Here is a 57,671-nt window from a genome sequence, read left to right as displayed (position 1 = left end):
TTCGTCAGGATGACTAGATCTTCCAGCCATCCAACCGGAACTTTTGCTGATTCGATCAAAAGTTGCCGCCCCCTGGCGAATGGCCTCGCTGACATGGCACCCCGAACGCGGCTGACCCGGGCACCTTCGGCGTCGGCACGCCGAGCAGCCAGGCCGAGCTTCGGTGACCGAAATGTCAGAAGTGAAGCCACCGGCCCCGAACAGGTAGCCATCGACAGTCACCGCAAAGACACTTACGGTTATCGATTAGCGGTCTCCGAAGCGGCGGCGATCCGGGGTGGTGGTGCGCATGGCGAGGAACACCCACAGAGCAAACTGTGCCAATGCCCAGAGACCTGAGTGCAGGTGCTCGGGTTGCGGCGGCTCGTTGCATGGCTGGCTGGGGTGGGCCGACCTTGCCGCGGAGTCGCCGCAGGTACGCGACGCACAGCGGCGACGTCTCGCAGGAGGCCTGACCACGGACCGACGATCCGGCAACCTGGGGTTGAATGACAAGAATCGCCAGATCTACCTCAACCTTGCACGCCTGGACATCACCGACCACCTGTGGGCCACCGCCCCCCGACCGCGGCCGGACGGGCGGCTGATCGTCGATGGTGGCGCCGACCCGGCGTCCGTCCCGTCCGACCTGGGCCGGATGAATCTTCTGGCCAGAACGATCATGGGGGATACCTGGCCCGAGATCTCGGCCGACATCGACAACCTTGTCCGGGCCGAGCCGACGGCAAGGGACGTCAAGAAGAGTCTGGCCGGTCACGCGTGGTGCAGCCTGCTGGTGGCGGTGATCCAGCTGATCGAAAAGATCACCAGAGTCGTCGACCTTCTCAACGACGAGGCCAGACAGTTCGTCAAGGACGCGGTGACGCGACAGGTGGAGTCGAAACTCTCCCGGCTGATCACTGACGCGGTCATCAACATCCTGGTAACCAGGGTCTGGTCAGCCGTGACGAGGCTCCTGGAAGCCCATTTCCCCATCCTGAACGCAGACACGCTACGTGTCCTCCGGATGCTGGCCGTATTCACCTGCCCCTGGGTCGGACGGCATCGGGACGTCTACGTTCACGCGCTCGAACCGCTCATGCGTGATGCCCGAGAGATCATCGCAGTGGACGTCAAGACCCAGTTGGTCGTCCTTTTCACCCCGTTGTGGCCGCAACCGGGTTCCCAGCCTGCCACGTGATGGCCCCCGAATCCGGAGCTCCCGCGGCGCGCGGCGGGAGCTCCGGACCGGGACTCAGGACGCTCCCCACACCTCGACCTCGTAGATGCGGGCGGCCTGGTTGCTGGTCTGGGTTGGAGTGATGATCTCGAGCCGGACGTAGCGGGCCGTGGCGGACACCGGATGGGTCGTCACGCTGGCGGTGTTGTTCCGGACCTGCGCGGCGACGGTCCAGTTCGTGCCGTCGGCTGACACCAGCACGTCGAAGTCCCGGGTGTTCCAGTCCAGGTTCTCGCCGCCCGCCCCGGAGTGCCGTACGGTCACCGCCGTCAGCGTCCGGACGGCCCCGAGATCCACCTGCCACCACCTGTCGCTGCCCAACGAACACCACTTGTCGTCCAGGCCGGCCGAGGCGCTGCCGTTGACCGCCTTGGCCGGGGTCTGGGCGGAGGTGCAGGACGAGTCGGCCTGCGCCGGACGGCCCGCGGCCAGGTTGGTGGGGCCGGCCGGGACGCCGTACACCTCGAACTCCGTGATCCGCGCGGCGGCGTTGCCGTTGTTGGTCGGCGTGGTCACGGTCAGCCGGACGTACCGGGCGGTGACCGGGGTGATCGGATGGTAGGTGCGGCTCGTCCGGTTGCCGGAGACGGTCACCCGGGTCGTCCAGGCACTGCCGTCGGTGCTGGTCTGGATCGTGAAGGCACCGGTGTTCCAGCCCGTGTTCTCCCCACCGAGCCCGGCGTGCTTGACCACGAACGCGCCGACGGTCCGCGCCGCGCCGAGATCCACCTGGAGGAACTTGGTGCCGGTCACCTGGGAGCACCACTTGCTGTCCACGCCGAGCCGGCCGTCGAACGCCCCCGCCGGCCCCTCGCTCGCCACGCAGGGCTCCGAGCCGGTGGCCGGCCGACCCGCCGCCAGGTTGGCACCCAGCTCCGGCGCGTCCGGCGGGGCGAACCCGTCCGTGAAGGACGGCGGTACGTCCGCTGGGTTGGTGCCCCAGCTGCTGGGTGCGGTACCCATGGTGTACGACAGGGTGGCACCGTCGGCGATGTCCGCGTACCGCAGCCAGGTGCGCTGCGTGGAGGTGCCGTTGAGGGCGACACTCTGCACGTACGGCGCGCCCCGCCCGGCGCCGGTGGCGGTGATCTGGATGTCGCCGCTCGGCCGGTCGATCAGGATCGAGCTGAAGAGCGGTCCGTGCAGCGCGAGGGTGTCCGCGCCGGGCGTGGGCGGATACATGCCCAGCGCCGCCCAGACGTACCAGGCGGAGGTGGAGCCGAGGTCGTCGTTGCCGGGCAGCCCGCCGGGGCCGGTGGTGAACAGCTCCTCCATCACCCGCCGCACGACGGCGCTGGTGCCGGCCGGATGGGCGGCGAAGTGGTACGCCCACGGCGTCCCGTGCTCGGGCTCGTTGCCGATGTAGAAGTACGGCCGCGAGAGCCCACTGTTGAGCTCGGTGAAGTGGTGGTCGAGCCGCTGGATGGCGGTCTGCCGCCCGCCCATCAACGCGATGAGGGCGGCGTAGTTGTACGGCACCATCCAGGTGTACTGCGCGGCGTTACCCTCGGTGTACCCGCTCGGGTCGGCCGGACGCAGCGGCCACGGCCAGGTACCGTCCGCGTTCCGGTCGTGGATGTACTGCGACTCGGTGTTGAAGACGTTGCGCCACCACTGCGCCCGTCGCATGTGCGTCCGGTAGGTGGCGGTGTCGCCGAGGGCACGGGCGAACTGGGCGACCGCGAAGTCCGATGCTGAGTACTCCATCGAGTCCGACGGGTTCTCGTGGATGTACTGGCGCTCGACGTAGCCGCTCTGCCGACCACGGATCGGGCTGCCCTGCGCGGTGCCGCCGTTGGAACTGGCGCGCATCAGGGCGAGCGCGGCGGCGGTGTCGAAGTCCCGTACGCCGAAGGCGTAGAGGCTGCTCACGACGATCGGACCGGGATCGCCGGTCATGATGAACGTCTCGTTGTGGTTGTGCGACCACTTCGGCAGCAGGCCGCCCTGTTGACCGTCGAGCACCATGGATCGGGCGATGTCGGTGGCCTCGGTCGGCGCGATCAGCGCGATCAGCGCAGCCCAGGATCGGTAGATGTCCCACCCGGAGTAGTTCTGGTAGACCGGGTGGTCGGCGGTGTGCACCACGTTGTCGAAGCCGCGGTACCGCCCGTCGACGTCGCTGGCGAGATTCGGGTTGATCAGCACCCGGTACAGCGCCGTGTAGAACTTCTGCAGGTCGGTGGCGTCGCCGCCACCCACCTGGATCCGGTTGAGCATGCTGTTCCAGTCGGCGTCGGCGGCGGCCTGGACACCGGCGAAGTCGAAGCCGGGCTGCTCGGCGGCGAGGTTGGCCCGCGCGCCGGCCTGATCGACGAAGGAGATGCCGATCTTCGCCTGTACCACCCGGTTGCCGGTGGTGTCGAAGGTGAGGTACCCCCCGGAGTTCACGCCGCTGGCGCTGGTGGAGCCGGCGGTCACCGTGCCACCGACCCAGGTGCCGACGGCGGTCGGTGTCCGGTCGAACTCGATTCGGTAGAAGATCTGGTACGTCTTGCTGTTGCCGCAGAAACCGCCGCCGGTCAGACTGCCGGTCACGGTGGATTCGCTGATGGTGAGTGTGCTGGTACGGCTGCCGGTGGCGCTGCGGCCCGGGTTGATCAGCACCCGGGAGCTGGTGCCGGCGGGGTAGGTCAACCGCATGATTCCGGTGCGCCTGGTGGCGGAGAGTTCGACCTCGGTGTTGCCGTAGTTGCTCAGCACCGTCCGGTAGTAGCCCGGTCGGGCCACCTCGGCGCTCTTGTCCTGGGTGGCCGCGTACGCGGTCCAGTTCGTGCCCGGGGATGCGCCGAGTGCCCCGGTGACCGGCAGGATCGCCAGGTTCTCGTTGTTGGCACAGCCGGCACCGTTGAAGTGGGTGAGGCTGAACTGCTCGATCGTGGTGTCCGAGAAACGATAGCCGGAGGGGGACGCGGTCGGGGTGTCGGGGCTGAACTGCACCATCCCGAACGGCGCCACCGGCCCCGGTATCGTGCTGCCGCCCGCGCCACCGCCGACGGGGTGGGGCGAGTTGCTGTCATCGGTCCCGATGAACGGGTTGACGTACTGAGTCAGCGGGAGCATCGCGGCCGCACCCGTGGCCCGGGCGTGAGCCTGACCGCCGGGTACGGCCGCCCGGGCGGCGGTGGCGACGCCGGCTGTCGCGACGTCGGCTGTCGCGACGCTGGCGATCAGCGCGGCGCAGAGGGTGGCGAGCGGAGTTCGCCAGGCGGTGGGGGGCATGCGTCCTCCGTGGTGGGGTGCGGCGGAACGGCCCGGGGTCGGACACGTCGTGATCACCGGCCGGTCCATAGACAAATACGATCAACGACGTCTGTCAACACGTTGCCTCGGCCACGAGGCGGTCTCGCCACCGAACCGGCTGACGGCGGAACCCGTCCGCCGGCTTCGGCCCGAGCCAAGCCGCGGCGACGTACTACGTACGCCTCCACCGCGCCCGACGTCGCCTGAAAGCCGCCCTGGCCGCCGCCGACGTCGAATCGCCTCGCCCAACCGCCACGCTCATTCCGAGGGAGTCAGTTCGATGAGCCAATCACCGAATGTCATGGACCTGCTTGCCAAGGCCCGGCCGGCACGACTGGACGCACCGTCTGGCCGAGGCGAGCAGACCGCACAGGTCGTTGCCGCCATCATGGCCACCGCTCCGGCTGGCGACGGACACGCCACGCTCGGCACGATCCGCAGGTCCCGGCCGCTACGGGTGGCCGTCCTCGGCATCGCGGCGGCGACCGCGGCCGCCGTCGTCGTGGCCGTCGCCGGACCGGGCATCACGCCGCGCAGCGACCCCGACGCCGCACCCGTCGAGGCGCCGATGGACTACCGGCGGATGTTGCTCGTGGCAGCCGAACGCAGCGACCAGGCCCCGCAGGCCGACGGGCGCTATCTGACCATGCAGTGGGAGAGCGGCAACGTGGTGCCGGTCGAGGCTGCCGAGGGCACGTACGCCATGGTCGAGAGAAGCAGCAGCCAGTATTGGCTGGCCCGCTCCAGCGCGGACAGCAGTTGGGCTGTCGTGCAGCAGCTCGGCGCCGAGCCCGCCACGCCCGCCGATGAGGCCCGCTGGCGCCGCGCCGGTGCCCCGGCCGTCATGAGGGTGACGAAGCCGAAGCCGTTCGTCCTGACAACCGCCCCGGGCGCGGTAGAGAGTAGGAAGGTCGACCCGGACAGGTACCTCGCGCTTGGCGACGTGAACGTGTCGCAGGCCCAGATCGACGCGCTGCCGACCGACCCGGCCGCCCTCCGCGGCGCACTGCTCGGCCTGTACACCGGAGAAAACGTCGACATGCCGCGTGACCAGGACCAGTGGCTGTTCACCGTGGCCTCCTCGGTGATCGTGAACATGCCGGTCAGCAACCAGGTCCGCGCCGCCGCGTACCGCCTGCTCGCGACGCTGCCGGGGGTACGCGGGTTGGGCGTCGTCGATGACGTGCGTGGCCGGCGTGGGCACGCGATCACGTACGCGAACGGGCAGGTCGTTCCGGGGCGCGGCCTTGAGGTACGGCTGATCATCGACCTGGACACCGGACAACCGCTGGCCGAGGAGACCCGCGTGGTGGATCCGAGTGCCAATCCGAATGGCGACTGTTCGTGGCTGCCGCCGGGTGCGCTCTGCTCATACAGCCTGGTCCTGGCGGCGGGCAGCACCAACGACAGCCCGCCGATCGCCGACGCCCGGGACTGAACCCTCGGGAACACCGGGTCGGCGGGGCAACCCAGCTGCCCGCCGACCGTCTCACCCCACGTTCCGCTGATGCTGCGCGTGGGGAACCCGATCCCGCCAGGAGTACGCGGGGCAACGGCTGTGCCGATCCGGATCTCGCGACGTGTCCGGGTCGTAGCGGCGATCACGAATGGGGACATCCGGCCAGGGCACGGCGTTGAGCTGGGTGTGCCGCTGTTCCGCGAGGCTCCGCCACCGGACGTCCAGGGCGCGGCGGCGGGCCGCCCTGGCCGGGCAGTCCCAGCTGACGAAGGAGAGAACACGACGAAGGAGAGAACACATTGTCTGGTCCGATGGACATGCAGACCGAGGAGCTCGCCCGGATACCCCTGGCGTCGCCGAACCGCCGGGGCCGCCGCCTGCCGTGGGTGCTGGCCGGGCTGCTGACGCTGCTGCTCCTCGGCGGCACGCTGTACGCCGTCGCGCCACTGCGGCACCCGCTGCCCGCTCCGACGGTCGAGCTGACGCTGCCCGGGTCGATGACCATCCCGGGTAAGGCGCCGCGGCTGCCCTGGCCGCGTACGGGCCAGGCGCTGGTCTCGGTCGAGGGACTTGGGACGCTCGGTACGTCCGGTGGGTCGAAACCGCTGCCGATCGGAAGCGTGGCGAAGGTGATGACCGCCTACGTCATTCTCACCGAGCACCCCCTCGCCGTCGGTGAGCAGGGGCCGGAGCTGACGATCAGCGCCGAGCAGGCCGCGGCGTACCCGGCGGAGCTGGCCCGCGGCGAGTCGCTGGTCAAGGTGCAGCCCGGAGAGGTGATCACCGAACGGCAGGCGCTACAGGCGCTCTTGCTGCCGTCGGCGAACAACATGGCGCGCATCCTCGCCGCCTGGGACTCCGGCAGCGTGGCCGCGTTCGTCGAGAAGATGAACGCGACCGCGGACAAACTGGGTATGTCGCATACCCACTACACCGATCCGTCCGGCCTCGATCCCGGCACGGTGAGTACCGCCCGGGACCAGGTGATCCTGGCGCGCAAGGCGATGGCGTTGCCGGCGTTCGCGGAGATCGTTGAGCAGGAAGAGGCGACCCTGCCCGTCGCCGGTACGGTGCAGAACTACAACGAGTTGGTCGGCCGCGACGGCGTGGTGGGCATCAAGACCGGTTCCACCGACGAGGCCGGCGGCTGCCTCGTCTTCGCGGCGGTGGTCGACGTCGGCGGCCGGACGCTCATGATCATCGGTGCCGTACTCGGGCAGCCCGGCGCCAACACCCCGATCCAGCTGGACCGGGTCTTCGCGGTGACCCGGTCCCTGCTGCGCGCGACGGCGGCCGCGCTCGACGTCCACACGTTGGTCGAGGCCGGCGAGCAGGTCGCCACCGTCCGCGGCCCGCTGGGCACCGAGACCACCCTCACCACGGCCGAAAAGGTCGAGGTCGTCGGCTGGCCGGGTCTCACGGTGCGGCTCGACGCCCAGATCCCGACCGTACCGCCGCGGATCGATGCCGACACCGAACACGGCCGGCTCACGGTCAGCGCCGGTGACCGCGAACCGGTCGGCGTCCCGCTGCGTATCGGTACCGGTCTGGAACCGCCGAGCACCTGGGAGCGCATCCGTCACCACCGCTGACCGCGCCGACCGGCGACATCGTAGACTGGCTTCAATATTGGTAGGGATCGATGTAGGGTGAGGCATCCAACGCGCGCCCTCCACTCCACCTGCTCGAGGAGCTGAAACATGTCGCGACGGCGTCGTCGCCCGGCCACCAGGCTGGCCTGGCTGCTCGTCCTGGCCCTGTCCACGTTCCTGTTGCCACCGGTGTCGGCGGCCGGCACCGCCGCTGCCGGCACATCCCACACCCGCCCTGTGCCACTCACCGAACTGACCGTGGTATCCGAACAGGTGGCGTTCGGCCTGCAGCGTCCGATCGCACTCACCGGGCTGCCAGACGGCCGCATGCTGATCGCGGAGAAGAACGGCACCGTCCGCGCCTACCACCCGGACACCGGCCTGGCGGCCGAGCCGGTGCTGGACCTGACCGCCCGGATCGACACGTCGGACAACGAGCGCGGCCTCCTCGGCATCACACCCGCACCGAACTTCACGCGGACCGGGATCCTCTACGTGGCGTACACGAGCCTGCCGGACGGGACGCTGACCCTGGCGCGCGTGCCCCTCGGCGCCCCCGACCGGTTGCAGGTGCTGCTCACCCAGGAGCACTCGGAGTACGGCAACCACAACGGTGGGCAGGTAGCGTTCGGCCGAGACGGCTACCTCTACTGGTCCCTCGGGGACGGCGGCCACGCGAACGACCCGTTCAAGGCCGGCCAGGACCTCGGCACCCTGCTCGGCAAGATCGTACGGATCGACGTCAGCCGCTCCTGTGGGGCGAAGCCCTACTGCGTACCCTTTGACAACCCGTTCGTCCGCACGCCCGGCGCGCGGCCAGAGATCTGGCTCTACGGGCTGCGCAACCCGTGGCGGTTCTCCGTCGACCCGGTCGACGGCTCGCTGTGGATCGGTGACGTCGGCCAGGGCCTGGTCGAGGAGGTCAACCACATCCGCCCGTGGCAGGGTGGGGCGAACCTCGGCTGGTCCTGCCGGGAGGGCACCCCGGTGTTCGACCCGGAGCAATGCCGGCCGGACGTGCACTACACCGACCCGGTCTTCGAGTACGAACACTTCGGAACGGACGGCTGCTCGGTCATTGGCGGCGTGGTGTACCGAGGGTTCGCCACCCCGGAGGCGTGGGGGACCTACGTCGCGAGCGACTACTGCTCGACCCTCGCGTACGCCGTACGCCCCAAGCCCACGGGTGGCTACGAGACCGCCACGATCGGCAGGTTCCCCACCCAGCCGACCGCCATCGCCACGGACGTACACGGCGAGCTGTACGTGCTCAGTGACCTCCCGGGGTGGCTGAGCCGGGTACGGTTCGAGCGGGTTCAGCCCGCCCCCGAGGGCGGGGCGACGAACCGCTGAGCCTCAGGTCGATCCCCCGCACATCCGCGAGACCTCTGGGGGCAGCCGCATCCGGGCGGCTGCCCCCAGCTCACTCCACCGTAGGCCCGGATACACATCCACGAAGTGACGCCGAGGTCGTTGGCCATCAGATGCCGAAGTCGAATGTCAGCTGTTCGGCAACCAGTTCCCGGTCGATGTCATCATCTTCAGCCTCCTCGGGACGATCGTCCTCAGCAGGGATAGCGTATCGAGTGGCGAGGGCAGCAAGATGCAAAATGAGAGGCAGGCGTAGCGGCTCGTCGTAATCTTCACTCAAACGTTGCTGGTGAAGATAGCTAGCCCAGGCCGTCGGGTCGTCGCCCTCTTGGAGGCTCACCATGACGAACTCGAGGAGTTCGGGATTCCAGGCTGTCGTTTCGGGTTGAAGGTAGTTCCTGCTTTGCGCGGTGCTCGCCACTACAGAGCGCACGTCGTTCGACGCCTCAACACTGACAGGCGTAAGGTAGTGGGATGTGAGCTTGGCATCGTTTTTGCCCGACTTCTTATGCTTACCAGATTTTCCAACCGTGCTGTAGAAAACAAGCGGACTCGAAGTCGTTTGGTTATCGAACGTCCAGAGCCCCTTGGACAACCCAACTGTGTCGCCATTCCCTGGAGCCCACCACTGAGCCGTCTCCAGTCGGTCGCTGGTACATACCCGGACGAAACGCAACCTCTTGCCATAGATCGAGGCACGTTGCAGCGGAGCGTCACCGAAACCGATCTTGCCATGAACCACGTGGGCGTTCTGCATCGTTGGCCAACGATAACGGATATTCGTTCCCAGCGTCACGACGAGGGTCGGGTCACCGCCAAACTGGCGGATCGTGGTTCTGATGAAGCCGGCCAGCTCGGCTTGTTGTTGGGCTTCATTGCGCGCCGTGCCGCTGGGGTTGATGCCAGCAAGGTGGAGAAGTAGCTCCGGATAGGAAACCCATCGAGACATCCCGATGGCCTTACCGAGGATCTGGTCCTGGTGGGGGCGGATCAGCAGGGCGATGGGCACGAACAAGGGGAAGCGGTTGATGTCATCGTCGCGTCGCTTGACCACCCAGAAGGCAAGCTGGTTAAGGTTGTCGGGTATGCCTTCGGGCACCGTGTGGATTGGCACGAAGCGCATGCCTAGCTGACGGAACCCGTCTTCCCAGGCAGCCTCCACGCGGTGATGAGTGTTACTCTCTTCCTCTTTGCTCTCCCCATTTGCAGGCTCGATGAATTGGCTTACCATTCCGGCGTCGGCACAGCCGAGTCGAATGGCGAACTTCGGATCGGTGGTCCGGACTTTGAAGCGTTCCTTGCCTTCAAGCTCGATGATGGCGAGACGAGCGGTCTCGCCGGTGCTAGCCACCATTGCGTCAAGCGCAGTCTTGACCTGCTGGCGGCGCTCCGCAACCGCCTGGTCGTGCGTCGTACCTTTCCGGACCTTGCCGCTGCCCTCACCGAGCTCGCCACCGATTGGCACCTGCCGCGCATGGATGCGGAGGGTGAAGTCGTCGGTGCACCAGCGCCAGGACTCGTCGCTGGTCTGTTGGCGCTGGCCGGTAAGCCCGAGGAGATTCTCGACGCCGACGAGGAGACGCTCACGCATGTTGGTGTCTTGGTAGAGAAGGAACACACACAGATCGGCTTCTGGCACGACTGCCGCCAAGCGGGAGCGTCGTACCAGCGCGTTGTGGCGCTGGGCTTCCGCCCTGGCTTGCTCGGCCGCGCGTTGGCGCTGCTGATGCTCCTCCAGCTCGGTGCCCGCGAGATGTGGCCTGTCCTTGGACGCACCGACCGTCTTCAGCACACGGGCAGGGATGTTGAAGCGCAGCCCGTCCGGCGTGACCCGGCGCAGCGGCTTAGCGAGCTCGAGGTGGGGCGCAAGCGCCTCGGCAACCCATTCGATAATGCGGCTGCGTTCGGCTGGCATCATGCCGTTACCGACCGGGTGGTTCCTGCCTCCCATTGTGGTGTGGTGGGTGACCGCGACGGTCACGCCATCACGCCCGTGGATCCAGGCGTCAGCCTTCTTGGCAAGCTGCTCGGCGTCCGGCAGGTGGTCGATCGCTGCCACGCGAGTAAGCATTTCCTCGGGACCACCGTGTCGCCAGACAAAGTCGCGAGTCCGCGGCGACCATTGGAGCTTGGCGACTGCGAACCTGGCTGGTGTTGGCGCGTCGCGGACCAGAGGGCTAGTGCTGCGCAAGTAGACGGAGGCTGCGTTCGTGCCCTTGGTGTTGAGTTGGCCACCTGCCCATCGACGGATGCCTGTGTATACGTGAATCCGGGGTACTGGGTCGAACGGCACTGTCCGCAGGGCTATCTTGATCGTGCCGCTGTAGTACCAGGTTTGACTGGCACCTCCTCGGCCAGTCCTGTGCTCGTTCGGCGGCCAGGACATCAATTCGGCATAGCCAGCCACGGGATTGGTGGCAACCTGGTGAAATCGGACCTTCTCGCCGTTGTGGGTGTAGGGGGTGTGCGCGGCGATGTGGGCGGCCAGAACGTCGGGTAACAGCACATACAGGTGGGGCGATGGAAGGGAAGTGCCGCCTTCGGTGAGAGTCTGCTCCAGCAGGTCGACCTCGCGATCTTTCCACCGCAGCAAATCAAGGTTGAGGCTACGTAGGGTGTCAGGAACCAGCGCTCGGTGTTCCGCCTTGGCCAGGTCGTGCAACCACGCGGCGATGAAGGCTCGTAAGACAGGCAGCGGGAAGGGGCTGTGCGCATAGAGCCAGGGTTCGCTCTCATCGAAGCTTGCACGTCTGGCAACGGAGACAATATCGGGCGCAGCGGTTGCGATGAGGGCGTTCAGCCGGCCGATAGGTACCTGCCGCTCCTTGCGTTGGGTGTGCTCACTCCCTCCGGTATATAGGGCATCGATTGGCGCTCGCCATGCGGCGGGAAATGACAGTGTGTGCAGCGGTAGGCGCAGCGGCTGGACGGGGACGAACGCTGCCTGCTGAATTACCTTGTTCGCCATCGATTCGACTCCTCGCGGTAGACGGGTCAGCTCATTTCACGCAGGGCCTTGTACAGCGGCTCGTAGAGTGCCTTGACCAGTGACCGGTCTATGGGCGTGGCACCGGAGTACTCGTCAAAGTAGGGCCTCAGCTGTTCGCGCATGCTGACCAATAGGCTGGTGGCCGGCGTGTCGGCGCCTCGGTGGCCGGCTTCCAGGGGGGAGAAGGCGCCGTCGACAAAGTTGACCCGGGCCGGCACACCGCCGCGTACGAGCCGACCGATGACCTGCCAGATCACAACGAGTTGGTCCCAGGTGAACGAGGCTTTTTCGTCCGGAGGAAGGCTGGTCCAAGCCATGCGGCGAGTGAGGTAGCGGTTCCACTTCCTCCGAGCCTCGCGACGGAATCGAAGACCAGCGGCGTCGGGCGTAGCTTCGGCGAGCGCGAGCTGCTGAAACTCTCGTTCAGCGCCTCGGATATAGCGCACCGCCCAGTCGTTGATGCTTTGCGTGGCAAGCGAGATGTCGTCAGGGCGGTGGTGGGGGCGGGCAAGGAAGTAGACGCTACCGATGGCTGCTTTGCCGTCAGAGACGACGATGTTGTGGCCGCGCTCGACTGCCAGCAGTGGGGCGACGAGGATCTGCTGACCGGTCGTGGCGAACTCAGTGATCTCCCCCCTTGGAAGGTGCAGCTTGGCATCGTCGCCGGGCAGTCGCCAGGTGTGGTCGAGGTCGGTATCGTCAGAGACCAGGTAGGCGACCTTGCCCTTCCAGTTGGGGAGGTCGTCGAGGAACCGCCCGGCTGTCTCTGCTTCGTCGTAGCTGCCGACCAGCAGCAGGATGCGGCGGCGCTCTGGATCGTCGATGTCTTCGAGTTCCTGCTCCAGCAGTGACTTCGCGCCGATGAGATTGCCGTCGGTACAGGCGAGTTGGATTAGCATCTGTTTGAGTTGCTGCGGGCGCTCGGCCGGTGTAGTTCCAGACAGCCGTAACGCGGTCTGGCTTCCAGGAGCGAAGAGGAACTCCATCCGAAAGGTGGTCTGCTTAATCGCTTCGATCTCGCTGTCGTGTGGCCGCAGCACCGCGTCGACCGGTGCGTGCAGGTGATAGCGGCTGGAGGTGCCCGCCCAACTCGTGGCTGACATGAGTAGGACGTTGGGTCCTGGCCTGTCGTCCACCTTCGGAATGTTCGGGAGCTCGAGCAGGAGTTCGCGGCCGACACCGGTGCAACGAAAGAACCTCAGCTCACCGCTCTGAGCGCCGTCGTGGTGGCGGTCTCCCGCTTGGAACTGGTAACCGAGGACGTTTCCCATAGGCGACTCGGGCACGACTGGCGCGTAGTCGCGTGGAGGTCGCCGGGACAGCACGTTGCTGGTTGCCTCGAGGTTGAGAGCGGCTTCCACCCGTGCCCACATGTTGGTCATCAGGTTCAGGCGTGAGTCCAGCGCGGACAGCAAAAGCGTGAATTCGAACAGGAGCAGGTTGTCGTCGTCGTCGGTCGTCGGCAGACGGATGGGCACCAGTTCCCGAAGTAGCGCGAGCAGCCGGTCGCGGGTGCGCTGCCGAACCTGCGCGCTTCGTCGGGTATGCAGTAGCTCTGCCGCCATGGCACGCAACGAGTTGACCAGAGGCGTGATGTCGTCTCCGCGAACGGCGACCTGATGTTCGAGCGGCTCATCGCGGAACCGGTCGAGGATCCTGTCGAAGCGGTCGATCGCGGCTCTGATTCGCTGCGCTTCCAGGCCGCCGGCGTCGCCTGGGTCGTCATGGTCTTGGGGAAACCACTTGTTGATGAGCCTGCGGTGCAGCGTGGCGGCACTGAAGTGGTCCTGGCTGATCCACCGACGCAGCTGCCCATTGTTGATCAGCAAGGAGTAAATGCGGTCGGTAGCGGCGGTCACGGTGTTGACCGCGTTGATCCAGTCATCAGCCTCGGCGGCTGATAGCTGCATTCGTCCGTTGCGGGCGAGCTCATCGAGCTTGTGTTTGGCCACCTCGTCGAGCCAGGATTCGGATCCTTGGGCGACGAGTGTCGCGGCGGGGGCGAAGGCAGTATCGAGTTGCATCTGCACGCGGTCGGCCTCATCCACGATGATCAGGTCGCTAAGCCGACAGACGAGTTCGAGATAGCGCATCACCGGTCGGTTGAGGTGCACCGGTACTCGGCTGTGCACCAGCGAGGCCGGAGTAGCGACCAAGACGCGAGCATCGACAAGCTGACGCGCCCCGATGTGGCGCGGGCATTGGTACCACAGCGGGCAGCCATGCCGCTTTGGTTTGTCCGGCTTCTTACGCTTGACGGGAAGGCCATCGTCCGTGTCAGGACCGTCTTGTGCGGCCTCAATCTCACTTGTCCGCAACAGTGACGTACACGGAGCCTCGTGAATGCGTAGCGCCCGGTGTGCCTCGAACTCCCGCAGCGCGTCTAAGGGACAGGCGCTGGAGAGGTAGGTGAAGCCGGGATGTTCGTGGCTCAGCATGCTGTCGGCAGTGCTTGCGATACGTCGGTGAAGGCGCGCGATGTTGCGTTCCCGGGTTGATGCGCCGAGGATCGGCGCGGCAGGCACTCCGAGGCGACGAAACTGCTCCACGATGGTGAGCATCTCGGCCACGTCGCCCACGACGATCGTCACTCGACGCATGCAGGTAGGGTCGGTGGCGACCTGGTACGCGAGGATATCGCGGATGGTGGACTTGCCGGCGCCGACCATTCCGACCATGTGCATCAACCTGTCCACGCGGACCGCGCTGCTGGGGACGAATGCGCCCTGGCTCTCGTCGCGTACGCGCAGGCTAACCCGGGCGAGGCGCTTGGCCCAGTGGTTTCGCTTCGCTGCTGCAGGTAGGTCCTGCTCTCGGCGATCCATTTCGGCGGCTGCTGCCTCAAGCTGCTTCCACTCCACCTCGATGGGGGCGCCCTTGCCCGCTGGGAGTGCGGTCAGATCATGGCCCACCTGACGGCCCGCCTGGATCAGCTCGGCAGGGATAGACACCGAGTGGCGCTGGTCGCGCACGTAGAAGACATATGAACCTGCGTCGGCGATCGGAAGAGCGTCCTCCTCAAACGGCGGCGGTGACGTCAGTAGTCTCTCGAACACCTCGAACCTTCGGGCGACGCGGGCGGGCGCGAGGCGGCGAGGTACGTCGGTGGGGCTATCCATGTCGTAGCCACGTAGCGGCTGTGGCACGGTCAGGTACATCTCAAGTCCCTGCAGCCACAGATAGCGGCGATTGCGATCCCACAGGTAGTGGCGGGCGCGGCGAATGCGTAGCCGAGCCTCGTCGGTACGCGCGTCACCAAACACCTCGCTATACGGATAGCCGCCCAACAAGGTCCACACGTCGGCCGCCGCGCGTGTAGGCATCACGTGCTCGCGCAGGTACAGCGCCAATTCGATATCGAGCAGATCGCCAGCCCGGAACCCGAGCAGGTCTTTTGGCCAGCCGTTGTTCAGCTCACTGAGCAACTCATCGTGCCAGCCCGCGCGGTTACGCACGTTTGCCTCCCACCGCAGGCGTCACGGCGTGTGCCTTGATCTCCTTCTTGACTCGCCTCACAAACGCCTGGTCCGTGAGCAGGGTGACGTGTCGCTTCACCTCGTCTGGACACCAGTGGTTGAACACCCGCGCGTAGTCCTCCCTGTCCTCGAACCGATACTTCGGCACGACCAGAAAAGCCTTGTCGTAGCGCGGCGAGGATCGGAAGGGCCTGACGTTGACGCCCAACATTGCCGGCTGCTTGTGGTCCTTGACATCGACTGCCCATACCTGCCCGTTGGGGAGGGAGACTCGTAGGTCGTAGGCGTCATACTCCGGCCACATCTGCACTGCGATCCCTATGGATGTCAGCGACCGCTCCAGATCGATCTCGGCGAGCCCTGGACCGGTGACCGACATCCGTAGCGGCGCCTTTAGGTGATACACGCCCCCGACCTTTCGGGCAGAAAGTCGGCGGTCAACCGACGGTGTGCCATCGCGCCGACACCGATCGAGTGCGCAGAGCCAACCGTCGCCGTAGGGCTTGAGTAAGCACCCGCACCGCGCGCAGGTGGCGTAGGTGCCGTCGGTATCGAGGTACGCAGCGGGGGCTTCCTCGTAGCACTCGTCAATGACGTGGGTTACCGGGCTGAGCGTCGGATCGTCGCCCAGAAGCAAGGCCTTCTCTGAGGCGGTGAGTACGGGTCTCTGGATGAGCAAGCGCCGAAACGCTGTGTACGCCTCCGGTGCCTGCGCGGCTCGGCAGCGCTGGAACGCCTCGTGCATGATCTTGTTCTCGAACAACTCGGCGGCGGCGTCAGCCGCGAATACCTGCCACGAGTAGGCCAACTGCGTCGGGCGGCCCAGTGCCCCATCGACGAGCAGGTCGTCGTCCCCCACGAGCCCGTTGGGCAGGTCAACCGGCCATTGGGCCAAGGGTTTGGTTGCCGCCCACCGCGCCATCTCCGGAACGCTGACCGGCGGGCTAACTCCCCTGCGAAGGCATTGCAGCACCAGGGCATTAAACGCCTTTTGCACCTTGTCGGGGTAGACGGGACTGTCTGGAGCGGTTTGCTCTGCGAGAACGATAAGCGCGGTGGCCACCACCCGAAGCAGGGCGACCCCGTCATGATGTTGGAGATCGATCTCGCCGGCTGTGGCATGCACTGCGACCTGCCTTACGACTCATCGTCGGCAACAGCTGCCGAGCACCACCGTGATACCGGACAGGTACGACAGTTCTTTCCCGGCGCTGGAGCAAAGCCCTCGTCCTCTCGCCACGGCTGTGCCAGGTCTCGCATGACCTGCCGAGCCTTGGCCACCCGCGAAGGATCACACGGATCGATGATCGCCAGATCAGCGCCAGAAGGGCGCAGTATCTCCAGCTCGACACGCGACCCATCAAGGTCGCCACCAAGCACACCCTCGGCGAGCATGATGGTCGCCAACGCCAGCTGTGGATAGGCGTCCAGCGGATCCCGAACCGCCGCCTGCTGGCGGGTTGTCTTAATCTCACGCCATATCCATGAGCCGCCTTCCCTATACAACAGGTCCGGCTTTGCGATGATCAACGCCTGAGCTGCAGTGTCATGTACCGCCAACGTGGGCTCTACACGAACCTGCTCCGGCTGGGCATCCAGGGGGCAAACCTGGTGATGGTGGGCGAGCATCTGCGCCCCCAAGTCCTGAGCTGCCTGATCCAGATGCCACCGCTGGTCCGCCCAGACCTCACCAGCGGCTGGCACGTCCTCAAACCTGCACGGACGTTCCTGACGGCGGTGCAGATCCTCCAAGTAGCCGTGAACAGCCTGGCCGATTCGGGCAGCGACGCTGTACTCGTCGGCCCGCGGGAGGTTCCACGACCGAAGCCGAAACTGAGCGGGACAAAGCTGGTAGTAGCGTAGGTCGCTGACGGACACCTTCCGCAGCGCAACCCGGGGGTGAGACGGTAGGCCAAGCAACCCCGGAGCACGTACGACATCACTGCAACCGGTGAATAGCTTGCACTTGAAGCAAGATCCGCCCGAGCGGGTGTGGCCACCGCCGACGACTCGCGACACCTCAGGCTCACCGTGCTCGCGGTAGAGCGCCTCAGCCTCCGATACGGAGCCGGCGAAGAGGATCGCCTCCGACCCGTCGAGGAGGCCGATCTCCACAACGCGGACGTAATCAGCTGCCGGCCGAGCCACGACCCGGAATTGCTGCGACCACGGCTCCGGCTTGACGCCCTCACCGCCCATGGCGGTTGCGTAGGCCGCGATAGCGACCTGCGCCGGCTCACGGTCACGACCGCCTGCAATCCCAAACCGCAGCAACCGCAGCTCACGCTGCCTTCCATCGGAGGATCGATAACAGCGTCCCCAGGCATATAGCTCCCATACGGTCCCCTCGCCACGCTGAATCACCCACCAGCCCCTCATCGGACGGCGCTGTTCACCAAGAGGGGTTGCGCCGGCGTACTGCTCAACGGCATGCGCCGTCCAGGTACGCAGAGCCTCCGGAATAGATACATCAGTACCGATGTCAGCTAGGACGCTCGCCACAGCTATGCCGTCATGCTCAATCCGGTCGAGTGCCCCCATCACCGGGTCCAACGCGAACACGTCGTCGATGCCGTGCCTCAGCCGTTGACGGGCCCGCACTCTCGGCCGCGCCTTGGCGGCCAGATGCTCCAAGCAACCATTGACTTCATCCACTACGAGCCCGGCGCCAATCCGGATCAAACGCGGGTCACCGGTTAGCTGCGGCGGCATCGTCCACTGTCGAGATACCTGCCCCCGCTGACGTGGAACGTTGTTACCTGTTGTGACACCTGGCTGCGAGCAGCCAAACTCGGGACCGTCCTGGGCTTGCAACACACCCCCCGCATCTGACACGAGGCCACATCGGCCCTGGCATGAAGCAGCGGCAGGCGCACGTGATGATCACCAACCGTCCGACCCCCGTCACTCGGCGCAACCACCGTAGCAAGGAGAGCCGAACTAAGACAGCTTGCAGAGAAACAGGTTTTCGCGTAATAGATGGCCCTGGACCTCCCTACCGCAACCGTCCTGGACGCCCTGCTCATCGAAGGCTGGTGGGTGATGAAGTCCTGATCGGCTACAGCTTCTGGGGATTGCATCCTGGACCTCCCCGACGGGGGGCGCAGTTACCGCCGGACGCTCGTCGATGGGCTACGCGCCGTCGGTCACGACCTCGTGTTCCTTCAAACCGACCGCGACCTCCATGAAGCGGTACTCGACCTGGCCGATCACTACCGGTGGGCCGCCGGGCTCCCCAACCTCGACGCACTGTTTCTCGAACGCTTTCGACACGAACTTCGGCCCCCGCCGCCGCACAACTACCCCACCTGGTGGCCGGCAAGGGGCCCGACACCCGCCGCTGGCCCGACCTCAACTTCGCTGCCGAGTCCCGTTCCCCTGGTCGCCGAGATCCACGGAAGCGCGCTCGCCACCGTGCTGCTGCTCCCAGAGCGGTACGCCCGCGCCGGCCAGGTCACCCAACGGATCTTCGAAGCGGTCCTCGCCGGCTGCGTGCCGCTTCTGCACGACCTCCCACACCACCTCCCGTCGTCCGCCAACCTCCGCGGACCGGATGTGGGCTGTGCGGCAACGCGACCTGCGGCAGACTCGGGCCTGTGCCAACTCGGCCGTTCATTCGCAAGGTTCGTTTCGAGATCCGTCCGTGGGGCAATGGCCCCGACCCAGCACGCGAGTTGCTGCCGTACGTCGACACGGTGAGCCTGGTGGACCTGGTTTCGGCCTTCGAGCGTGCCGCTGGCTACGACGTACCCGGGCAGTATGCCGGGATCGTGCTTGATTACTTCAACTTCGGCGACCTGACCAGCTACCTCACCGGACGACCAGACTCCGGGTACTGGGCGAGAAAAGGCGCGATCGCCCTACTTGGTTGCGACTGCGGCGAGGTCGGCTGCTGGCCCCTGGAAGCCCAGGTGATCACCGCTGGCGACGTGGTGACATGGCGCGGCTTCGCCCAGCCCCACCGTCCCGAGCGCGACTACGGAGACTTCGGTCCATTCGTATTCCGTCGCAACCAGTACGAGCGCGCAGTCCGCGAGGCCGTTGCCGCCGCATCCAGTTCTTGACGTCAGGTGGAAAACGTGCCCGCCGTAGTCCAGCAGACCCCGAAGGAGGTCGACCACCCAATACCGGCCAAGCCGGCCGATGGTAGCGGAACAACTGTTGGCGTCTCACACCGCTCACCATCGATGGACGCTTTGACGGACCGAATGCGGATCACAGCCCGGCCGACAATCCGATCGACGTCCATGGCGAAAACAATTTCAGAATTGTCGATCAGAGGTAGGATGACTGATTTCCTTGCTGGTCACGGGCTGGTCGTCGCTCTCATCGTCGACCGTGATTGCCCGCCGCCGGCCGCCATATCGGGCATATGGACGGGCACGCCGCCCTGTCGGAACCAACCGCGCACGGCTGCTTGACACATACGATGCGGAGCTACGCCGAGGCGGGATTTGCCCGATCGGGATCTCAGCGCGATCATTGGCACGCGGCCGGCGAGACCTGCGCCGTACCTCACCTGACAGAACCACCGAGGAATCGCCTCATGCGCAAGCTTGTGTACTACATCGCCTCGACGCTGGACGGCCACATCGCCGGTCCCGACGGGGCCGACCCCACCGGCCCCGGCGGCTTCTGGCCGATCCCCGAGGACTACCTGCGCCACCTGATCGCCGAGTATCCCGAAACCCTGCCGGGACCGGCCCGGCAGGCTCTGGGCGTCACCGCCGCCGGAAACCGCTTCGACACGGTCCTCGAGGGCCGCCGCTCCTACGAGCTCGGTCTGAAGGCCGGCGTCACTGACGCCTACCCCCACCTACGCCACCTGGTGTTCTCTCGCACCCTGACCGAGAGCCCGGACCCGGCCATCGAGATCGTCTCCGGCGATCCGATCGCCAAGGTGCGCGAACTCAAGCAGCAGGAGGGCAAGGATCTGTGGCTCATCGGCGGCGGTGAACTGGCCGGCGCCCTGTATCCCGAGATCGACCAGCTCATCGTCAAGCTCGCACCGCTGACCATCGGCACCGGCATCCCGCTGTTCGGCCGAGGCGCCGTCTTCGACCCTCGCACCTGGAAGCTCACTGACCACACCGTCTTGGACAGCGGCGCACTCTTCCTCACCTACGCGCGCACGTCAGCCGATCAGTCGGCATAACGGACGGCGTCGGACTGCACTTCGCGGCACCCGACGCCGGCCGGGGCGTCCGGGCCTGCGGCGTACGCCCAGCCCGGATGCTCCACGCGGAGGCCGCTCCCAGCCGGGACATGATCGGCGAGGAATCGCGTCTGCTGCTCTACACCACGGCCGAGCTCTACACCACGGCCGACCAGTAACCGGCGCCGGAGGCCGCACTTCTCGAGCGGCGCCCTGGGGCAACCCGCAGGTGACAGCTACTCTGAGCAGGTGACAGCTACTCCGATCGTGGCGGGATCTGCCGCGTGCCTGACCTGGCTTTCCGAGTCGGTCGCCGATCGGTCTGCTCCCTGAGTAGCGCGCAGCTCGGCGACGCACGACAGTTCAGCGTACGGGGTCAGCCGGGCCGCCCGGGCCGCGACTGCGCACCCGCGCTCGACCTCGTTCGCGTCGAGATAGGCGTCAGCCAGCCAGGTCAGGTAAAGAGCCTTGTCGCGGGCGTGGGTGTCGTCGTACCGGTCGAGCGTGGACTCGAGCACGGCCACCGCGCGCGAGTGCGCGGAGGGACATGCCGCGGGCGGTTCGGAGGTGGCGCATCCGGCCGGCGAAGTCCTCGATGGCGTCAGCTATTGGGGCTCCCAGGTGGCGGTCTGGGAGGCGACCCGCCGGCCTCTGCCTCGCGCAATGGTCAAGGCTGCGGTCGGCCGGCGTCGGTGACCGCCGTCAAGCTGCTCGTCCTGTCGACTCCGCTCGGCCTTCGACCGGTGAGATCGGTTGGCTTGGCTGTACGGATGGCTGTACTGGCAAGCTTTGGGCCCTCGGTCCGTGGGCCGCAACGATCTACAACTCCTCAGGAGCAGGCCGAAGCAGGCCTAGCTGCGGGTCGAAGCAGACAAGGCCATGCTCAGCGGCAATTCGTGCGGCACCGGCCGACACTTCCTCACGGCGGCTGTACACCATCGGGAAGTAGATGAACGGTCCCGATGCCTCCTTGATCAGTGGCCCCGTCGCCCACGGGCTCCGCTCGTCGTCGTCCTCAGTAAGGTCGATCCACCGCTCGAGCAGGGCTTCGACGTAGGCTCGGATACGCGGCGTCGGCGGGATCTGCCCGTTCGTGACGTACCGCTCGTAGAGCGCCTCGAACGTGGTCAGCGCTGCGGCGTTGTCAGCGGGCCTGTCGCCTTCCCACACCGCTAGGTCGTAACTCATGCGCCGAAGTGTGCCAGCCAGCACTGACATGTCGCGCTGGGCTTACCGCTCGATGACTGACGTTGGGGTCAGAGAAAGGGGTCAGGGGCGGTCAGTCATGACCGCCCCTGGGATGTTCTCGCTGGTGCGCCGCCAGGGACTCGAACCCCGAACCCGCGGATTAAGAGTCCGCTGCTCTGCCAGTTGAGCTAGCGGCGCTCGCTGACAACGGGAGAAACCTTAGCACGGGGCCGGCGCGGGGCTCCAATCAGATACCCCGTACGAGCCGGTCACTCGAAGCAATCGGACAAAAACGAACAATAACGACCAAATATCGGGCACCCTGATCCCAAGAACCCGGCAGTCATACGGCACGATGTTTCCGGGGATCGAGTGGACCGAGGTGGGGATGGTCACGAAGGCACGAGCCTGGGCGGCGATCGCCGCCCTGGCGGTGGTGGCGCCGTTCGGATTGGCGGGATGTGGCGGCGACGAGGGCGAGCGGCCGAGCTTCGTCAACGGCACGACGGGTGACTCCGGCAGCCCGAACCCGCCGGCCGAGCCGTTGGAGCTCACTGTCACGCCGGCCAACGGCGCCAAGAAGCAGCCGGTCAGCACCGAGATCGGCACCAGTGTCAAGGGCGGGAAGATCACCAACGTCAAGCTGACCGCGGAGGGCGGCGGCACCGTGCCGGGGGCGATGCGCGAGGACGGCTCCTCCTGGGTGCCGGCCAGTCCGCTGAAGTACGGCAAGACGTACACCGCCGAGGTGACCGCGACGACCCCGTCCGGGCAGACCGAGACGAAGACGACCACGTTCACCACGATGGCGAAGCCGAAGTCGGTGATCGGGTCGGGCCTCTACCTCTTCGACGACAAGACGTACGGGGTCGCGATGCCGGTGGTGGTCGAGTTCTCGCCGGGTATTCCCAAGAAGGACCGGGCCACGGTGCAGCGGCGGATGTTCGTCGAGACCGACCCGCCGCAGCCCGGCACCTGGTACTGGGTCGCGAACGGCACCCAGGCCTACTACCGGGCCCCGGAGTACTGGAAGCCCGGCACCACGCTCAAGGTGCGGATCGGCCTGGAGGGGATCCCGCTGAGCAACGGCCGGTACGGCAACGTCGACCGGAAGGCCACCGCGAAGATCGGCAGCCGGTTCGAGATGAAGGTCGACAACGCGACCAAGAAGATGAGCGTCTACGAGGACGGCAAGCTGATCCGGACCATGCCGGTGAGCCTCGGCAAGAAGAGCACCCCGTCGTCGAGCGGCACCATGGTGATCATGGAGAAGAAGAAGTCGACGGTCTTCGACACCCGGGACGATCCGAATCCGGCGAACCGGTATGTCACCGAGATCGACTTCGCCCAGCGGCTCACCTGGGGTGGCGAGTATATTCACGCCGCGCCGTGGTCCGTCGGCGACCAGGGGCGCCGCAACGTCTCGCACGGTTGCGTGAACGTCTCGACGCCGAACGCCCGCTGGCTCTTCGAACGCACCAAGATCGGTGACCCGGTGACCATAGCCGGCACCGAGCGGAAACTGGCCGACGGCAACGGCTGGACCGCCTGGAACCTCTCCTGGGAGGAGTTCGTCAAAGGCAGCGCGCTGCCGGTGCCGGATAACCTCGGGTCGTAGCGGGCCAGCGGGGACCGTCAGCCACACCGCGTCGACGACTGCCGGCCCATCGCCGCGAACCGCCCCGCCGTCGATCCTGTTCCGCGCGACGGGAAACGGAAGCGGGTCGGCTGGCGTCATTGGAACTGGATGACCCTGGGCGTCACACCAGGGATGGTCGTGGGCAACAGCACTGTGAGGGAATCATGCGAGTACGCCGAACCCAGGTGACAGGTCGCATCGTCAGTCCGGCGCTGGCGACATCGCGACGTCGGCTCTCGCCGGTCCGAGCGGTGGCCTCGGTCCTGCTCGCCGGGGCTCTCGCGGTCACCGCGACCGCCTGCAGCAACACCGGCGGCGAGGAGAATGGACCGTCCTGGCAGGGCGGCACCGGGGCGGAACAGCGGCCGAAGGCGTCGGTCAGCATCACCTCGCCGGCCGCGGACGCCAAGGACGTACCCGCCTCGACGGAGATCACCTTCACGAGCAAGGACGCCGTCGAGACCACGGTCGAGGTGAAGGACGCCAGCGGCAAGACCGTCAAGGGTCAGCTCACCGCCGACGGGACGTGGCTGCCGGAGAGGCAACTCGCGTACAACACGACGTACACCGCGACCGTGACCGCGACCGGCGACGACGGCAAGCCGGCGACGGCGACCAGCACCTTCACCACCATGGCCAAGCCCAGCAAGCAGGTCCGGGTGAGCAGCTTCCTGGGCGACGGTCAGGTCGTCGGGGTCGGCATGCCGTTGATCATCAGGTTCAGCCGGGCCATCCCGAAGGACTACCGGGACGACGTGCAGCGCCGGATGACGGTGACGTCCACACCGGCCCAGGAGGGAATCTGGCACTGGGTCAGCCCGACGGAGGTCCGGTACCGGCCGAAGATGTACTGGAAGGCCAACACCAAGATCTTCTACAAGGTTCAGACCGGCGGCCTTCCGATGGGTGACGGCTACTACGGCCGCAACGACCTCACCGTCGAGATCAAGACCGGTTCCGCACTGCTGATGACGGTCGACAACAAGACCAAGCAGATGACGGTCACCCGGGACGGCAGGGTCATCAGGACCATCCCGATCAGCCTCGGCAAGAAGAGCACCCCGTCGTCGAGCGGCACCATGGTGGTGATCGAAAAGAAGGCGAAGACCGTCTTCAACACCATGGACGACCCGAACCCGGAGAACCGCTACATCACCGACATCGAGTACGCCCAGCGGCTCACCTGGGGCGGCGAGTTCATCCACGCCGCGCCGTGGTCGGTCGCCGACCAGGGGCGCCGCAACGTCTCGCACGGCTGCGTCAACATGTCGACCGAGAACGCCAAGTGGCTGTTCAACCAGACCCGGGTCGGCGACCCGGTGGTGATCAAGGGCACCGAGCGCAAGCTCCAGAACGGCAACGGCTGGACCGACTGGAACATGAGCTGGGAGGAGTACGTCAAGGGCAGCGCGCTCCCGTACGAGCCGGCGGAGACGCCGAACGCCTGACCGCGCGAGCGGCGACGGGGCCCGGCGGCGGGGTGATACGGGCGCCGCTCGGTATGGAGCCGCCGAACTCGCTCTCCAGCAGCAGCCGGCCGAGCTGCCGGTAACCGGGCCGCGGACGACCGCCCGACGCGGGCCGCCCACGTGGACGCCTTCGGGGCCGGGCCGGGGTACGTATCCCCGGCCCGGCCCGTTCCGTCAGCGGTGTGGACCCGGCGACACCACGGCCGAGCGGCCGCAGCCGGGTGATCGGCCTCTCACACGCGGAAGCCCCCTCCGAGGGAGGGGGCTTCCGCGTACGGGCCGGACGGCCCGTGATCAGGGTGACTGATGGGATTTGAACCCACGACACCCGGGACCACAACCCGGTGCTCTGCCAACTGAGCTACAGCCACCATGTTCAGTTGAATGCGCAGATCAGTTGAATCCGCGCAAACATCGCGCCCAGCCCCAGAACTCGGCCGGGGCGACGACCAATGATAGCCACACCCCGCCCCCCGCCGTCGACCGGGTTGGCCCGAGCCGGCCCGGGTCGGCGGCCACCGGCCGGGACGCCCACGTCCACCGACCCCGGATACGACAGCTCGGCTACAACAGCTCGGCGGCGATGGCCTTGGCGGCGTCGACGTCCGGCCCGGGCAGCGGCACGAAGATCGTCCGCCGGTAGTACTCCAGCTCCCGAATGCTCTCCCGGATGTCGGCGAGCGCCCGATGGGCCAGCCCCTTGGCCGGCTGCCCGAAGTAGACCCGGGGGTACCAGCGACGACACAGCTCCTTGATCGAGGAAACGTCGATCATGCGGTAGTGCAGGTGGGCGTCGAACCGGGGCATGTCCCGGCTGAGGAAACCACGGTCGGTGGCGATCGAGTTGCCGCAGAGCGGCGCCGTCCGGGGATCCTTCACGTACGTCGTGACGTACTCCAGGACCATGTCCTCGGCCTCGCGCAGACTGACCGTCGAGCGGCGCACCTCTTCGGTCAGACCCGACTTCTCGTGCATCGCCCGGACGATCTCCGGCATGCCGCCCAGTGCGGCCTCGTCGGCGTGGATCACGACGTCCACGCCGTCGCCGAGGACGTTCAGGTCCCGGTCCGTCACCAGCGCGGCGACCTCGAGCAACTTGTCCTTGCCGAGGTCAAGCCCAGTCATCTCACAGTCGACCCAGACGAGAAGATCAGCCACGCCGCCCAGACTACGCGCCGCCCAGCAACCCGCGCCTCAGCGCTGCGGACAGAACGGCCCGCTAGGGTTTTCCCGTGCCCGCCGAGCCCCCCACCCCGCCCGCCGTTGTCGAGGACGATCCCGGCGGTCGGACCGCGCGCCAGATCGTCGGCGTGGCACTGGTCATCGGCCTGCTACCTGTCCTGTACCTCTTCGACACGCCGCACGACTTCTTCGATCTGAAGATCTACATGAGCGCGATGCGCTGGTGGGCGGAGGGGCACCCGCTGTACGACTACGCGCAGGCCGACGTCGTGCAGGGCGAGCTGTACTTCACCTACCCCCCGTTCACCGCGCTGCTGCTCCGACCGTTCGCCGAGCTGCGCCTCGGGCTCACGGTCACGATCTTCACGGTGCTCAGCCTGCTCGCCCTGCTGGTCACCACCTGGTGGCTGGTCAAGCCGCTCGCCGAGCGGCACCGGTTGCCGCGCTGGTTCGCGCTGGGCGTCGCCGTCCCACTCGTCCTCGCCCTGGAGAGCACCCGGGAGACCCTGGCGTTCGGGCAGATCAACATGCTGCTCGTCACGCTGACCCTGGCCGACCTGCTCTTCGCCGTACCCCGTCGGTCGCGCTGGTCGGGCGTGGGAGTCGGGCTGGCGACGGCGCTCAAGCTCTATCCGGGAATCTTCATCGTCTACCTGCTCGCCGCCCGGCGCTGGCGGGCGGCGCTGACCGCCAGCGCGACGGCAGCCGGGGCGACCCTGCTCGCCGCGGCGATCGCGCCGCGCGACTCGTGGCGGTTCTGGACGCACGAACTGTGGCTGACCGAACGGGTGGGGCGTACCGACTACACCGGCAACCAGTCACTGTTCGGCCTGCTCAGCCGCTTCACCACCCCCGGGAAGCCGAATCAGCTGCTCTGGCTGCTCCTGGTCCTCGTCATCGCCGGGTACGGGCTGTGGCGGGCGGCCCAGGCGGCGCGGGCCGGCGACGACCTGGCGGGGCTGACCCTGACCGGGCTGGTCGGGACCCTTGTGAGCCCGATCACCTGGACCCACCACGCGTACTGGTTCGTTCCGGCCCTGGTGGTGCTGGTCGACACTCTCCTCCGCCCGCCCGGTACGGAGTGCGGCGGCGGTGGGCGGCGACGCCGGGTCGCCCTGCTGGTCCTCGCCGTGCTGCTCGCCGTCGCGATGGTGTACGGGGTGGTCTCGTTCTACGACTGGGGGAAGGCATTCGCCCGGACCGACACGCCCGGCGAGTTCCTGCTCCGGAACCTCTACGTGCTCTTCGCGCTGCTCCTCCTCGTCGTGCTGCCGACGCGGAACGGCTCGGGAAGGCCGCGTACCGACGTCGTCGCGCCGAAACGCGAGCCACGCATCGGTTAGTAACAGAACTTGCGCCAAATGGACAGATCTATCTAGTCTGGTCTCAGGCAGCTAATCTGGGGACAACATCTGAAACGTCCCTTCGGTACACCGATCCCCCGGTGAGAGCGGCCCCCCGTGTCGGCAGCGCGGGGGGCCGCTCGCCGTCCCGGCCCCTTCCCCACCGTCTCCCACCCGCCGGATCGCCGTTTTCCGCCCGCCGGATCGCCAACCCGCCGGACGCGTCACCGTCGTCACCGGGCCCGGCAGCGACGCCGCCGGGTGGGTCGCTCGGGATACCGGCGGCGGCCCGTGCCGGCGTGGCGATGTCCGGCGGTGTGGCGATGTCCGGCGGTCAACGGGTCGGCGCCGGGTGCCGGCCCGCCTCGTCGCGCGGCCGTCCGTCATCCCCGGCCTTTCGGTCGGCACCGGCTGCCGCGGCCCGTGGCCCGGAGGCCGGATCCGACCTGGTCGACGGGTTCGGGACCCGCGCCGGGTCGGGAGTGGTGGACGGGCTCCCGGCGGTGGATGCGCTCGTAGCCGTCGACGGGGCCGGGGCGGTCGGGCGGCGGGAGGGCGCGTCGTAGCCCTTGGCCCGGTTGACCATCGGCCGGCCCGGTCGCGGCTGGTTCAGGTCGTAGCGGGCGGCTCCGGGGGTCGCCGGACGGAGGGCGGGTCGGAACCGGACCGGCGTCGGAGCGGCACGGTCTGGTGCCCCGGCGCCCGGCTTCCCCGCGGGCACCGCCCCGAGGACGGGCAGCGGTGTGCCGGCGTCCGCCCCCGCGGCGGCGGACGCCGGGGCCGCGCCGCCCGGCGCTGCCGCCGTGGTCTTGGGTACCGCCACCGGCGTGAACGCCGGACCAGCCGGGGCCGCCGGTACCGGCGCGGGTCGGGGTGGCGTCGGCACCGGCGGTGCCGGGGAGGGCAGGGGCGGCGTCGGGGACGGTGGGGGCACCGGCGCGGGCGGTGGCGCGGGCATCGGGGCCGGGGCGGGAGTCGGCGCCGGGGCACGATTGGCAGCGCCGACCGCGGGGTCGGTGACCGGCGGCCGGCTCGGGTCCGTCAGGGCCGCAGGCCGGACCGGTGACGCGGCCGCGCGCTGCACCGCCGCAGCGCCGCCCGGCACCGGTCGGATCGACCGTACGGCCGGCTCGGGCTGGGTGACATCGGCCCCGACCGGCTCCGGCCGGCCTGGCGGCGCCGTACCCGCCGGCGACGGGGTCTGGTTGGTCCGGGCTGCCGTCCGGCCGAGATCGTTCAGTGCGGCGATGCCGAGGCGGGCGGCGAACGCCGGGACCTGGTCGGGCTCGACCACGAAGACCACCTCCCGCGGCCGGATCGGCCGGGCCAGCAGCACGATTCCGAGCAGCGCGAACAGGCCGCCCACGGCCACCAGCACCCAGGCGACCGGCTCCAGCCAGCCAGGACGAATCTCGGCCCGCAGGTCGGCGACGATGCCGGGACGGGCGTCGGGTCGCATCACGACCAGACTCAGCCGGTGTCCGCGTACGTCGTCAGCGGTCAGGTCGAGCACGCCGACGCCGTACCGCACCCAGAGGCTCTGCGCGCCCGGCAGACCCACCCGGGCAGCGGCCGGCAGCCGTTCCGGGCCGGGTCCCGCGGACCCGCCCGGCTCGCGTTCCCGCTCCGGGTTGGCGACGTGGGCGGAGGCGGCTCTCCCCTCGGTCGGGGTCACCTCCACCGGCAGCACGCCCCGGGTCACGCTCACCCGGTCGATTCGGGCGTACGACGTCTCGGAGAGGTAGGTCGCCACCTCGGCGGCGGGGGCCAGTCCGATGAACGCGGGATCGGATCCGATGCGCGCGATGATCCGCATCCCGCTCCGGCCGGCCTGGACGAAGGGCGCGTCCCGGCGAAGCAGGGCACGCAGATCCGGTACGACGACGGCGTGCCCCTGCGTCTCGACCCGCTCCAACGGGCCGCCGAATCCGCCGTTCGGGCTGCGCTGCTGCGCGACGGTCCACAGTGTGGCCCCGGCGAGAAGCACCGGCAACCCGATGGCGAGCAGGAGTATCCCGGCGGCGAGCCGTACGAACCGCATTCGTGTCTCTCCCTCGTGGGTCGCGGCACCCACCGACCCCACAGGTCGGAGTACCCGCCGACCATACCGAGAGAAATCGCTTGAACACGGATTATTGCCCGAAAACACCGCTGGCCCGTCGGCAGTAGCCGACGGGCCAGCGGCGTGGCGCAGGATCAGGCGGTGGGTGGGGTGGCCGGACGCCGACTGCGGACGAACGCCAGGGCCCCCAGGACCAGCCCGGCCAACCCGGCGACGAGCCCCGCGATGCCGAGTCCGCGCGCGGTCGGATCGCCGTCGTCCGCCGAGTCCCCGGCGGGCTGGGCCACCGCCGACGCGGTCGGCGTCGTGGCGGCCCCGGGGGCCTCGGACGCGGCCGCCGGAAGCAGCTTCAGGACCGGCGCCGGGTCGTTCTCGGCCTCGGTCCCGTCGGCGGCCGGCGCCTCGATCCAGCGCGCCACGTTCCCGTCCGAGTAGTGCTGGAGGACGCGGAAGACCATCCGGTCCTTCGTCGGCAGCGGCCCCATCGAGACCGGGAACTCCTGGAACTCCCCGGGCTTGATGCCGGCGTCACGCGAGGCGGTCCAAGTGATCTTGGACACGACCTGCGACACCTGGCTGCCGTGCACCTCAACCGGCGGGTTGACCGTCCGCCGCTCGATCGCCACCGTCCAGCCGGGCACCGGCATCGTGGAGACCGACGCCACCGGTGCGTCGTCCGGCATCGTCACCTCCAGCTTCACCGTGGAGGCGGTGTCGCTCTCGGTCGGCACCCGGAACGCCACCCGGGCGTAGCCGCCCTGGGTCGCCTCCCGCGGGTTCACGGTGACGTGCGCGGACGCCGGGGCGATCAGCCCGAACACGCCGACTGCGGCGGCGCCGAGAACGAGGGCGGCGGAGAGCGCGGCCCGACGATGACGAATCATGAACTCCCTCTCTAGGTGATCGGCACGGTGCTGGTCACCGTGGCCTGGTCGATGTCCGAGGTCCGGAGCGTGAAGCTGAACTGCCAGTCACCCGGCCTCGGCAGGCTGATCTCGCCGGTCGCGTGGTTGTCGGTCAGCGGCAACAGCGGGATCTGGATCGGCTCGATCCCCTGGTCGGGCAGGGCGGCGGTGGCCCGCCACTCGACCACCGGCATCGGCTTGTTGTCCGGCGTGTACGCGTACAGGTGGATCGAGTTGCTCCCGGTTGTTGCCGGGTCCACCTCGACCTGGAGCGAGTAGAGCGAACTGGTCAGCGTGGCGCTGTAGTAGCCCGGGCCGCCACCGTCGGCGTACTCCTGGGCGGTGCGGGCCGGCGGGGTCTGCACCAGGACGGCGGCGAGCGCCACCACCACCGCCGTGATCGCGAATTCCACCCAGACGGCGCGGCGGAGCCGCCGCGTGCCCTGGGTCGGCCCGCCTCCGCTCCGCCCGGGCTCGGCCGGCGGTTCCGGATCGCCGCCGGCCCGCGGCTCGGGAGCAGCCCCGGTCCGCGCTCCGGCACCTGCCTCGGCCCGGTGATCTCCGTCCGCCTCGGCGGACGGGTCACGCTGCAGGTCAGGGTCGGGGCTGGCCGGCCGCCCGGACCCGGAGGCGCCGTCGCGGCCGACCGACGCCCCCACCTCGACCGGCGCGACCGGGGCGGCCTCCCCCACCGGCTCGGCCGGGGCCTCCTCCGCCGCCGAGTCCGCCCACTCCTCGGCGAGCAGCCGCCGCCGGACCGCCTGCCGCGAGTACGCGGCCACCGCGATGACCAGCGCGAAGAGCACCAACTTGGCGATGAGCAGCCGGCCGTACGTCGTCGAGACCAGGGCCTCCGGCGTACCGACCTCGATCAGCGCCTGCACCACCCCGGCGAGCAGCAGCGCGGAGACGGCGAGGGTGGCCCACCGGGACCAGACCGGCAGGATGGCGTCGAGTTCCCGCTCGGTCGCCCGCCGGAGCAGGAAGCCCCCGAGCATCACCAGTCCACCGAGCCAGACCGCCATCCCGGCCAGGTGCACGGCGTCGACCACCACCGAGACCGCCGGCACCGGCGAGGCGGCGGCGTGGCCGGCGAGCGGCCAGGTGGCGAGGCCGGCCGCGCCCAGGACGACGAGCAGGATCTGGTCGGCCCGACCGGCCTGGCCGGTGACCACCGGCCGGACCAGGATCGCCACCGCGGCCAGTATCCCCAGCCGGACCAGCAGCACCGTCCCGAACGTGCTGCCGAGGACGTCGCCGAGCGCGGCGCCGTCGACCGAGAAGAGCCCACCCCCGGAGGTGTAGGGGGCCTGAAGCCAGAGCGCGCCGACCGTCGACAGGGCGACCAGGCCGATCCCGGTCGAGATCAGCCGGCCCGGACCGACCCGACTCAGTCGGCGGGGCCAGAGCAGGGTGAGCACCAGCACCGGACCGAACACCAGGAGCAGGCCGGCGTACCCGAGGAACTTGGCGACCCGGACCGCGACCCCGACCGCGGGGTGGACCTGGTCGGCCCCGGCGTCCGTCGGCGGCGTCGAGGGCGCCCCGACGGAATAGGTGTACGCCCCGGAAACCGGATGACTGTCCGCCGAGACCACCCGATAGCTCACCAGATACGTCCCGCGCGGCCCGCCCGGATCGACCGGGACCGTGACGACGGCGCCGTTGAAGACCGGGTCCCCCCGGTCGACCCGGGCGCCGTCCGGCCCGATCACGCGGATCTTGTCCGGCACCTCGCGGACCGTCTCGCTGAACGTGAGGACCACCTCGGTCGGGGCGGTGGTCAGCACCGAATCCGCCACCGGGCTACTGCTCACCAGGACGGCGTGTGCGCTGGCCGGGGCGGCCGGACCGAGCAGGAGGGCGAGGGAGGCCAGCAGGAGTCCGAGGCTGGCGCCGATCCGGACCACCGGCCTCCGGCGGCGCGTGGCGGCCGGGGCACGGTCACGGTGCGCGGCGACCCGAGGGCGATTCGCAGCAGTCATGCCGGACATGGTTGCCGACCCGAGCCGTCCGGCGCGACCTCCGGTCACCCGGCCCCACCTCCCGTCCGGTCGCTCCCGCGCTGCCACGTACCGATAGTCGGTATCTGCGGCGGAAAAGTTCCCCGGACACCGGCCGGATCGATCCGCGCGTGACGATGCCCACGTCCCGGCCCCGTGACCGTCGCCGGGCCCGGGATTGGCCCGGTACCGGCGCAATTGTCCGCGTACCGTAGGTGAGCGTGACACCACGCGGAGCAATGCCATGGATGGCCCCCACCACACCGGGAACCACCTCGTTGATCAAGACGACAAAATGACCGTGACGGAGCGGACCGTAGAAGACAGCCGGGTCCCGGAAGGCGGCCCCTGGCCGGCCGCCCGCCCCTGGCTCGGCACGGCGGCCCGGCTGGGTCTCGCCGCGGTGTGGCTGGTGGCCGGCGGTTCCAAGATCGGTGACCTCGACGCCTCGGGCCGAGCGGTCAACGCCTACCAGATCTTCCCGTACGACGTGGCGGTGGTGATCGGCGCGGCGCTGCCGTTCGTGGAGATCGCCCTCGGGATGATCCTGGTGCTCGGCCTCGCCACCCGGCTCGCCGCCGGGATCTCGACGGCGCTGTTGGTGATCTTCATCGCCGGCATCTCCTCGGCCTGGGCGCGCGGGCTCTCCATCGACTGCGGCTGCTTCGGCACCGGCGGTGACCTCGCCGCCGGTCAGGATCCGACGTACGGAACCGAGATCCTCCGGGATCTCGGTTTCCTGGTGCTCGCCGGCTTCCTCCTCGTCTGGCCCCGTACGCCCTACTCGGTGGACGCCGCGCTCGGGCGCGGCCTCGACGACGACGAACCGCCGGCGCTGGAGGAGGCACAGCCACGATGACCGACAGGAAGAGCCGCCGCCGGCCCACCAGGCCGGGCGAGTCCCGCCCCGGCCGCGCGGGCGAGTCCCGGGGCGGGCGGCCGGGCGAGTCCCGCGCCGGGCGGGCGGACAGCCGCGCGGCCCGGGTGATCCGGGAGCAGCGGGCCCGGGAACGGCGTCGCCGCCGCGCCCTCTGGACGTCGATCGGCGCGGTGGTCGTGCTGGTCGCCGCCGGGCTGATCGGCTGGGGGGTCACGGCCGCCCGGAACGCCGGCGACTTCACCCCGCCGGACGGCGCCAACCCGGAGGGCACCGGCATCGTGGTCGGCTCCGGCCCGGTCACCATCGACATCTACGAGGACTTCCTCTGCCCCTTCTGCAAACAGTTCGAGCAGCAGGCCAGCGGGACGCTCGACCAGCTCATCGCCCAGGGCAGGGTCCGGGTGACGTACCATCCGGTCGCGTTCCTCAACCGCTTCTCCAGCACCGACTACTCGACCCGGTCCTCCGCCGCCTCCGGCTGCGCCGCACAGAGCGGCAAGTTCCGGGAGTACGCCCGCGCGCTCTTCGACCGGCAGCCGCCGGAGGGCGGTGCCGGGCTCAGCGACGACGAGCTGGTCGAGATCGCCGTTGGAGTGGGGCTGTCCGGGGACAGTTTCCGCAACTGCGTCCGCGAGAATACGTTCAAGAAATGGACCGACCACGTGACCGAGGAGGCGAGTCGGGCGGGTATCACCGGGACCCCCACCGTCCTGGTCAACGGGAAGCAGGTGCAGGCGAGCGCCGAGGCGATCACCGCGGCGGTGACGGCGGCCGGCGGGTGAGCCGGAGCCAGCCGACGGCGGGGAGGGCGTCCCGGGTCCTGCTGGCGGTCGCCGCGGGCCTGCTCGGGGCGCTGGCGACCGCCGCACCGGCCGCCGCGCACGCCGCCGACGCCCCGGCCGGCAGCAACTACCGCGCCGTGGTCACCGGGGTCACCCCGGCCCTGCCCGGCCTGCGGATCCGGGTGGTGGAGGGGGGCGCCCGGCTGGAGCTGGAGAACCGGACCGGCCGCCCGATCGAGGTACTCGGCTACGCCGGCGAGCCGTACCTGGAGATCCGGCCGGACGGCGTCTACGAGAACGTCGCCTCCCCGGCGACGTACCTCAACCGGACCCTGGACGGCGGCACCACACCGCCGCCGGGCGCCGACCCGACCGCGCCGCCGTCGTGGCGCCGGATCAGCACCGAGCCGGTGGTCCGGTGGCACGACCAGCGGGCCCAGTGGCGGGAGGACGGGCCGCCGCCGCAGGTCGCCGCCGCACCGGACCGGCCACAGCGGGTCCGGGACTGGGTGGTCCCGCTCCGGGACGGCACCGTCCCGCGGGAACTGCGGGGGACCCTCGACTGGGTTCCGCCGCCGGATCCGCTGCGCTGGTGGAGCGCGAGCGTGCTCGGTGTCCTCGTCGTGGGCGCGCTCGGGCTGCTCCCCCGGGACTCCCGGCCCGGGCGCCGCGCCACGGTCGCGTTGGCCGCGCTGGCCGCGGTCGGCGGCGTCGCCGCGCTGGGTCACGCGCTGGGCCGGGGCGCCGACGCCGGTCTTTCGGGCATGCTGCTCGGGCTGGTCACCAGCCAGCTCTGGCCGGCACTGACCGGGGTGGCGGCGCTCGCCGCGGCGGCGTACGCGCTGACCCGACGCCCGGCCGCCGACTTCGCGTTGGCGCTGGCCGGGACCTGTCTGGCGCTCTTCACCGGCGTGACGAACGCGGCGGTCTTCCTCCACTCGGTGGTGCCGGCGCCCTGGCCGGCCCCGTGGGCCCGGGTGATGGTCGCGGTCGCGCTCGGGGTCGGGGGCGGGCTGGCCGGCGCCGGAGTCCTGCGGCTGCACGCCGCGGGCCGCTCCGCCGGCCGCGCCACCCGGTCCGGCCCGGCCGCCGGGCTCCGCCGTTGGTCGGTCGCGTTACCCGCCGCTACGGACCGACCGCTGCGGGAACGGACGCCACAGGACCAGGCACGGCAGGACCAGACGCTTCAGGACCAGACGCGGCAGGACCGGGCGTTTCAGGACCGGGCGGCGAGCTGACGGGCGGCCAGCGTCGGGTCGAAGCCGTACGGCAGCTCCAGCCGGTGCCGGGCCAGCAGCTCGGCGTCGGCGAGCAGTTCCGCGGTCGGCCCGTCGGCGACGATCCGGCCGGCGTCGAGGATCACCGCCCGGTCGCAGAGTTCCAGCGCGTACGGCAGGTCGTGGGTGACCATCAGCATGGTCACCGGCAGCCGACGCAGGATCGTGGCCAGCTCGCGGCGGGCGGCCGGGTCGAGGTTGGAGGAAGGTTCGTCGAGGACCAGGATCTCCGGGCGCATCGCGAGGACGGTCGCCACCGCGACCCGACGGCGCTGCCCGAACGACAGGTGCTGCGGCGCGCGGTCCCGGTGCGCGGTCATTCCCACCGCGTCCAGCGCCTCGGTGACCCGGGCCGCCAGTTCGGCGCCGCGCAGGCCGAGGTTCGCCGGCCCGAACGCCACGTCCTCGGCGACCGTGGGCAGGAAGAGCTGGTCGTCGGGGTCCTGGAAGACGATGCCGACCCGGCGGCGGATCTCGGCCAGGGTCGCCCGGTCCCGGTCCACGGTCAGCCCGCCGACGGTGACCGTCCCCCCGCCGCCGGAGAGGATCCCGTTCAGGTGCAGCACCAGGGTGGTCTTGCCGGCGCCGTTCGGGCCGAGCAGCGCGACCCGGCCACCCCGGGGCACGGTCAGGTCGACCCCGCGCAACGCGACGTGCCCGCCGGGGTAGCGGTAGTGCACGTCGCGGACCTCGAGAGACGGGACGTCGGAGGCGGTGACCTCGGCGGCCGAGACGCTGTCCACGTACCCGATCATCCCAGCACCACCGCGGCGGCGGCCATGCCGGTCGCGGTGAGCGGCACCGTGGCCGCGACCAGCCAGTGCCGGGCGGTGGCCGCGCCGCTGCCGCCCCAGGCGTCCGGCATCCGGCCCTGGTAGCCCCGGGCAACCATGGCCAGGTACACCCGCTCCCCGCGTTCGAATGCCCGGAGGAAGAGCGCGCCGACCCCGGCGGCGAAGCCGCGCAGCTGCCACAGGAAGCGGGGGTCGTCGCCCCGGGAGATCCGGGCGATCCGCATCCGCCGGGCCTCGCCGACCAGGACGTCGAGGTAACGCAGCATGAAGGTGGCGATCTGGGTCACGATCTGTGGGCAGCGCAGCCGGTCCAGGCCGAGCAGCAGGTCGCGCATCGTCGTCGTGGCGGCCAGCAGCAGCGAGGCGAGGACCCCGAGGGTTCCCTTGGCCAGGATGTTCCAGCAGCCGTAGAGGCCGTCGACCGACAGGTCCAGCCCGAGCCAGTGGACCCGTTCGCCGCGGCCGAGGAAGGGCAGTGCGAACGCGAAGACGACGAACGGCAGTTCGATCAGTGCCCGGGTGGCCAGCCAGCCCGGTCCGATCCGGGCCAACGCCGCCACCAGCAGGATCAGGAGGGCGTACCCGCCGAAGGCCCAGAACGCCTCCCGGGGGGTGGCGACCACGGCGATGGTGAAGACCACCATCGCCATGATCTTGACCTCGGGCGGCAGCCGGTGCACCGGCGACATCCGGTCCCGGTAGAGGACGTGCGCGTGCCCGGCCCCCATCGACCCGACCCCGCTACGGCCGGCCGTCGGCCGTTGCCGACATGTCGTCGCTCCGCTGCCCCGGCGCAGGGGTGGCGGAACCGGCCGGGCCGGCGGCATCCCCGGACGCGGCGGACCCCGCCGGGCCGGCGGTCGGACGACGGCGGGTCAGCCAGAACAGGCCGCCCCCGACGGCGAAGGTGAGCAGGACACCGAGCGCCCCGGCGAGCCCGGTGGAGAGGTACGTGTTGTCCACCCCCCGTACCCCGTAGTCGGCCAGCGGCGAGTCGGCCAGCTCGTGCTCCCTGGCCTGCTGCGCGGGACAGCTTCCGCCCACGATGGTGTCGTCGGCGTCGAAGACGCACCCCTTGCGCAGCGTGGAGTCGAGCCCGTCGGGATGGGCGGAGGCGAAGTTGCTCACCACACCGGCGAGCAGCAGAGCCACCAGCAGCCCGCCGAGGATGAAGAGACCCGAACGCTTCGTCACCCGTCCTCCTCCGCCGCTCACCGGGCACCTCCGGCGGCCGGCACCGGCGGCGTACCCGGGCTGGCGACAGTCCGGCCGCGCAGCGCGTGTACCAGATCGGGCCGGATCTTCGCCACGGTCACCACCGTGGTCGCGGTGATCAGGCCCTCACCCACGCCGATCAGCAGGTGCACCCCGGCCATCGTGCCGGCCAGGCCGGCGAGGCCGCTGCCGAGGTCGGTGGTGCCACCGAGCCAGTACTGCACGACGAAGCCCTGGGAGGCGGCCAGCACGCTGACCACCGAGGCGACGAAGGCGGTGACCGCGAGCCCGCTGACGGTCCGCGGCAGGAGGCGCAGCAGCAGCGCGACCAGCAGGTACGCCACCGCCGTGCCGAGCACCGCCATGTTGGTGATGTTGAGGCCGAGCATGGCCACTCCGCCGTCGCCGAAGACGAGAGCCTGGACGATCAGCACCACGGCGACGCAGAGCGCCCCCACCCAGGGGCCGACCAGGATCGCGGCAAGGGCACCGCCGAGGAGGTGCCCGCTGACCGCGCCGGTGAAGATCGGAAAGTTGAGCATCTGCACCGCGAAGATGAAGGCGGCCACCAGACCGGCCATCGGGGCCAGCCGGTCGTCCAGGTCCTGCCGGCCGCGCACCACGCAGAGCGCGAGCGCCGCGAGGGCGAACGCCGCGAAGACCGCCGCCACGGGACCGTTGATGATCCCGTTCGAGATGTGCATCGCCAGGGTATCCACGCGACCTCCTGTAGGCCGAGGGGGAGCCGCCCGTCGGCCGGCCCGGCCTATGGCCATGCTGACGTTGTTGCCATGCCTTTGCAAGAGGCGTACGTCAACCGCAACCTCGGGTACACCTGGCGCTAGGGTCGGGGCCATGACCTCACCCATCCGGCTCGCGCCCGGGGAGACCGCGCCCGACTTCACGCTCCCCACCGACACCGGCGGCACACTCAGCCTGAAGGAACTGCGTGGCCGCAAAGTGATCCTCTACGCCTACCCGGCCGCGATGACGCCGGGCTGCACCAAGCAGGCGTGTGACTTCCGCGACTCGCTCGCCTCGCTCCAGGCCGCCGGCTACGAGGTGGTCGGCATCTCGCCCGACCCACCGGAGAAGCTGGCGGCGTTCCGGGAGCGCGACGCGATCACCTTCCCGCTGGTCGCGGACACCGACCGGTCGGTGCTCACCGCCTACGGCGCGTACGGCGAGAAGCAGTCGTACGGCCGCACCGTCACCGGTGTGATCCGGTCCACGTTCGTCATCGACGAGGAGGGTCGGATCGAGCGGGCGCTCTACAACGTCAAGGCGACCGGCCACGTCGCCAAGCTCCGCCGCGACCTCGGACTGGACTGAACGTCCCGGCCGGGTGGCGGCGGGCCGCCCGGCCGGGACGCCGGACCGGACCGGCCCACCGGCGCCAGCGGTCCACCGGTCCGGCGGTCTAGACTCAGGATCGCGCGGGAGTGGTGTAATGGCAGCCACGCAGGATTTAGGTTCCTGTGCCTTCGGGCGTAGGGGTTCGACTCCCCTCTCCCGCACCGGAGACGCTGTCGCCGGCCACCGGTCGACCAGCGTGGATTGTTAGCGCGGTCACGAGCCACGCCCGCGCCGCCGGCCCCCGGCGACCGGCGGACGAGGATGGCCGACGTGGCCATCCGCTTCGTGCTCGATCCCCCACTGACCGCCGAGCTGCGCGACCAGATCGTGACGCTCTGGACCGCGGTGACCAACGCCGGCGGCGCCGTCGGGTTCGTCGGGCCGGTCACCGAGGCGGAGGTACGCCCGCTCGCGCTGGCCACCTTCGCGGAGGTGGCCGACGGCCCTGACCGGTTGCTGGTCGGGTACGAGGAGGAGCGGCCGGTCGCGCTGCTCTTCCTCACCGACAACCGCTTCCAGCTCAAGGCGCACTGGGGCATGCTCAAGCGGGTCATGGTCCACCCCGACCGGCAGGGGTACGGCTACGGTCTGGCCCTGATGCGGCACGCCGCCCAGGTCGCACGGGAGCTGGGCTGGGTGGCGGTGCACCTGACGGTTCGGGCCGGCAACGGCGTCGAGGAGTTCTACCGGCAGCTCGGCTACCGGGAGGTCGGGCGGCTTCCGGGTGCGCTCCGGGTCGCGCCGGGCGACGACCGCGACGAGATCCTGATGTGGCTGCCGCTCACCGAGTGAGCGTCCCACCCGGACACCGGGCGACCGGACACCGCGCGACCGGACACCGCGCGACCGGGGGCCGGCCGCGGCGACCCGACCGCCGGGACGGGACCGCCCGGCCCTCGGGAGGGACCCACCGGGACGCGACCGCCCGGTCGCGGGAACGGGACCGCCGGCACGGGTGGGTCACAGCCAGGACCCGCCGCGGGCACGACCCCCGGCACGGCGGGAGCCGGGGCGTGGGTGCCGATCAGCCGCAGGCCGCCGCCCGGGTTGCCGGGGCGGTCGGCGGAGCAGCGGGCGGGGCGGACGTCGGGCCGGCGGACGGCGTTTCGACGGGGCCGCTCGGCGGGGCAGGGCTGGCGGTGGGCGCCGAGGGGCGGGGCGACTCCGTGGCGGTGCCGTACAGCCGGACGCGGCTGCGTTGCACCTTCCGGGGCTTCAGCTGGATGCCGGTGGCGACCGCCTCGTTGCCGTGGATGTCGGTGACCCGGATCTCGTACGGCCCCATGCCGAGCCCGCCCTCGACCACCCAGTAATTGTCGGGCTGCCGCTTCGCGCGTCGCCACTCGCCGCCCGCCCGACGCACCGCCACCGACTTCAGCGGGTTGCCGTGGTTGCCCACCTGCACCGCGAACCACCACTTCGACGCGCCGCCCTTGATCCGGAAGGTGAGCGGGCCGGTGACCGGCGGGTTGACCACGAACCGGTACCGGATCGACACGATTCCCGCCGACAGGTCGGCGATCTTCGCGAATGCCTGCTTCGACAGGTCGATCTTGTTGCCCCTACAGCCGGCGCAGCGGTCCAGCACCATCACCCGGACCTTGCCCTTCGGCCCGGTCACCTCCAGGAAACTGCCGCAGGCCGCTCCGCCGGCGTACTGCGCGGGGCCGAGCGCCACGTAGAGGCGGTTGGCCGGGGGCCCGGGGAAGGAGCAGTTGCCGCCGGAGTTCCCGCCGTCGTAGTACGAGGCCTTTCCCTTGTAGACCTTCCCGCTGTCCGGCGGCGCGGCGCGGACGACCGCGGGCACGGCGACGCCGGGCGCCTGACCGTCGACCGGCGCCGGGGCGGCGACGGCGGCCACCCGCTCGGTCGGCGCCGGCAGCCGGGTGGCGGGGGCGAGGGCGGCGGCGCAGGCCGACGACTCTCCGGAGACCCAGACCAGCACGACCCCGAGCACGGCGGCGAGCACCGCGGCGCCGCCGCCCGCCAGCCACGGTCTCGACAGCCGGCGCCTCCACGCTGGCCGGCCGTCCGAACCGGACTCTGACCGGCCGTCCGAACCGGACTCTGACCGGCCGTCCGAACCGGGCTCTGGCCGGCCGTCGACGGGCTCGTCGGCGTCGTCAGGGATCTCCGGGTTGTCGGTCATCCCGGGCATGGTGCCGGACGGGCCACGACCGACGCAAGATCTGGGCGCACCAGCCCGGATCAGGTCGATTGAGGACAGATCACCGAACTGCCGTGCCGGGCCTGACCTAGTCGGGAAGCAGGTCGACGGGGTCCCCCACCCGCACCGTGGTGCCGGTGCCGGCCGGGCCGAGCAGCGGCACGAGGTTCTGCCCGAACAACAGCTGCCGGTCGCGGTTGCGGTGTCGCGCCAGGGTTCGCAGCGGTTCGTGGCCACGTACCCCGGTCTCCTGGTCCGTGGTGGTGACCACGCAGCGGCCGCAGGGCTTGGCCACCCGAAAGACCACCGGGCCGATCCGCAGCCGGCGGCCGAGCCAGTCGTCCTCGGCCCACGGCGCGGCGCCGCCCACCACCAGGTTGGGACGGAAGCGGGTCATCGGCAGCGGACCCTCGGGGCTGCCCGCCGCCGCCAGCCATTCGTTCAGCGCGTCGAGCGAGGCCCGGTTGGCCAGCAGCAGCGGATAGCCGTCGGCGAAGCTGACCCGGTCGTCGGGCCCGACGCCGTGGACGTCGGGAATCGGCCGGGCGGCCGGATCGCCCAGCCAGACCAGCCGTACCTTCCGATCGAGGGTCTGGGAGAGCCAGTCGTTCGCCGCGGGGTCGGCGACCCGGGCCGGCACCCCCGGCTGGTGGGCGAAGACCCGCACCTCGGCCGGCTCGCCGTCGACCGGCTCGGCGACCTCGAGTGCGGCCCGGCCGGCGGCCCGGAGCAGCAGTCCGCCCGGGCGCGGCTCGGGGCGCACCGTGACCAGTGCCGGCTCCTGGCGCTGGGTGACGCCGACGCCCTCGTCGTCGACGACCATCCAGCGCCGGTCGCCGGCCAGTCCCCACGGCTCGACCCGTGCGTCGTCGAGGTCGAGCCGGTAGCAACCCTTGATCGGGTACGTCTGGATGGCCGCCAATCGCATGTCGCCACCGTGCCACAGCGCGGCGGCGAGCAGCAGCACATATTTGGCGGGGCCCCGGCGCCGGCCGCACCCCGTGCGCGTCTTCTCAGGTCCCGGCGTCTCGTTGCCTCCTGAAATGTTCTATGCATACCCTCGTCTTGTGAATGACAGCGCTGTCGTCGCGGCGCCGCCGACGGACCGCGTACTCGACCTGTTCCAGGGCGTCCGGCTGACCCCGACCCAGCGGCGGATCGCGCACAGCCTGGTCCAGCACGCCGCCTCCGCCGCCTTCCTCTCCGCGGCCGAGGTCGCCGAGCTGGCCAAGGTCAGCCAGCCCTCGGTGACCCGGTTCGCGATGGCACTCGGCTACGACGGCTACCCGGCGCTGCGCCGCCGGCTCCGGGAGATCATCACCGCCGGGTACGCCGGGTCGGACGCCGCGCCGGTCGACAACGAGATGCAGCGGGCGATCCGGGCCGAGGCCGACAACCTGCACCGCCTCGCCGCGCAGCTCGCCGACCGGGAGACGGTGACCGCCGCCGGGACCCTGCTCGCCGGCAGCCGGCCGCTCGTCGTCCTCGGGCTGCGGGCCGCCGCGCCGCTCGCCGGCTACTTCGCCTACTTCGCCGCCAAGGTCCACCCGGACGTCCGGGTCCTGGACTCCGGCGGCAGCCTGCTCACCGACCGGCTGGAACAGGCCCGTACGGCCGGCGCCTCCGCCATGCTGGCGATCGTGCTCCCCCGCTATCCCCGGGAGGCGTTGGAAGCCCTCGCCGAGGCGCGGGCGGCCGGGATGTCGGTCGTGGTGATCACCGACTCCGCGGTCAGCCCGGCCGCCGAGCACGCCGACCTCGTGCTGCCGGCGGCGGTCGGTTCCCAACTCGTCTTCGACCTGCACACCGCACCGATGGCGATGGCGATGGTCCTGTTGCAGGCGGTTTGCGACGCCGCACCCGCCGACGTCCAACGTCGGCTGGAGGAGTTCGAACGGTCCGCCGCCCGCCGGCAGCTCTTCGTCGGCTAGCGCCCGACGCCGGCCCCGACCCGCGCCGGAATCCAGGAGAACGGAGTTCCCATGCCCGACCCCATCCGCGCCCCACGCGGCACCACCCGGACCGCCGTCGGCTGGCCGCAGGAAGCCGCGCTGCGCATGCTGATGAACAACCTCGACCCGGAGGTCGCGGAGCGCCCCGACGACCTCGTCGTCTACGGCGGCACCGGCCGGGCGGCCCGAGACTGGCCGTCGTACCACGCGCTGGTCCGGACCCTGACCACCCTCGGCAACGACGAGACCATGCTGGTCCAGTCGGGGCGGCCGGTCGGGGTCCTGCGGACCCACGAGTGGGCGCCCCGGGTGCTGATCGCCAACTCCAACCTGGTCGGCGACTGGGCCACCTGGCCGGAGTTTCGCCGCCTCGAACAGCTTGGCCTGACCATGTACGGCCAGATGACCGCCGGCTCGTGGATCTACATCGGCACCCAGGGCATCCTGCAGGGCACCTACGAGACCTTCGCCGCGGTCGCGGCCAAGCTCGCCGCCCGCCGCGCCGCCGGGCAGCAGCCGAGCGACAACTCGCTGGCCGGCACCCTGACCCTGACCGCCGGCTGCGGCGGGATGGGCGGCGCGCAGCCGCTGGCCGTGACGATGAACGGCGGCGTCTGCCTGATCGTCGACGTCGATCCGGGGCGGCTGGCGCGCCGGGTCGCCACCCGCTACCTCGACACCGTCGCCGACTCACTCGACGACGCGGTGGCGCAGGCCCTCGCGGCCAAGCGGGAGCGACGGCCGCTCTCGGTCGGGGTGGTCGGCAACGCCGCGCTCGTCTTTCCCGAGCTGCTGGCCCGGGGTGTCGAGATCGACATCGTCACCGACCAGACCAGCGCGCACGACCCGCTGTCGTACGTGCCGGTCGGGGTCGACCTCGCCGACGCGGCCGAGCTGGCCCGCACCAAGCCGGCCGAGTACACCGCGCGGGCCCGGGAGTCGATGGTCCGGCACGTCGAGGCGATGGTCGGCTTCCTCGACGGCGGAGCCGAGGTCTTCGACTACGGCAACTCGATCCGGGGCGAGGCGAAACTCGGCGGCTACGACCGGGCGTTCGACTTCCCAGGCTTCGTGCCGGCGTACATCCGGCCGCTGTTCAGCCAGGGCAAGGGCCCGTTCCGCTGGGCGGCGCTGAGCGGGGACCCGGCCGACATCGCCGCCACCGACCGGGCCGTGCTCGACCTCTTTCCGGAGAACGAGTCGCTCGCCCGCTGGATCCGGCTCGCCGGGGAGCGGGTCGCCTTCCAGGGCCTTCCGGCGCGGATCTGCTGGCTCGGCCACGGCGAGCGCGACCGGGCCGGGCTCCGGTTCAACGAGATGGTCGCCTCCGGCGAGCTCTCCGCCCCGATCGTCATCGGTCGCGACCGCCTCGACGCCGGCTCGGTCGCCTCGCCGTACCGGGAGACCGAGGCGATGGCCGACGGCTCGGACGCGATCGCGGACTGGCCGCTGCTCAACGCCCTGGTCAACACGGCCAGCGGCGCCTCCTGGGTGAGCATCCACCACGGCGGCGGGGTCGGCATCGGCCGTTCCCTCCACGCCGGGCAGGTCACCGTCGCCGACGGCACCCCGCTCGCCGCGCAGAAGATCGAACGGGTGCTCAGCAACGACCCGGCCACCGGCGTGCTCCGGCACGTCGACGCCGGCTACCCGGAGGCGGTCGAGGCCGCGACCCGGGGCAACCTGCGCATCCCCATGACCGAGCAGTAAGGAAGGGCCCCTTGTTATCGGATTCGGTTGTAGAAGGGCCCCTTCCTAACAGTCGGGAGGTGGCCGAGTTCCGCCGGCTCTGGGACGAGATCGCGCCGATCGGCCGCGATCCCGGCACCGGCGGCTACCTCCGGTACGGCTACACGGAGCCCGTCCGCCGCTTGGAGGAGTGGTTCGCCGCCACCGCCACCGGCGACGGGGCGCACACCGTCGAGCCGGACGGCAACGGCAACCTGATCGCCTGGTACGGCCCGCGGCCGGGGCCGGCGGAGCGGGCCGGCGACGCCGTACTGCTCGGCAGCCACCTCGATTCGGTGCCGTACGGCGGCGGCTACGACGGTCCGCTCGGCGTCGTCAGCGCGCTGCTCGCGGTCCGCGCCCTGCGCCGGGCGGGCCGGACGTTCCGTCGCCCCGTCGGGGTGGTGGCCTTCGCCGAGGAGGAGGGCTCCCGGTTCGGCGTACCCTGCCTCGGGTCGCGGCTGCTCACCGGCGCGCTCGACCCGCAACAGGCGGCGGCGCTGACCGACCGGGCCGGGATGACCCTCGCCGAGGCGCTCGGCGGCACGCCGGCCGGGGCCCGCCCCGACCTGCTGGCCCGGATCGGCGTCTTCGTCGAACTCCACGTGGAGCAGGGTCGGGCCCTGGTCGACCTGGGCGCGCCGGTCGGGGTGGCGAGCGGGATCTGGCCACACGGCCGCTGGCGGCTGGACTTCACCGGTGAGGCGAACCACGCCGGCACGACCCGGATGGCGGACCGGCGCGACCCGATACTGACGTACGCCTTCACGGTGCTGGCGGCGAACAAGGAGGCCCGGCAGCGCGGCGCGCACGCCACGATCGGCCGGGTCGAGGTGGAGCCGAATGCCACCAACGCCGTCCCGGCCCGGGTCCGGGGCTGGCTCGACGCCCGGGCGGCCGACGTCGAGACGCTGGACGCCCTGGTCGAGGCGGTTCGGGCCAAGGCCGCTGAGCGGGCCGCCCGGGACGGCACCACCGTCGCGGTCACCCGCGAGTCGCTGACGCCGTCGGTCACGTTCGACGGCGGGCTGATCGCGGCGGCCCGGCGGCTGCACGCCGACGGCGTACCGGTGCTGCCGACGGCCGCCGGGCACGACGCGGGGATCCTCGCCGCGCACCTGCCGACCGCGATGCTCTTCGTGCGCAACCCGACCGGGGTGTCGCACTCGCCGGCCGAGTCGGCGACCGACGAGGACTGCGCCGCGGGCGTCCGGCATCTCGCCGCCCTCCTCGACGACCTGGCCGGACGATGAGCCGACCGGTGAACCTGCCAATGGGCCGGCCAACGAGCCGGACGATGAACCGACCGGTGAACCTGCCAATGGGCCGGCCAACGAGCCGGACGATGAACCGACCAACGAGTCGGGCGACGGGCCGACGGGGTGGCCGATGACAGCGCGCCGTTACCACGCCGAGTACGCCTGGCTGCCGGACCGACCGGAGCCGGACGCCGACGTGCTGATCGAGATCGCCGACGGGCGCTTCACCCGGGTCGTCCCGGGCCACCCCGCCCCGCCGGACGCCCAGCGGCTGCCCGGGGTGACCCTGCCCGGGCTGGCCAACGCCCACTCGCACGCCTTCCACCGGGCGCTGCGCGGGCACACCCAGGGCGGGCGTGGCGACTTCTGGAGCTGGCGCGAGCGGATGTACGCGGTCGCCAGCCGGCTCGACCCGGACAGCTACCTGGCCCTGGCCCGGGCGACGTACGCCGAGATGGCGCTGGCCGGGATCACCTGCGTCGGCGAGTTCCACTACCTGCACCACCGCCCCGACGGAGGGCGCTACCACGACCCGAACGCGATGGGGGCGGCGCTGATCGAGGCCGCCGCCCAGGCCGGGATCCGGCTCACCCTGCTCGACACCTGCTACCTGACCGCCAGCGTGGACGGGCAGCCGCTCGCCGGGCCGCAGCGCCGGTTCGGCGACGGAGACGCGACCCGCTGGGCGGAGCGGGCCGGCGCCATCGCCCCGAACGACACCGCGTCGGCGTCGTTCCCGGTCACGGTGGGCCGACACGTCCGGGTCGGGGCGGCGGTCCACTCGGTCCGGGCGGTCCCCGCCGACCAGATCCCGATCGTCGCGGCGTGGGCGGACGCGCGCGGCGAACCCCTGCACGTGCACCTGTCGGAGCAGCCGGCCGAGAACGAGGCGTGCCGGGCGTACCACGGGAAGACCCCCACCGAGGTGCTGGCCGACGCGGGCGCGCTCGGGCCGCGGACGACGGCGGTGCACGCCACCCACCTGACCGACGCGGACCGGGCGCTGCTCGGTGGCGCCCGGACCGGGGTCTGCCTCTGCCCGACGACCGAGCGCGACCTGGCCGACGGGATCGGCCCGGGCCGGGCCCTGGCCGACGTCGGCTGCCCGGTCAGCCTCGGCAGCGACAGCCACGCCGTGATCGACCTCTTCGAGGAGGCCCGCGCAATGGAGCTGGACGAGCGGCTGGCGACGCGGATTCGGGGGCACTTCACCCCGGCCGAGTTGCGCGACGCCGCGACGGTGGCCGGGCATGCCGCGTTGGGCTGGTCGGACGCCGGCACGATCGCGATCGGCGCCCGGGCGGACCTGGTCACCGTCCGGCGGGACAGCCCGCAGACGGCCGGCGTGCCGCCGGTCGGCGTCCTCTTCGCGGCGACCGCCGCCGACGTGACCGACGTGCTCGTGGACGGACGGGTGGTGGTCCGGGAGGGCCGGCACGTGACGATCGACGTACCGGCCGCGCTGGCGGCGGCGATCACGGCGGTGACGGGCTCGGGACCAGGGCGGTGACGCGGTGCAACTGCTGATCGACAACATCGGCGAGCTGGTCACCAACGTGGCCGGCAGCGGCGAGGGCGGCCCGCTCGGCATCCGCCGCAGGGCGGCACTGCTCATCGAGGAGGGCCGGGTCGCCTGGATCGGCCCGGCCCGCTACGCACCGGCCGCCGACCGGCGGATCGACGTCGACGGCGCCGCCGTCCTTCCCGGGTTCGTGGACAGCCACGCGCACCTGGTCTTCGCGGGGGACCGGGCGGCCGAGTTCGCCGCCCGGATGGCCGGGCAGCGGTACACCGGCGGTGGGATCCGGACCACGGTCGCGGCCACCCGGGCGGCCGACGACGAGACCCTGCGCGGCACCGTCGCGCGGCTGCGCGCCGAGGCGATGCGGCAGGGAACCACCACGATCGAGATCAAGAGCGGGTACGGGCTCAGCGTCGCCGACGAGGCCCGGTCGCTGCGGATCGCCGCCGAGTTCACCACCGAGACGACGTTCCTCGGCGCCCATGTGGTCCCCCCGGAGTACGCCGACCGGCCGGACGACTACGTCGGGCTGGTCTGCGGGCCGATGCTGCGCGCGGCGCTGCCGTACGCGAGGTGGATCGACGTCTTCTGCGAACGGGGCGCCTTCGACGCCGACCACGCCCGGGCGATCCTCACCGTCGGGCAGGCCGCCGGCCTCGGCGTCCGGGTGCACGCCAACCAGCTCGGCCCCGGGCCGGGGGTGCAGCTCGGCGTGGAACTCGGCGCGGCGAGCGTCGACCACTGCACCCACCTGGACGACCTCGACGTCGAGGCGCTGGCGATGTCGGAGACGGTGGCGACGCTGCTGCCCGGGGCCGAGTTCTCCACCCGGTCGCCGTACCCCGACGCGCGGCGGCTGCTGGACGCGGGGGTGACGGTGGCGCTCGCGACGGACTGCAACCCCGGGTCGTCGTACACGTCGTCGATGCCGTTCTGCATCGCGCTGGCGGTCCGGGAACTGGGGATGACCCCGGCGGAGGCGGTCTGGGCGGCGACCGCCGGCGGCGCCCGGGCACTACGCCGCGACGACCTCGGGGTGCTCCGACCCGGAGCCCCGGCCGACCTGAGCATCCTCGCCGCCCCCTCCCATCTGCACCTGGCCTACCGGCCGGGGGTTCCACTGATCAGCCAGGTCCTGCACAACGGAGTACCGCAATGTCAACCGTGACCCGACCCGTCGTCACCGTGACCCCCACCGGGGTGACCCCCGAGGACGTCCTCGCGGTGGCCCGGGGCACCGCCACCGTGGTCCTCGACCCGGCCGCCGTCGAGGCGATGTCGGCGAGCCGGGCGATCGTGGACCGGATCGAGGAGACCGGCCGCCCGGTGTACGGCGTCTCGACCGGGTTCGGCGCGCTCGCCACCACCTTCGTCGCCCCACAGCGGCGGGCCGAGTTGCAGCACGCGCTGATCCGCTCGCACGCCGCCGGGATCGGCGCCCCGATGCCCCGGGAGGTGGTCCGGGCGATGATGCTGCTGCGGGTCCGTTCCCTGGCGCTGGGCCATTCCGGGGTACGCCCCGAGCTCGCCCAGGCCATGGTCGACCTCCTGAACGCCGACCTCACCCCGTGGGTGCCGGAGCACGGTTCGCTCGGCGCCTCCGGCGACCTGGCGCCGCTGGCGCACTGCGCGCTCGTGCTGCTCGGCGAGGGCTGGGTGCTCGGTCCGGACGGCAGCCGGCGGGAGGCGGGCGAGGCGCTGCGCGCGGCCGGGCTGGCCCCGGTGACGCTCGCCGCCAAGGAGGGGTTGGCGCTGGTCAACGGCACCGACGGGATGCTCGCGATGCTGCTGCTGGCGATCGCCGACGCCCGGCACCTCCTGACCATGGCGGACGTGACGGCGGCGCTGGCGATCGAGGCGATGCTCGGCTCGGACCGCCCGTTCCTGCCGGAGCTGCACGCGATCCGCCCGCATCCCGGGCAGGCGGTCTCGGCGGCGAACATCCACCGGCTGCTGCAACGCTCCGAGATCATGGACTCGCACCGGGACGACCTGTCGCACGCGGTGCAGGACGCGTACTCGATGCGCTGCGCGCCGCAGGTCGCCGGGGCGGCCCGGGACACCCTCGCGTTCGCCGCCGAGGTGGCCGGCCGCGAGCTGGCATCGGTGGTGGACAACCCGGTGGTGCTGCCGGACGGCCGGGTCGAGTCGACCGGCAACTTCCACGGCGCCCCGCTCGGCTTCGCCGCCGACTTCCTGGCGATCGCCGCCGCCGAGGTCGGGGCGATCGCCGAACGCCGGGTGGACCGGCTGCTGGACGTCGCCCGGTCCCGGGACCTGCCCGCGTTCCTCTCCCCCGACGCCGGGGTCAACTCCGGGCTGATGATCGCCCAGTACACCGCCGCCGGGATCGTCGCGGAGAACCGGCGGCTCGCCGCCCCGGCCTCGGTGGACTCGCTGCCCACCAGCGGCATGCAGGAGGACCACGTCTCGATGGGCTGGGCGGCGGCCCGGAAGCTGCGCAGCGTGCTGGACAACCTCACCAGCCTGCTCGCGGTGGAGCTGGTCGCCGGGGTACGCGGGCTGCAACTGCGGGCTCCGCTCACCCCCTCCCCCGCCGGTCGCGCCGCGCTGGCGGCGGTCCGGGGCTTCGCCGGTGAGCCCGGGCCGGACATCTTCCTCGCCCCGGTGCTGGAGGCGGCCCGGGCGGTGATCTCCGGTCCCGAGCTGCGGGCCGTCATCGAGGCCGAGGTCGGGCCCCTCGGCTGACCGCCCTCAGTAGCGCGCGGCGTACCAGGTCGGCGGCTCGCCGAACATCGCGGTGAAGTCCCGGGTGAGGTGCGCCTGGTCGGCGTAGCCGAGCTCGGCCGCCAGCGCGGCCCAGTCGACCGCGTCGCCTGAGGCCAGGCGCTCGGTCACCTCGCGCAAGCGGTAGCGGCGGATCACCCACTTCGGGCCGACACCGACGTACTCGGCGAAGAGCCGCTGCACGCCGCGCACGGTCAGCCCGACCTCCCGGGCCAACGCGTCGACCCGGAGCACGGTCGGTCGCGCGGCGACGACGGCGACGATCCTGGCTGCCTCCTCCGCCCTCGGGTCCGGCTCGGGCAGCCGGCTCCGCAGGTAGCGCTCGACCGCCGCCACGTCCGGTCGGGACGGCGGCTCGCCGGGAAGGATCTCGCGCGCCGGCACCGCGCGATCGGTGAGGGTCGAGACCGGTACGCCGAGGAACGGCCGGAAGCCGCCGGGGCGGAACGCCACCCCGAAGACCGAGCCGCGGCCCGCCAGCACCCGGTACTGGTGGCCGCTGCTGACACCCCGCACCGTGGCGGTGCCGCCGAGAAAGGTCAGGTGCACGTTCGGGTACGGCACGACGAGTTGCCGGTACGGCTCGTCGTACTCCCAGGAGACCATCCAGTAGCGCTCGACGAACGGCGCCAGCTCCGGGGACGGGGCGGCGACGGCGTGGCGCTGGAACCGCCGCCACGCCCCCGCCAACTCCCGAACGTCCCTGGCCACGGGCCCCAGGCTATGTCGCGTTCGTTCAAGACGGCCGCCGAGGCGAGGTGCTTTGCTGGTCGCCATGACAGACGTGCGACTGATGGCGAAGGCCGCCGACGGCCTGGCGGAGATCGTCCGCGACATCAAGCCCGACCGGCTCGGCGACCCGACCCCGTGCGGCGAGTACGACGTCCGCAAACTGATCAACCATCTGCTGTTCTGGGGGCCCTCGCTGGAGGGCGCGGCCCGGAAGGAGACCGTGCCGCCGCCGGCCGCCGCCGAGACGGAGATGGACCTGACCGGCGGTGACTGGTCGGCGGCGCTGCTGGCCCAGGTGGAGCGGATCGCCGCAGCCTGGGGCCAGCCCGCGGCCTGGGAGGGCAGCACCCACATGGGCGGCCCGACCGAGATGCCGGCGGCCCTGGTCGGCGCGATGATCGTGACCGAGCTGGTGGTCCACGGCTGGGACCTGGCCCGGGCGACCGGCCAGGAGCGGAGCTGGGACGACGAGGTGGTCGGGTACCTGCTCGACAGGGTCGGGACGTTCGCCGAGCAGGGCCGGCAGCTCGGTGTCTTCGGGCCGGTGGTGCCGGTGCCCGACACCGCGCCGGCCCTGGACCGGGTGCTCGGCATCACCGGCCGCGACCCCGGCTGGGCCGCCGCGCGGTAGGTCCGGGAGCCTCCGGCCTCAGCGGTGCCGGGACACCGTCCGGTCCGGGCGTGCCCCGTCGGCCCGCTCGTCCAGCACCGCCGGGGCCCCGTCGACGACTCCCGCCGCGCCGGCCGCGGTCGGCGCCTTCTCGGGCAGGTCGAGGCTGGTCCGCAGCGTCACCGGCCGGAGCAGCACGACGGCGATCACCCCGACCACCGCGATCGCCGCGGAGATCAGGAAGATGTGCCCGGTGGCGTCGCCGTACGCGCTGCGCACGATCTGCACCACGGCCGGGGACAGGACATCCAGATTGAGGAGGCTGCCGCCGGCCTTCCCCGAACCCGAGACCGGGATGCCGGCGGCAGCCAGGTCGTGGGTGATCTGGTCGGTGACCCGGCGGGCCAGCACCGCACCGAGCACCGAGACCCCGATGGTGCCGCCGAGAGACCGGAAGAAGGCGACGCTGGAGCTGGCCGCGCCGACGTCCCGCAGCGCGACCGTGTTCTGCACCGCGAGGACCAGGTTCTGCATGGTCATGCCGACACCGACGCCGACCAGGAACATCCCCGCGCCGACGACGGTCAGCGAGGTCTCGTGGTCGATGGTGCCGAGCATCAGGAAGCCACCGACCAGGATCAGCGCGCCGACGATGACGTACGGCTTGATACGGCCGCTCCGGGTGATCATCTGGCCGACCACGATCGAGGAGCCGAGCACCCCGACCATCATCGGGATGGTCAGCAGGCCCGCCTCGGTCGGGCTGTAGCCCCGGCCGATCTGGAAGTACTGCCCGAGGAAGACGGCGCCGCCGAACATCGCCATCCCGACCGCCAGGCTGGCGACGATGGCGAGCGCGGTGGTGCGCTCCCGGACGATCGTCAGCGGGACGATCGGCTCGGCGGCCCGGGACTCCACCAGGACCGCGAGGGCGAGCAGCACGATCGAGGCGCCGACCATCGCGCCGGTCTGCCAGGAGATCCAGGCGAACGAGTCGTCGACGAAGGAGATCCAGATCAGCAGCACGCTCACTCCGGCCGTGATCAGCGTGGCACCCAGGTAGTCGATCCTGACGTCCTCCCGCCGGACGGTGGGCAGGTGCAGGGTCGCCTGGAGCACGATCAGCGCGATGATCGCCACCGGCACTCCGACGAAGAAGCACCAGCGCCAGCCGAGCCACGAGGTGTCGACGATGACCCCGCCCAGCAGCGGTCCGCCGACCGTGGCGAGCGCCATCACCCCGCCGAGATAGCCGTTGTACCGGCCGCGCTCCCGCGGCGGGATCATCGCCGCGATCACCACCTGGACCAGCGCCTGGAGGCCGCCGACGCCGATGCCCTGGAAGGCCCGGGCGGCGATCAGCTGGCCGGCGTTCTGGCTCAGGCCACTCACGATCGAGCCCAGCACGAAGATCACGATCGCGGTCTGGACGAGGATCTTCTTGTTGAACAGGTCGGCGAGCTTCCCCCAGATCGGGGTGGCCGCGGTCGCGGTGAGCAGGGTGGCGGTGACCACCCAGGTGTACTGGGTCTGCGAGCCGTTCAGCGCTCCGATGATCTTCGGCAGCGCGGTCGAGACGACCGTGCCGCTGAGCATCGCGACGAAGAGCACCAGGAGCAGCCCGCTGAGCGCCTCCAGGGTCTGCCGATGACTCATCGGCTCCGCGTCGGGCACGGTGGTCGTCGTGGTGGGTGCGCTCATCGCGCGGCCTCCCGCGTGTCGTGTGGGTTGTCCTGCTCGGCAGCCGCGCCGTCGAGGCTGCGCTGGATGTCGGTGACAAACCGCCCGAGCGCCGAGGCGAACGCCGTGACCTCCGTCGGGTGCCAGTCGGCGAGCGCGCGGGCGAGCAGGTCGACGTACCAGTCCCGAGCCCGGGCGAGCGCGGCCCGTCCGGCGTCGGTCAGCACGAGGAAGCTCGCCCGTCGGTCGGCCGGGTCGGTACGCCGGACGAGCAGGCCCTGGGCCACCAGCGCGGCGACCAGCCGGCTGACGGTCGACGGGTCGAGCCCGGCCCGCTCAGCGAGTTCCTTGGCGTGGCAGCCGGCGACGCCCCCGGCGTGGCAGCCGACCTGGTCGGTCAGCTCCTCGATCCGCATCAGGAGGCCGACCATGCCGAACGGTACGGCCGGTTGCTCCGCCGACCGGTGCTGCCGGAGTATCCGGATCAACCGGTTGAACTCGCGCAGCCGGTGCAGGAGTTCGCGGGCCCGCTCGTCGGTCTCCACGTCCGCCTTTCGTCGGGCAGTTGGTTGCCACACACAAGCATCTACTGATCTTGCTCTGTGTGCAAGTTTTCGCGTTGAGAAATGGATCACGACGACGTACCCTGGGGGCCGATGGAGGCGACGGTGGGACGTCGGGAGCGCAAGAAGGCGGCGACCCGGCAGGCGCTGCACGAGGCGGCGCTGCGACTCGCTGCCGAGCAGGGCCCCGACCAGGTGACCGTCGAGGCGATCGCCGACGCCGCGGACGTCTCGCGGCGAACCTTCTCCAACTACTTCGCCAACAAGGAGGAAGCCCTCTTCCACGCCGATCTGGTGCGGATCCGCCACCTCCTGGAGCTGGTGCACCAGCAACCGCTCGACGTACCCCCCTGGACCGCGCTCACCCGGGCCATGGACCAGCTCGTCCGGGAGACGGACGAACCCGACCCACTCTGGGTCGCCCAACGCCGGCTGATCCGCAACCACCCGAGCCTGGCCGCGCACCAGATCACCGTCTACGGCACCATCGAGCGGGAACTGGCGGCCGAGCTGACCCGTCGGCTCCCGTCGGACCCGGAGACGCCGCTGCGCGCCCAGGTCCTCGCCGGAACCTTCCTCAACGCCGTCCGCATCGCCATCTCGCACTGGATCGACCATCCGGAACGGCCCCTCGCCGACCTGGTGCGCACCGCCCTCGGCTACGCGACGACGCACTGACCGGGAGCACGCCACCATGGACCCCCACCCCCGCCCCGCGCGGACGCGGACCCGGAGCCGGCCCCTCGGCACCGGGGCCGACGCCCGCGCCCGGATCCAGCGGGTCGCCCTCAGACTCTTCGTCGAGGAGGGGTACGACCGGACCTCGCTCCGGGAGATCGCCGAACGGCTCGGGGTGACCAAGGCCGCGCTCTACTACCACTTCCCGGCGAAGGAGGACATCGCGAACAGCCTCCTCGAGGAGCGGATCGCCGCGCTCGACGCGCTGATCGACTGGGCGGAGCGCCAACCCGACCCCGCGAAGATGCGCCTGGAGTTCGTCCGGCGGTACGAGGCCGGCCTGTACGGGACCGACCGGCACGCGGAGATCGTCCGGTTCCTCGCCCGCAACCCGCTCGTTCTCGATCTCCTCCCGGCCGGTCAGCGGCTGCGCGACCGGATGCGGCGGGTCCTCGTCCTGCTCGCCGGTGCCGACGATCCCCCGGCGATCCGGCTACGCCGGATCACCGCCCTGCTCAGCCTGCACCTGGGCGACCTGCTGCCCGACCGGCCCGAGGACGAGCAGGCCCGCCGCGCCGCCGCGCTCACGGTCGCGCTGCACACCATGGCCGGAGTGTGACCGAGGGGCTCGGTGACCGGGCGACCACGGTCGTCCCGAGCCGGCTCGCGAACGACGACCTCACCGGGTGGCCCAGCCACCGCCCTCGCCCACCGGAAGCGTCTTGGCGATCACCTTGACGAGGGCGCGCAGCGCCTTGCCCCGGTGGCTGATCGCGTCCTTCTCCTCCGGCGACAGCTCGGCGTTGGTCCGGTCCTGCCCGTCGGCGAGAAAGATCGGGTCGTACCCGAAGCCGCCCTCGCCCCGCGGCGCGCGCAGCAGCCGACCGGTCTGCCGGCCCTCGACCAGGTGCTCCTTGCCGCCCGGCAGTACCAGGGCCGCCGCGCAGACGAAGGCCGCGCCCCGGTGGGCGTCCGGTACGTCCGCGAGCTGCGCCAGCACCAGCTCCAGGTTGGCCCGGTCGTCGCCGTGCCGGCCCGCCCAGCGGGCGCTGAACACCCCGGGCATGCCGTTCAACGCGTCGACGACCAGCCCGGAATCGTCGGCGATCGTCGGCAGGCCGGTCCACTTCACGCCCTCGCGCGCCTTCAGCAGCGCGTTCTCCCCGAATGTCAGCCCCGTCTCCGGAACCTCCTGGTACTGCGCCACGTCGGCCAGCCCGACGAGCTGGACCCGCTGCGCCCCGAGGGCGGCGTCGAGGATCCGTTGCAACTCGGTCAGCTTCTTGGCGTTGCGGGTCGCCAGCAGCACCTTCGTCATCCGGCCAGTGCCCTCCACGTCATCCGGCCAGCGCCTTCCGCTGGGCCTCGGTCAGCTCGGCGCAGCCTAGTACGCCGAGGTCGAGCAGCGCGTCGAGCTGCTCCCGGGCGAAGACGCCGGCCTCGCCCGTCCCCTGCACCTCGACGAACTCCCCCGTGCCGGTGCAGACCACGTTCATGTCCACCTCGGCCGCCACGTCCTCGTCGTAGTTCAGGTCGAGCCGCGGCTCCCCGGCGACGATCCCGACGCTGATCGCCGCGACCGACCGGTGCATCACCGTCTCCGGCGTACCGGCCAGCGCCTTCCGGGCGGCGAGCCAGGAGACGGCGTCGTACAGCGCCACGTACGCCCCGGTGATCGCGGCGGTCCGGGTGCCGCCGTCGGCCTGGAGGACGTCGCAGTCGAGCACGATCGAATTCTCACCGAGCGCCTTCAGGTCGATGCAGGCCCGGAGGCTCCGCCCGATCAGGCGGGAGATCTCGTGGGTACGACCGCCGATCTTGCCTCGGACGCTCTCCCGCTCCGAGCGGGTGGTGGTCGATCGGGGCAGCATCGAGTACTCGGCGGTGACCCAGCCCAATCCGGAGCCCTTGCGCCAGCGGGGCACCCCCTCGGCGACGCTGGCGGTGCAGAGCACCCGGGTGTCGCCGAACTCGACGAGGACCGAACCCTCCGCGTGTCTGCTCCAGCCCCGGGTCAGGGTCACCGGTCGAAGTTGGTCGGGCCTCCGCCCGTCAGGTCGTGCCATCCCCGCAGCCTATGTCGTGCCGACATGGTCCCGACCGCGGGTCTCCCGCCCCCGGGGCGCGGTGGCCGGATCAGATGTCGTACCGGCAGCCGGGGCGGACCACCTCGACCGGACCGGCGAACGCGGAGAGGGCCGCGTCGTGGGTGATGGCCTCGCTGCCCCAGGCGGCGACCAGGTGGGTCAGCAACAACCGGCCCACCTCGGCCTTGGTCGCGATCTCCCCCGCCTCGCGGCCGGTGAGGTGCAGGTCGGGCGGGTTGTCCACGCCGTCGAGGTAGCTCGCCTCGCAGAGGAAGACGTCGGCGCGGTGCGCCAGCCGGAGCAACGCCTCGCAGGGTGCGGTGTCCGACGAGTAGCAGAGTGTCCGCCCGTCGTGCTCGATGCGGACGCCGTAGGTCTCGATCGGGTGGTTGACCCGGTCCACGGTGACGCGCATCGGCCCGATCGGGAAGGTGCCGGGCTGGAGGCCGTAGAACGTGTAGACGTCGTCGAGCATCCCCTCGTCGAGGCTGTACGCGCTGGCGAGCCGGTCCGGCGCGCCGCTCGGGGCGTAGACCGGGAGCGGCGGGTACGGACCGTCGGGGGCATAGCGGCGGACCACGATGTACGGCACCGCGTCGAGGATGTGGTCGCCGTGCAGGTGGGTCAGGAGGATCGCGTCGACGACGTTGAGCCCGACGTAGCGCTGTAGCGCGGAGAGCGACCCGGAGCCGAAGTCGAGCAGGAGTCGAAACCCCTCCGCCTCGACGAGATACGCCGAACAGGCCGCCTCAGGACCGGGGAAACTGCCAGCGCACCCGAGAATGGTCAGTCGCATCCGGTCGCCTTGTCGTCACATAAGGTCACGGACAGCGTCTCGGCCACGGCGCGGGCGATCATTGCCGAAACGTCTGCCACGGTGCGCAGCCTACGCCGCGACACCAGGCCACAAGAACGATCTGGTCAGCTTTGTCGCCAACGTGACACCGGGCCGAAGTCCACCCCGTCCGGTACCGACCGGGTCGCCATCATCAGCGCCCGACCGTTACGTTCCGTCACCTTCGTCGCGGTCCCGGCCGCCGCCGGCCGGCTCCGATCGGACCGGCCCGGCCGGAGCCGGGCCGGTCAGGGACGATCTACCCCGGTCAGGCCCAGAGCTGACCCTCCAACGCCTCCTCGGCGTCGGCCAGCGTCCCGCCGTAGGCCCCGGTCGAGAGGTACTTCCAGCCCCCGTCGGCGACGATGAACGCGACGTCGGCCCGGCGGCCGGCCTTGACCGCCTCGTGCGCGACCGCCAGCGCGGCGTGCAGGACCGCACCGGTGGAGAAGCCGGCGAAGATCCCCTCCACCTCGACGAGCTGCCGGGTACGCAGCACCGCGTCCCGGGT

General features: G+C 70.6%; 47 protein-coding genes, 3 tRNA genes and 1 pseudogene (1 of these 51 cut by a window edge). 24 read left to right on the top strand and 27 right to left on the bottom strand.

Annotation, left to right across the window (positions count from 1 at the left end):
- The first annotated feature begins 367 nt into the window (after positions 1 to 367).
- Positions 368 to 1,180 (top strand): hypothetical protein, encoded by an 813-nt coding sequence (locus EF879_RS15420; protein WP_233604481.1) that lies wholly within the window; start codon positions 368 to 370, stop codon positions 1,178 to 1,180.
- A gap of 54 nt (positions 1,181 to 1,234) precedes the next feature.
- Here EF879_RS15420 and EF879_RS15415 read toward each other — a convergent pair whose 3' ends face one another.
- A complete protein-coding gene (locus tag EF879_RS15415) occupies positions 1,235 to 4,441 on the bottom strand; it encodes a GH92 family glycosyl hydrolase (protein WP_123559112.1) in 3,207 nt (1,068 codons plus the stop codon).
- 301 nt (positions 4,442 to 4,742) lie between these two features.
- Between EF879_RS15415 and EF879_RS15410 the strand changes: the two genes are divergently transcribed.
- The 3 genes from EF879_RS15410 (at position 4,743) to EF879_RS15400 (ending at position 8,866) form a co-directional block, all read left to right on the top strand.
- The gene (locus tag EF879_RS15410; protein WP_148086449.1) at positions 4,743 to 5,900 is read left to right on the top strand and encodes a CU044_5270 family protein; all 1,158 of its coding nucleotides are present in this window, start codon (positions 4,743 to 4,745) and stop codon (positions 5,898 to 5,900) included.
- 332 nt (positions 5,901 to 6,232) lie between these two features.
- Positions 6,233 to 7,513, top strand: coding sequence for a D-alanyl-D-alanine carboxypeptidase family protein (locus EF879_RS15405; protein ID WP_123559108.1), 1,281 nt, complete (start codon positions 6,233 to 6,235; stop codon positions 7,511 to 7,513).
- A 108-nt stretch (positions 7,514 to 7,621) separates the two neighbouring features.
- A complete protein-coding gene (locus tag EF879_RS15400) occupies positions 7,622 to 8,866 on the top strand; it encodes a sorbosone dehydrogenase family protein (protein ID WP_123559106.1) in 1,245 nt (414 codons plus the stop codon).
- A gap of 127 nt (positions 8,867 to 8,993) precedes the next feature.
- Here EF879_RS15400 and EF879_RS15395 read toward each other — a convergent pair whose 3' ends face one another.
- The 5 genes from EF879_RS15395 to EF879_RS27245 all read right to left on the bottom strand — a co-directional run bounded on the left by EF879_RS15395 (position 8,994) and on the right by EF879_RS27245 (position 18,646).
- Positions 8,994 to 11,852: a pPIWI_RE module domain-containing protein gene (locus EF879_RS15395; protein WP_123559104.1), complete on the bottom strand. Its 2,859-nt coding sequence runs from the start codon at positions 11,850 to 11,852 to the stop codon at positions 8,994 to 8,996.
- A gap of 26 nt (positions 11,853 to 11,878) precedes the next feature.
- Positions 11,879 to 15,328: a signal recognition particle gene (locus EF879_RS15390; RefSeq protein ID WP_123559102.1), complete on the bottom strand. Its 3,450-nt coding sequence runs from the start codon at positions 15,326 to 15,328 to the stop codon at positions 11,879 to 11,881.
- The gene (locus EF879_RS15385) at positions 15,321 to 16,475 is read right to left on the bottom strand and encodes an HU-CCDC81 and SPOR domain-containing protein (RefSeq protein WP_123559100.1); all 1,155 of its coding nucleotides are present in this window, start codon (positions 16,473 to 16,475) and stop codon (positions 15,321 to 15,323) included. The genes EF879_RS15390 and EF879_RS15385 overlap by 8 nt, the downstream gene beginning before the upstream one ends.
- An 11-nt stretch (positions 16,476 to 16,486) precedes the next feature.
- Positions 16,487 to 17,983, bottom strand: a complete 1,497-nt coding sequence (locus EF879_RS15380) for a PD-(D/E)XK nuclease family protein (protein WP_199736436.1) — start codon at positions 17,981 to 17,983, stop codon at positions 16,487 to 16,489.
- A 498-nt stretch (positions 17,984 to 18,481) separates the two neighbouring features.
- Complete coding sequence (locus EF879_RS27245; protein WP_158624181.1) at positions 18,482 to 18,646, bottom strand: hypothetical protein; 165 nt, start codon at positions 18,644 to 18,646, stop codon at positions 18,482 to 18,484.
- 299 nt (positions 18,647 to 18,945) lie between these two features.
- Between EF879_RS27245 and EF879_RS15375 the strand changes: the two genes are divergently transcribed.
- Together EF879_RS15375 and EF879_RS15370 are read left to right on the top strand one after the other, a co-directional pair.
- The gene (locus EF879_RS15375; protein WP_233604480.1) at positions 18,946 to 19,413 is read left to right on the top strand and encodes a hypothetical protein; all 468 of its coding nucleotides are present in this window, start codon (positions 18,946 to 18,948) and stop codon (positions 19,411 to 19,413) included.
- Positions 19,414 to 19,895: 482 nt separating this feature from the next.
- Positions 19,896 to 20,504, top strand: a complete 609-nt coding sequence (locus tag EF879_RS15370; RefSeq protein WP_123559096.1) for a dihydrofolate reductase family protein — start codon at positions 19,896 to 19,898, stop codon at positions 20,502 to 20,504.
- Positions 20,505 to 20,740: 236 nt separating this feature from the next.
- Here the strand turns inward: EF879_RS15370 and EF879_RS27655 are convergent.
- From EF879_RS27655 to EF879_RS15355, 3 genes and pseudogenes are all read right to left on the bottom strand, one after another.
- Positions 20,741 to 21,034, bottom strand: a pseudogene (locus tag EF879_RS27655) (hypothetical protein); the annotation flags it as partial.
- Between the two features lie 289 nt (positions 21,035 to 21,323).
- Complete coding sequence (locus EF879_RS15360; protein WP_123559094.1) at positions 21,324 to 21,692, bottom strand: hypothetical protein; 369 nt, start codon at positions 21,690 to 21,692, stop codon at positions 21,324 to 21,326.
- 122 nt (positions 21,693 to 21,814) lie between these two features.
- Positions 21,815 to 21,890 (bottom strand) — tRNA-Lys (locus EF879_RS15355).
- Positions 21,891 to 22,080: 190 nt separating this feature from the next.
- Between EF879_RS15355 and EF879_RS15350 the strand changes: the two genes are divergently transcribed.
- Positions 22,081 to 23,310: an Ig-like domain-containing protein gene (locus tag EF879_RS15350; RefSeq protein ID WP_123559274.1), complete on the top strand. Its 1,230-nt coding sequence runs from the start codon at positions 22,081 to 22,083 to the stop codon at positions 23,308 to 23,310.
- Positions 23,311 to 23,543: 233 nt separating this feature from the next.
- The gene (locus EF879_RS15345; protein WP_233604500.1) at positions 23,544 to 24,779 is read left to right on the top strand and encodes an Ig-like domain-containing protein; all 1,236 of its coding nucleotides are present in this window, start codon (positions 23,544 to 23,546) and stop codon (positions 24,777 to 24,779) included.
- Between the two features lie 319 nt (positions 24,780 to 25,098).
- On the opposite strand, the gene EF879_RS15340 is transcribed toward EF879_RS15345, so the two are convergent.
- Positions 25,099 to 25,171: transfer RNA gene (locus EF879_RS15340), tRNA-His, on the bottom strand.
- 193 nt (positions 25,172 to 25,364) lie between these two features.
- Positions 25,365 to 25,958, bottom strand: a complete 594-nt coding sequence (gene orn, locus EF879_RS15335) for an oligoribonuclease (protein ID WP_123559091.1) — start codon at positions 25,956 to 25,958, stop codon at positions 25,365 to 25,367.
- 74 nt (positions 25,959 to 26,032) lie between these two features.
- Between orn and EF879_RS15330 the strand changes: the two genes are divergently transcribed.
- Entirely contained in the window at positions 26,033 to 27,325 is a 1,293-nt protein-coding gene (locus EF879_RS15330) for a glycosyltransferase family 87 protein (RefSeq protein WP_123559089.1), read from the top strand.
- Between the two features lie 334 nt (positions 27,326 to 27,659).
- Here EF879_RS15330 and EF879_RS15325 read toward each other — a convergent pair whose 3' ends face one another.
- The 3 genes from EF879_RS15325 to EF879_RS28160 form a co-directional block, all read right to left on the bottom strand.
- Positions 27,660 to 29,366 (bottom strand): hypothetical protein, encoded by a 1,707-nt coding sequence (locus EF879_RS15325; RefSeq protein ID WP_123559087.1) that lies wholly within the window; start codon positions 29,364 to 29,366, stop codon positions 27,660 to 27,662.
- A gap of 155 nt (positions 29,367 to 29,521) precedes the next feature.
- Positions 29,522 to 30,271, bottom strand: coding sequence for a YcnI family protein (locus tag EF879_RS15320; RefSeq protein ID WP_123559085.1), 750 nt, complete (start codon positions 30,269 to 30,271; stop codon positions 29,522 to 29,524).
- An 11-nt stretch (positions 30,272 to 30,282) separates the two neighbouring features.
- Positions 30,283 to 32,277 (bottom strand): copper resistance protein CopC, encoded by a 1,995-nt coding sequence (locus EF879_RS28160; RefSeq protein ID WP_370375502.1) that lies wholly within the window; start codon positions 32,275 to 32,277, stop codon positions 30,283 to 30,285.
- Between the two features lie 319 nt (positions 32,278 to 32,596).
- Between EF879_RS28160 and EF879_RS15305 the strand changes: the two genes are divergently transcribed.
- The 3 genes from EF879_RS15305 to EF879_RS15295 are packed head-to-tail and all read left to right on the top strand — an operon-like array spanning position 32,597 to position 35,195.
- Positions 32,597 to 33,154, top strand: a complete 558-nt coding sequence (locus tag EF879_RS15305) for a DoxX family protein (protein WP_305036052.1) — start codon at positions 32,597 to 32,599, stop codon at positions 33,152 to 33,154.
- A complete protein-coding gene (locus EF879_RS15300) occupies positions 33,151 to 33,957 on the top strand; it encodes a thioredoxin domain-containing protein (protein ID WP_123559081.1) in 807 nt (268 codons plus the stop codon). Before EF879_RS15305 ends, EF879_RS15300 begins: the two co-directional genes overlap by 4 nt.
- The gene (locus EF879_RS15295) at positions 33,954 to 35,195 is read left to right on the top strand and encodes a hypothetical protein (protein WP_233604479.1); all 1,242 of its coding nucleotides are present in this window, start codon (positions 33,954 to 33,956) and stop codon (positions 35,193 to 35,195) included. Before EF879_RS15300 ends, EF879_RS15295 begins: the two co-directional genes overlap by 4 nt.
- On the opposite strand, the gene EF879_RS15290 is transcribed toward EF879_RS15295, so the two are convergent.
- Genes EF879_RS15290 through EF879_RS15275 form a run of 4 tightly spaced genes read right to left on the bottom strand, consistent with a single transcriptional unit; the run spans position 35,174 to position 37,962 of the window.
- On the bottom strand, positions 35,174 to 35,989 hold the full coding sequence (locus tag EF879_RS15290) for an energy-coupling factor ABC transporter ATP-binding protein (RefSeq protein ID WP_123559079.1): 816 nt from the start codon (positions 35,987 to 35,989) through the stop codon (positions 35,174 to 35,176). The two genes, EF879_RS15295 and EF879_RS15290, sit on opposite strands and share 22 nt — an antisense overlap.
- Entirely contained in the window at positions 35,986 to 36,756 is a 771-nt protein-coding gene (gene cbiQ / locus EF879_RS15285; RefSeq protein WP_123559077.1) for a cobalt ECF transporter T component CbiQ, read from the bottom strand. The genes EF879_RS15290 and cbiQ overlap by 4 nt, the downstream gene beginning before the upstream one ends.
- Positions 36,757 to 36,769: 13 nt before the next feature.
- A complete protein-coding gene (locus EF879_RS15280; RefSeq protein ID WP_123559075.1) occupies positions 36,770 to 37,222 on the bottom strand; it encodes a PDGLE domain-containing protein in 453 nt (150 codons plus the stop codon).
- A gap of 17 nt (positions 37,223 to 37,239) precedes the next feature.
- Positions 37,240 to 37,962, bottom strand: coding sequence for an energy-coupling factor ABC transporter permease (locus EF879_RS15275; protein WP_123559073.1), 723 nt, complete (start codon positions 37,960 to 37,962; stop codon positions 37,240 to 37,242).
- A 136-nt stretch (positions 37,963 to 38,098) separates the two neighbouring features.
- Between EF879_RS15275 and bcp the strand changes: the two genes are divergently transcribed.
- From bcp to EF879_RS15260, 3 genes are all read left to right on the top strand, one after another.
- Complete coding sequence (bcp, locus tag EF879_RS15270) at positions 38,099 to 38,575, top strand: thioredoxin-dependent thiol peroxidase (RefSeq protein ID WP_123559071.1); 477 nt, start codon at positions 38,099 to 38,101, stop codon at positions 38,573 to 38,575.
- Between the two features lie 104 nt (positions 38,576 to 38,679).
- Positions 38,680 to 38,760, top strand: a tRNA-Leu gene (locus EF879_RS15265).
- A gap of 100 nt (positions 38,761 to 38,860) precedes the next feature.
- The gene (locus EF879_RS15260) at positions 38,861 to 39,391 is read left to right on the top strand and encodes an N-acetyltransferase family protein (protein WP_370375501.1); all 531 of its coding nucleotides are present in this window, start codon (positions 38,861 to 38,863) and stop codon (positions 39,389 to 39,391) included.
- Positions 39,392 to 39,623: 232 nt separating this feature from the next.
- Here the strand turns inward: EF879_RS15260 and EF879_RS15255 are convergent, their stop codons facing one another.
- Entirely contained in the window at positions 39,624 to 40,748 is a 1,125-nt protein-coding gene (locus EF879_RS15255; protein WP_123559069.1) for an expansin EXLX1 family cellulose-binding protein, read from the bottom strand.
- Between the two features lie 106 nt (positions 40,749 to 40,854).
- A complete protein-coding gene (locus EF879_RS15250) occupies positions 40,855 to 41,694 on the bottom strand; it encodes an MOSC domain-containing protein (RefSeq protein WP_123559270.1) in 840 nt (279 codons plus the stop codon).
- 139 nt (positions 41,695 to 41,833) lie between these two features.
- Between EF879_RS15250 and EF879_RS15245 the strand changes: the two genes are divergently transcribed.
- The 6 genes from EF879_RS15245 to hutH all read left to right on the top strand — a co-directional run bounded on the left by EF879_RS15245 (position 41,834) and on the right by hutH (position 49,936).
- Positions 41,834 to 42,697 (top strand): MurR/RpiR family transcriptional regulator, encoded by an 864-nt coding sequence (locus tag EF879_RS15245; protein ID WP_123559067.1) that lies wholly within the window; start codon positions 41,834 to 41,836, stop codon positions 42,695 to 42,697.
- 51 nt (positions 42,698 to 42,748) lie between these two features.
- Positions 42,749 to 44,428: a urocanate hydratase gene (hutU, locus tag EF879_RS15240; RefSeq protein ID WP_123559065.1), complete on the top strand. Its 1,680-nt coding sequence runs from the start codon at positions 42,749 to 42,751 to the stop codon at positions 44,426 to 44,428.
- An 11-nt stretch (positions 44,429 to 44,439) separates the two neighbouring features.
- A complete protein-coding gene (locus EF879_RS15235; protein ID WP_123559063.1) occupies positions 44,440 to 45,699 on the top strand; it encodes an allantoate amidohydrolase in 1,260 nt (419 codons plus the stop codon).
- Between the two features lie 136 nt (positions 45,700 to 45,835).
- Complete coding sequence (locus EF879_RS15230; protein WP_123559061.1) at positions 45,836 to 47,215, top strand: formimidoylglutamate deiminase; 1,380 nt, start codon at positions 45,836 to 45,838, stop codon at positions 47,213 to 47,215.
- Positions 47,216 to 47,219: 4 nt separating this feature from the next.
- Complete coding sequence (gene hutI / locus EF879_RS15225; protein WP_123559059.1) at positions 47,220 to 48,395, top strand: imidazolonepropionase; 1,176 nt, start codon at positions 47,220 to 47,222, stop codon at positions 48,393 to 48,395.
- Entirely contained in the window at positions 48,383 to 49,936 is a 1,554-nt protein-coding gene (hutH, locus tag EF879_RS15220) for a histidine ammonia-lyase (RefSeq protein WP_123559057.1), read from the top strand. The genes hutI and hutH overlap by 13 nt, the downstream gene beginning before the upstream one ends.
- 6 nt (positions 49,937 to 49,942) lie before the next feature.
- Here hutH and EF879_RS15215 read toward each other — a convergent pair whose 3' ends face one another.
- Entirely contained in the window at positions 49,943 to 50,686 is a 744-nt protein-coding gene (locus EF879_RS15215) for a helix-turn-helix domain-containing protein (protein ID WP_233604477.1), read from the bottom strand.
- 64 nt (positions 50,687 to 50,750) lie between these two features.
- On the opposite strand from EF879_RS15215, the gene EF879_RS15210 reads away from it, so the two are divergent.
- Complete coding sequence (locus EF879_RS15210; RefSeq protein ID WP_123559054.1) at positions 50,751 to 51,338, top strand: TIGR03086 family metal-binding protein; 588 nt, start codon at positions 50,751 to 50,753, stop codon at positions 51,336 to 51,338.
- Between the two features lie 18 nt (positions 51,339 to 51,356).
- Here the strand turns inward: EF879_RS15210 and EF879_RS15205 are convergent, their stop codons facing one another.
- Positions 51,357 to 53,018 (bottom strand): MDR family MFS transporter, encoded by a 1,662-nt coding sequence (locus tag EF879_RS15205; RefSeq protein WP_123559052.1) that lies wholly within the window; start codon positions 53,016 to 53,018, stop codon positions 51,357 to 51,359.
- Positions 53,015 to 53,542, bottom strand: a complete 528-nt coding sequence (locus tag EF879_RS15200; RefSeq protein WP_199736434.1) for a MarR family winged helix-turn-helix transcriptional regulator — start codon at positions 53,540 to 53,542, stop codon at positions 53,015 to 53,017. The genes EF879_RS15205 and EF879_RS15200 overlap by 4 nt, the downstream gene beginning before the upstream one ends.
- A 111-nt stretch (positions 53,543 to 53,653) precedes the next feature.
- On the opposite strand from EF879_RS15200, the gene EF879_RS15195 reads away from it, so the two are divergent.
- Positions 53,654 to 54,238, top strand: coding sequence for a TetR/AcrR family transcriptional regulator (locus tag EF879_RS15195; protein WP_123559266.1), 585 nt, complete (start codon positions 53,654 to 53,656; stop codon positions 54,236 to 54,238).
- 16 nt (positions 54,239 to 54,254) lie between these two features.
- Positions 54,255 to 54,857, top strand: coding sequence for a TetR/AcrR family transcriptional regulator (locus tag EF879_RS15190; protein WP_123559050.1), 603 nt, complete (start codon positions 54,255 to 54,257; stop codon positions 54,855 to 54,857).
- A gap of 60 nt (positions 54,858 to 54,917) precedes the next feature.
- On the opposite strand, the gene rdgB is transcribed toward EF879_RS15190, so the two are convergent.
- The 4 genes from rdgB to EF879_RS15170 form a co-directional block, all read right to left on the bottom strand.
- Positions 54,918 to 55,556 carry an RdgB/HAM1 family non-canonical purine NTP pyrophosphatase gene (gene rdgB, locus EF879_RS15185; RefSeq protein ID WP_123559264.1) on the bottom strand — a complete coding sequence of 213 codons (639 nt, stop codon included), beginning with the start codon at positions 55,554 to 55,556 and terminating at the stop codon, positions 54,918 to 54,920.
- A 19-nt stretch (positions 55,557 to 55,575) separates the two neighbouring features.
- Positions 55,576 to 56,304, bottom strand: a complete 729-nt coding sequence (rph, locus tag EF879_RS15180) for a ribonuclease PH (RefSeq protein ID WP_123559048.1) — start codon at positions 56,302 to 56,304, stop codon at positions 55,576 to 55,578.
- A 70-nt stretch (positions 56,305 to 56,374) separates the two neighbouring features.
- Complete coding sequence (locus EF879_RS15175; protein ID WP_123559047.1) at positions 56,375 to 57,121, bottom strand: MBL fold metallo-hydrolase; 747 nt, start codon at positions 57,119 to 57,121, stop codon at positions 56,375 to 56,377.
- A 307-nt stretch (positions 57,122 to 57,428) separates the two neighbouring features.
- Positions 57,429 to 57,671, bottom strand: partial view of a PLP-dependent cysteine synthase family protein gene (locus EF879_RS15170; protein ID WP_123559045.1) — the final stretch only. Its footprint extends 723 nt past the window's final position; 243 of the gene's 966 nt are visible here — the last part of the coding sequence; its start codon lies beyond the right edge, outside the window; the stop codon is at positions 57,429 to 57,431.

This window comes from Micromonospora sp. HM5-17 (assembly GCF_003762835.1).
In the GTDB taxonomy this organism is placed as follows: Bacteria; Actinomycetota; Actinomycetes; order Mycobacteriales; family Micromonosporaceae; genus Plantactinospora.
Note: the sequence above shows the minus strand (reverse complement) of the source record. Positions and strands in the feature narration are given on the sequence as shown.

Bases quoted from the DNA above. Each gene is read 5' to 3' on its own strand.
- EF879_RS15260 (WP_370375501.1), top strand. From the start codon at position 38,861: ATGGCCGACGTGGCCATCCGCTTCGTGCTCGATCCCCCACTGACCGCC.
- EF879_RS15230 (WP_123559061.1), top strand. From the start codon at position 45,836: ATGACAGCGCGCCGTTACCACGCCGAGTACGCCTGGCTGCCGGACCGA.
- EF879_RS15205 (WP_123559052.1), bottom strand. From the start codon at position 53,018: ATGAGCGCACCCACCACGACGACCACCGTGCCCGACGCGGAGCCGATG.
- EF879_RS15320 (WP_123559085.1), bottom strand. From the start codon at position 30,271: ATGATTCGTCATCGTCGGGCCGCGCTCTCCGCCGCCCTCGTTCTCGGC.
- bcp (WP_123559071.1), top strand. From the start codon at position 38,099: ATGACCTCACCCATCCGGCTCGCGCCCGGGGAGACCGCGCCCGACTTC.
- EF879_RS15350 (WP_123559274.1), top strand. From the start codon at position 22,081: ATGGTCACGAAGGCACGAGCCTGGGCGGCGATCGCCGCCCTGGCGGTG.
- EF879_RS15410 (WP_148086449.1), top strand. From the start codon at position 4,743: ATGAGCCAATCACCGAATGTCATGGACCTGCTTGCCAAGGCCCGGCCG.
- EF879_RS15325 (WP_123559087.1), bottom strand. From the start codon at position 29,366: ATGCGGTTCGTACGGCTCGCCGCCGGGATACTCCTGCTCGCCATCGGG.
- EF879_RS15195 (WP_123559266.1), top strand. From the start codon at position 53,654: ATGGAGGCGACGGTGGGACGTCGGGAGCGCAAGAAGGCGGCGACCCGG.
- EF879_RS15405 (WP_123559108.1), top strand. From the start codon at position 6,233: ATGGACATGCAGACCGAGGAGCTCGCCCGGATACCCCTGGCGTCGCCG.
- hutH (WP_123559057.1), top strand. From the start codon at position 48,383: ATGTCAACCGTGACCCGACCCGTCGTCACCGTGACCCCCACCGGGGTG.
- EF879_RS15250 (WP_123559270.1), bottom strand. From the start codon at position 41,694: ATGCGATTGGCGGCCATCCAGACGTACCCGATCAAGGGTTGCTACCGG.
- EF879_RS15190 (WP_123559050.1), top strand. From the start codon at position 54,255: ATGGACCCCCACCCCCGCCCCGCGCGGACGCGGACCCGGAGCCGGCCC.
- EF879_RS15395 (WP_123559104.1), bottom strand. From the start codon at position 11,852: ATGGCGAACAAGGTAATTCAGCAGGCAGCGTTCGTCCCCGTCCAGCCG.
- EF879_RS15255 (WP_123559069.1), bottom strand. From the start codon at position 40,748: ATGACCGACAACCCGGAGATCCCTGACGACGCCGACGAGCCCGTCGAC.
- EF879_RS15400 (WP_123559106.1), top strand. From the start codon at position 7,622: ATGTCGCGACGGCGTCGTCGCCCGGCCACCAGGCTGGCCTGGCTGCTC.
- EF879_RS15175 (WP_123559047.1), bottom strand. From the start codon at position 57,121: ATGCGACTGACCATTCTCGGGTGCGCTGGCAGTTTCCCCGGTCCTGAG.
- EF879_RS15360 (WP_123559094.1), bottom strand. From the start codon at position 21,692: ATGAGTTACGACCTAGCGGTGTGGGAAGGCGACAGGCCCGCTGACAAC.
- EF879_RS15370 (WP_123559096.1), top strand. From the start codon at position 19,896: ATGCGCAAGCTTGTGTACTACATCGCCTCGACGCTGGACGGCCACATC.
- EF879_RS28160 (WP_370375502.1), bottom strand. From the start codon at position 32,277: ATGACTGCTGCGAATCGCCCTCGGGTCGCCGCGCACCGTGACCGTGCC.
- hutU (WP_123559065.1), top strand. From the start codon at position 42,749: ATGCCCGACCCCATCCGCGCCCCACGCGGCACCACCCGGACCGCCGTC.
- EF879_RS15415 (WP_123559112.1), bottom strand. From the start codon at position 4,441: ATGCCCCCCACCGCCTGGCGAACTCCGCTCGCCACCCTCTGCGCCGCG.
- rph (WP_123559048.1), bottom strand. From the start codon at position 56,304: ATGGCACGACCTGACGGGCGGAGGCCCGACCAACTTCGACCGGTGACC.
- EF879_RS15290 (WP_123559079.1), bottom strand. From the start codon at position 35,989: ATGATCGGGTACGTGGACAGCGTCTCGGCCGCCGAGGTCACCGCCTCC.
- cbiQ (WP_123559077.1), bottom strand. From the start codon at position 36,756: ATGGGGGCCGGGCACGCGCACGTCCTCTACCGGGACCGGATGTCGCCG.
- rdgB (WP_123559264.1), bottom strand. From the start codon at position 55,556: ATGACGAAGGTGCTGCTGGCGACCCGCAACGCCAAGAAGCTGACCGAG.
- EF879_RS15210 (WP_123559054.1), top strand. From the start codon at position 50,751: ATGACAGACGTGCGACTGATGGCGAAGGCCGCCGACGGCCTGGCGGAG.
- EF879_RS15300 (WP_123559081.1), top strand. From the start codon at position 33,151: ATGACCGACAGGAAGAGCCGCCGCCGGCCCACCAGGCCGGGCGAGTCC.